Origin of the sequence: Pseudomonas tremae (assembly GCF_023278125.1) — a bacterium.
Lineage (GTDB): Bacteria > Pseudomonadota > Gammaproteobacteria > Pseudomonadales > Pseudomonadaceae > Aquipseudomonas > Aquipseudomonas tremae.
Window position 1 is genome coordinate 115,201 of the sequence record NZ_CP066270.1, and the last position, 57,671, is coordinate 172,871.

Here is a 57,671-nt window from a genome sequence, read left to right on the forward strand (position 1 = left end):
CTCAGGCCTTGGGCACCCGGCGCAACTGATGGCGCAACTGCGCGAAGCGCCTTGGCGTGGCGTGCTTTCGGTTCAGCGCAGCGTGATGGTGCTGGACTCGGAAGCAATGGCTGCGGGGCTCCCGTTACTTGTCACGCAACGCGAGGCGCTGGTTGAAGCAGGCTTGGTGGTGATGAACAAATCCGAACAACTGGACCTGCCGTCGCGTCAGTCACTGACCGCGCAACTCAAGCCGCATGCCTTGCTGTGGACCCGCCACGGCGAACTGCCGCTGCACTGCTTGCCAGGGTTTGTCGACGGTTCGGCTGTGGATAAACAGTCTGTGGATAACCTTGCGTTACCCGAAAGCGTTGGCCAGCTGCCTGCGCTCTGGGCCAACCCGCGTGTGCCAATATGCCTGAGTCAGAGCAGCCCTGACGGCTGGAGCGTCGGCTGGCGCTGGCATTCGTCGCAACAGTTCGATCTGCAACGGCTGATGCATTGGCTGGAAAGCCTGATCTGGCAAAGGGCGAAGATGGTTATCCACAGTGAGGGCGGCTGGTATTCCGGCAACGTCGCAAACGGCGCGCCGATTGCCTGGCAGGTCAGCGAATGGCGCAAGGACTCACGCCTGGAATTGATTTTCTCGGTGCCCCAGGATGTGGATAAGTTGCAGGCGCAGATGGCGGAGTGTCTGGTGTGATGCGCGCTCAGCACAAAGCTGCACGCTAGCGCCGAGTGGCACCAGCAAGTCCTGAAACACCTGCAAAATGAGTTTTCGTCGGAGCGGGCTTGTCTGCGATGATGCTGCGCGCTGGCTCACGCTCATCCAGACGTCAAAGCTGAATAGCCCGCTACTGCTTCCACTTCTGATGCGATTGACGCCATTCGCTCATCTGAATGACTTCTGCGCTGGGCGGTGGTGTCTTGATTTCGAACGGGTAGGGCGCCAGTTCGATGTGCGCGGTGTGCGCGCCGAACATGGTGATCGTACCGGGGTGGCGTTGTTCGCCTGTGACGGTGAACTCAAAGCCATACACCCGAGCCAGGCGCTTGCGGCCCTGAGCGTCGGGGGCAAAGGTCAGGCGGCGCAGGGCAACGGCATCGTCGAGCAACTGGAGCTCGAGGCGTGCGCAATGCTGCTTCACACGTGCCAGCGCTTTTTCTCGCAAACCGTGGGCGTGCCACCACCAGGCCGCGGCGCACGCGAACAGCATCAGCACGAAAATGTTTCCCAGGGTCAGCATGACGGAGTGCTCCAACAAAGGAGTGACCAGCTTAACTGCCCGGAGGGATTTACAGCCATACTGCGCGACTTATATTTATCATTACTGCACTTGCATCGTGTTCAGGATTCTACCCGCCATGAAACGTACGCCCCACTTGCTCGCCATTCAGTCCCATGTGGTATTCGGCCACGCCGGGAACAGCGCAGCGGTGTTCCCGATGCAGCGTATCGGGGTCAATGTCTGGCCGCTCAACACGGTTCAGTTCTCCAACCACACCCAGTACAAGCAGTGGACGGGTGAGGTGCTGGCCCCGCAGCAGATCCCCGCACTGATCGACGGTATCGCTGCGATCGGCGAACTGGGCAACTGCGATGCCGTCTTGTCGGGTTATCTGGGCAGTGCGGCGCAGGGCAGGGCCATTCTGACCGGTGTGGCGCGTATCAAGGCCGCCAACCCCAAGGCGCTGTACTTGTGCGACCCGGTGATGGGCCATCCGGAAAAAGGCTGCATCGTTGCGCCGGAAGTCGGTGACTTTCTGCTCCAGGAAGCCGCCGCCATGGCGGACTTCATGTGCCCCAACCAGCTGGAGCTGGACAGCTTCTCGGGCCGCAAACCGGAGTCCCTGCTCGATTGCCTCGCAATGGCCCGCGCGCTGCTGGCAAGAGGCCCAGAAGCCGTGGTGGTCAAGCACCTGGATTATCCCGGCAAGGCCGCCGACGGCTTTGAAATGCTGCTGGTGACTGCCGAGGCAAGCTGGCATCTGCGCCGTCCGCTGCTGGCGTTCCCTCGTCAGCCGGTCGGCGTGGGCGACCTTACGTCCGGGCTGTTTCTGGCACGGGTCCTATTGGGTGACGACCTGGTTGAAGCGTTCGAATTCGCCGCGGCAGCCGTCCATGAAGTACTGCTGGAGACCCAGGCCTGCGGCAGCTACGAGCTGGAACTGGTGCGCGCTCAGGATCGCATCGCTCACCCCAGGGTCAGGTTTGAAGCAGTAAAGCTCTGAGCCCGGCGCGTTGTCAGTGGCTTGGGCATCCTTGCCTGAGCCCGCTGATCAAAGCGCTTCTTCCTTGATGTCCTGATAACGCTTTTCCAGTTCCTGGCGAATCTGGCGGCGTTGCTGCGCCTGGATATAACGACGCTTAGCATCGGCAGATTCAGGTTCCAGAGGCGGCACGCTGGCGGGTTTGCGGTTGTCGTCCACGGCGACCATGGTGAAGAAGCAACTGTTGGAATGACGAACCGAGCGCTCACGAATATTTTCGGTGACAACCTTGATACCGACCTCCATCGAGGTGTTGCCGGTGTAGTTGACCGAGGCCAGAAAGGTCACCAGCTCGCCGACGTGTACCGGCTCGCGAAAAATCACCTGGTCCACCGACAGCGTTACCACATAGCGTCCGGCGTAGCGGCTCGCGCACGCGTAGGCCACTTCGTCCAGGTATTTGAGCAGCGTGCCGCCGTGTACGTTGCCAGAGAAGTTGGCCATGTCCGGGGTCATCAATACAGTCATCGACAGCTGGGCGTTTCCGGGTTCCATAGCGTACTCACACGGTCAAGTTGTTCAAGGGACGCCTATGCTGGCGCTCAGAAGGGCTTGCAACAGTTATCGGGACGCTGGCCAGCAGGTGACCGTCACGCACCATAACTATCTGTTTCCATATATTGCACCGGCTTTATGTCGAAGGGGGCAGTGATAACCTGCAAAAACCCGCGGATCGGGTTTTTTCTTACGTTTTAATCGGATTTCGATGACGAACCGGGTGGCTCACGCCTTACAAGGTGTGGCGATGTCGGTTGCGAACGTCATCACCAAAAGGAGCTTCGCCACCATGCATGCCATCAATTTCATTCAAGACCTGGCAGTGATCATGCTGGTGGCGGGCGTGGTGACCATTCTCTTTCATCGCCTTCGTCAGCCCGTGGTGCTCGGTTATATCGTCGCCGGCTTCATCATCGGCCCGCACACGCCTCCGGTCAGCCTGATCCACGATGAGGACACCATCAAGATCCTGGCCGAGCTGGGGGTGATCTTCCTGATGTTCTGCCTGGGGCTGGAGTTTAGCCTGCGCAAGCTGTTCAAAGTCGGTGCCACGGCCTTCATCGCAGCGTTTCTCGAAATCGCCCTGATGATCTGGATCGGCTATGAAATTGGCCAGTATTTTGGCTGGAAGACGATGGATTCGTTATTCCTCGGCGCAATTCTGGCGATCTCCTCGACCACCATCATTGTCAAGGCGCTCAACGACCTGAAGATGAAGAACCAGCATTTTGCCCAACTGATTTTCGGCGTGCTGATCGTCGAAGACATCCTGGGCATCGGCATCATTGCGCTGCTGTCCGGTATTGCGGTCAGCGGCTCGGTCAGTTCGGGCGAGGTCTTTTCCACCGTCGGCAAGTTGTCGCTGTTCATGATCGTGGCGTTGGTCGTGGGTATTCTGCTGGTCCCGCGATTGCTGTCCTATGTCGCCAGATTCGAAAGCAACGAGATGCTCCTGATCACTGTGCTGGGCCTGTGTTTCGGCTTCTGCCTGTTGGTGGTCAAGCTGGAGTACAGCATGGTGCTGGGGGCGTTCCTGATCGGCGCAATCATGGCCGAGTCGCGTGAACTGCTGAAGATCGAGCGCTTGATCGAGCCGATTCGCGATCTGTTCAGTGCAATATTCTTCGTCGCCATCGGGTTGATGATCGACCCGAAAATCCTGCTGGAATATGCCTGGCCGATTGCGGTCATCACCGTCGCAGTGGTGTTGGGCAAGATGATTTCCTGCGGCCTCGGGGCCTTTATCGCAGGCAATGATGGCCGCACCTCACTGCGCGTGGGCATGGGGCTGTCACAGATTGGCGAGTTTTCCTTCATCATCGCAGCGCTAGGCATGACCCTGCAGGTCACCAGCGACTTCCTGTACCCGGTGGCCGTTGCCGTATCGGCGATCACCACGTTGTTGACGCCGTACCTCATTCGCGGCGCCGACCCTCTCTCGCTCAGACTGGCCGCGATCATGCCCGGACGCGTGGCGCGGGTATTCGGTATGTACGGCGAATGGTTACGCAGCATTCAGCCACAAGGACAGGGCGCAGTGCTTGCCGCGATGATCCGGCGGATCCTGCTGCAGGTGGGCGTCAACCTGGCACTGGTGATGGCGATCTTCTTCAGCGGCGGCTACTTCGCTGAACGGCTCGGCGGGTATATGAACCAATGGGTGGGTGACCCCAGCCACCAGAAAGCCTGGATCTGCGGCGCGGCATTGTTGCTGTCGTTGCCTTTTCTGATCGCGGCGTACCGCAAGCTCAAGGCGCTGTCGATGTTGCTGGCAGAGATGGGAGTCAAACCTGAAATGGCGGGTCGACACACCGTACGGGTGCGCAAGGTAGTGGCGGAGGTGATTCCGCTGCTGTCGCTGGTGGTGATTTTCATCATGCTGGCGGCGTTGTCGGCGAGTATTCTGCCGGCCAACGAATTGCTGCTGGTGGTTGCTCTGATTGCTGCGCTTGTCGCTGCATTGCTGTGGCGCTGGCTTATCCGCGTGCATACGCGAATGCAGATCGCCCTGCTCGAAACCCTCGGAAACAATCAGGAATCATCCGGGCATTGAGCCCGGCGATTCTCAGACTGCGCAGCAAGGTGTCTCAGCTTTCCAGCCAGACATCCCGAGCCCAGTGCCAGACCGATTCCCAGCTGTCTTCGGTGACCAGTTCTTCTTCAGCGGACCACAGCAATACAGTGCCGTCTTCCTCGACGCAGTAGTAGTCGTCACCGTCTTGGCAGATAGGGATCAGCTCGCGCGGCACGCCCAGATCCCAGGCAGTTGCACACACTTCCGGAAGGTAGGTGTGTGACTGCGGATCGGTAACGGTGACAGGCTCCAGGCTGCCATACACCACATCGCTGACCGTCAGGAGGAACTCCTTGAAGACGAACGGGATGTTGATGAACAGCTGCTCCTCGATCTCGACCAGCAGGTCTTCGTCAGGCAACTCGAGCGGAACAGGGACCGGCTCGTTAGCTTCACGCAATTGTTCGATGACTTCTTCCACGACACGGATCCTCTCACTTGATGGCGCGGGTTATACAGTAGCGTAAAGCCTTTCTCAAAATAACTATCCGAACGGATAAACAAAAACCCCGGACATGTCCGGGGTTCTGAACGCGAGAACGGTATCTGGTTCAACCGTTCTGGCGAATTCCTGCTACCAGCCAGGGCTGGTTATCGCCTTGCGGTCGCTCCATGTTCCAGCTTTCGCTGAACACTTCGCCCTGATCAAAGCGTGACGTCTTGGAGACACCGGAGAACGTCAGCGTGGCGATAGTCTTGTCGGCACGATCATCGACACCGTCCAGCTGAAAATTGAGGTTCTCGATGTAGGTCGACTGGAAGCCGTCGCCCAGGTCGGCACGTTCTTTTTTCAGGAACTGAAGCATTTGCGGAGTGACGAACTCGGCAATCTTGTCCATCTCGTTGGCGTCCCAATGCTGCTGCAATGACTGGAAGTGACCGCGAGCGGCTTCCAGAAAACGTTCTTCATTGAACCAGGCCGGTGCATTGATCGCTGGTGGGGCAGAAGCCGGCGACGAACTGCCGAAAATCGGGTTCTGTGTCGGCTGGCTGGTTTCACGCTGGTATGGCGCACCGGCAGGAGCCATTTTAGGCTGTTGCTGCTGACGACGGCGCGCGATGAAGCGGAAGATCAGGAAGGCGATCAGGCCCATGATCAGGATGTCGAACAGCTGCAGGCCGTTGAAGCCGTCGCCCATAAACATCGACGCCAGCAGGCCACCGGCAGCGATACCGGCCAATGGGCCTAGCCAGCGGGAGGCGCCGCTTGCGGCAGGGGCAGGGCGGCCAGCAGCGTTAGGTGCAGCGGCCGGAGCCGCCGGTGCGGTCTGGCGTGCCTGATGCGTAGGCGCCGAGCCCATGCTCTTGCCGCCACCGAAGCGCGCGGCATTCACATCCAGGCTCATGGTGAGCCCGATGCAAAGCGCCATCGCGATGCTTAGAAAACGTTGCATAAGGGTATTCCCGTTTTGTGATTGCATGCGCGCCATGTTGCACAGCAGAGGCCTGTGTGACCAGCGCGTTAGTGTTTCGGACTTTTACACAAATAGCGTAGGACTTTTCAGCTCGCTTCGTAAGATGTGCATGAGGGTTATCGTTCATCACTTCAGCGTGGGAATGCGTTGGGTGACGCTTCGCGTCACAAATCTGCGTTGCACCGCGCATTCCAGCCCTAAGCAGAGCGTCTGAAACTGCATTACCACGCTGAGTGGGAACGATATTCACGTCCATGCCGTTCGGCCTACAACGGCACCAGCTTCGCATACCCCATCATCAGCCACTTGCTGCCTTCGGAGAAGTTGACCTGCACGCGCGCCTGAGCGCCTGCGCCTTCGAAGTTGAGGATCACGCCTTCGCCAAACACCGCGTGCTGCACACGCTGGCCCATGGTGAACTCGGTTTCCGGAATGCCGGTGCCGTTGAACAGGCTGCTGCTGTTGAACTTCGGCGTGCCACCGAACGGGCGGTTGACGCTGTTGGACAAGCGCACTTCCTGAATCAGCGCAGGTGGAATCTCCCGCACGAATCGCGAGACCTTGTTGTAGGTCTCGCTGCCGTACAGACGACGCGTTTCGGCGTAGGTCATCACCAGCTGTTTCATCGCGCGGGTAATGCCCACGTAGGCCAGACGGCGTTCTTCTTCCAGGCGACCCGGTTCTTCCAGGCTCATCTTGTGCGGGAACAGCCCTTCTTCCATGCCCACCAGAAACACATGCGGGAATTCCAGACCCTTGGCGCTGTGCAAGGTCATCAACTGAATACTGTCTTCGTGTTCCTGCGCCTGCGTATCGCCAGCTTCCAGTGACGCATGGCCCAGGAAGGCCGCCAATGGTGTCAGATCTTCTTCGCTCTCGTGGTTCTCGAAGGCCCGTGCAGCGCTGACCAGTTCCTCGAGGTTTTCTACGCGAGCCTGGCCTTTCTCGCCTTTTTCCTGTTCGTGATACGCGATCAGCCCGGACTGTTCGATGACCGTCTGGGTCATCAGGTGCAGCGGCATTTCCATGACCTTGGCGGACAGGTTCTCGATGAGTTCGATAAACCCGCCCAGCGCAGTGGCCGCGCGGCCGGTCAGGCCCTTGTTGGCGACCAGCAGACGCATGGCTTCCCACATGGAAACGTCGGCATGACGCGCATGCTCGCGAATGGCTTCGACGGTTTTCTCACCGATGCCGCGCGCCGGTACGTTGATCACCCGCTCCAGCGCCGCATCGTTACCGCGGCCTTCCAGCAGGCGCATGTACGCCATCGCGTTCTTGATCTCGGCGCGTTCGAAGAAGCGCTGCCCGCCATAGATCCGGTATGGAATGCGCTCGCGCAGCAGTGCTTCTTCCAGCACTCGCGACTGGGCGTTGGAGCGGTAGAGAATGGCGATATCGTTGCGCGATATACCGGTTTTCAATGCGCTTTCAATGGTCTCGACCACGTAGCGCGCTTCGTCGTGCTCGTTGAAGGCGGCGTACAGATTGATCAGCTCACCATCACCGACATCGGTCCACAGCTCTTTGCCCAAACGACCGCTGTTGTTGATGATCAAGCCATTGGCGGCCTTGAGAATGCTCGCCGTGGAACGGTAGTTCTGCTCCAGACGTATGACTTCTGTGTCCGGGAAATCGGATGAATATTGGTGGATATTCTCGATCTTCGCGCCGCGCCAGCCGTAAATGGACTGATCATCGTCGCCGACCACCATCAGGCTGTCGCCACCTTGGGCCAGCAGACGCAACCAGGCGTACTGCACGGCGTTGGTGTCCTGGAATTCGTCGACCAATACGTGGCGGAAGCGACGCTGATAGTGCGCGAGCAGGCCCGGATTGTCGCGCCACAGGTCGAGCGCTCTCAGCAGCAGTTCGGAGAAGTCGATGACGCCGGCCCGCTGGCAGGCGGCTTCGTAGGCTTCGTAGACGCTTTTCATGGTAGTCAGGAAAAGGTCGCCGCTGGCCTGAATGTGCTTGGGGCGCAGACCCTCGTCTTTCTGACCGTTGATGAACCACTGGGCCTGACGCGCGGGCCAGCGTTGCTCGTCCAGGCCAAGCTCGCGCATCACACGTTTGACCAAGCGCTGCTGGTCATCGCTGTCGAGAATCTGGAAGGTCTGCACCAGCCCGGCTTCCTGCCAGTGCGCACGCAACAGGCGGTGTGCCAGGCCGTGAAAGGTGCCCACCCACATGCCGGCCGGGCTGATGCCCATCAGCTGTTCGATGCGGTGACGCATCTCGGCAGCCGCCTTGTTGGTGAACGTCACCGACAGCACCGAATGCGGCGAGGCTTGCTCGACCTGCATCAGCCAGGCGATGCGATGCACCAGCACACGGGTTTTGCCGGAGCCTGCACCGGCCAGGACCAACTGACGACCCAATGAGGCGGCTACGGCCTGACGTTGGGCATCGTTGAGAGAATTAAGAAGAAGAGAGAGATCATCGCGCATCGGCGCATTCTAGGGTGCTGCGCCAAGGTCGGCAAACCATGCTTTGCGTCAGACAACAAAAAACAGACGGTGCAGACGACCGGTCATCGCCTGCGATGCGCGTCGGATGTGCCCCGGCTACTTTTACTTATCAAGCAGCCCGCCAGGTGGGTTCGTCCTTTCCCATGATGTAGGATTATTCCCACATTTTTTTTGCGAATTATCCTTTCAAAGCCTGTGCAGTGCGTCTCAGCGTCGTTTAACTGGGCGGTTTGCAGGTCATGTAGTATAACTACAAGAAAGCTACACCCAGCCCATAATCCTCTTGCCGAGTCTGCCTCTTGAATCTGCTGCAACACATCGCCCAGTCACGTGATCTGCTTCGCAAATCGGAGCTCAAGGTAGCCGACCATGTGCTGCTTGACCCTGCGGCCGTGATGCACAGTTCCATGGCTGATCTGGCGCACAGCGTCGGGATCAGCGAGCCGACCATTGTGCGGTTCTGCCGCGCCATCGGTTGCACCGGGTTTCAGGACCTCAAGCTCAAGCTGGCCCAGAGCCTGGCGGCGGGTGCCAGTTTTGGGCAGTTCGCGATTCATGAAGACGATTCGGTCGCTGACTACAGCCTGAAGATTTTCGACACCACGCTGCACACGCTGATGGAAGTGCGTGAAAACCTTGACCCTCACGCGCTGCAACTGGCCGTGACAGCGATGGCCGGTGCCAACCGGGTCGAGTTCTACGGTTTCGGTGCCTCTGGCGCGGTGGCTGCCGATGCACAGCACAAGTTCTTCCGCTTATTGCTGACGGCAGCGGCCTATTCCGACCCGCACATGCAGGCCATGTCGGCCGTTACGCTCAAGCCCACCGATGTAGCCGTGTGTATCTCCCAGTCGGGGCGTTCCAAGGATTTGCTGATCACGGCCAATCTGGTTCGCGAGAGCGGTGCAACCCTGATCACGTTGTGCCCCAGCCAGACGCCGCTGGCAGAACTGTCCTCGGTCAATCTGGCCATCGACGTGCATGAAGACACCGAAATCTACACGCCGTTGACTTCCCGCATTGCGCATCTGGTGGTCATCGATGTGCTTGCGATGGGTGTCGCCATGGCGCGAGGCCCGAGCCTGGTCAATCACCTGAAGAGCGTAAAGCGCAGCCTGCGCGGCTTGCGCCTGTCGCCGAAGTCGATCAAGACCCACGAAGACTGATTACCGCTGACAGCGCAGAATTCATCGATTTGTCACCTGCGTGCCGCCTGACTGTCACTCGTGCGCCTCATTCTGATGCTCCCGTAAAACGTATTGGGAGACAGGACATGGCTCGGCATTACGATGATTTACCCAACAGCACCGTGAAAACCCGCCGTCAGCAGGAAGATCAGCGTCGCATGGAGTTTCGTCGGGCAATTGAGAGCTACAGTGAAGCGCGTCAGCTCAATCAGGAGCTTTGCGACTATATGGAAGGCATGCACAGTGCCGTCTGGCAGACTATCAAGTTGCCTGCGGTCGACCGTCGAAGCGCTCGACAAGCTGGGTGATCTGCGCACGTTCGGTGCGGATGAACGCCAGAAACGCATGCGCGACAGGCGAAAGGCGTTTGTCTCTGGCCTGAACCACGCACCAGCTTCGGTATAACGGCAGCTCCGCCACGGGCAGCTCCACGAGCGTGCCGGTGGCGAGTTCGTGGCAGACTGCGTGCCGCGTCAGCATGGCCAGGCCTAGGCCAGCCACCACGCATTCGCGTTGGGCCTCACTGGACGACACCTCAAGCGTCTGGGCGAAATGCACGTGTTTCTCTTTGAAGTATTCCTCGCAGGCCCGACGGGTGCCCGAGCCTGTTTCCCGGGTCAGCAGTGGCCACGGCTCGAGATCCCTCAAATTCAGTGTTTCACGACTGCTCAGCGGATGATCGGGCGGCGCGATGGCGACTATCGGGTTATTCAGGAACGGCAGAAACTCCAGTCCCATGTCTAGTGGAACTGCTGACATCACTACCAGATCGTCGCGGTTATCCGATAATCGCTTGATGATCTGCGCACGATTGACTACCATCAAGCTGAGACTGACTTCCGGGTAGAGACGTTTGAACGCGGCGAACAGGTGCGGGATGAAATACTTGCAGCTCGACTCTACGGCCAGCTTCAGTTGGCCTTGCAGCGATCCCTGCATGTCCGACAGCTGCATGTCCAGATTTTCCAGGCGCCCGAAAATATCCCGGCTGGCCAGCTGCAGTGCTTCGGCCGCCTCGGTCAGGTAGAGCTTCTTGCCGACGTATTCGAACAGCGGCTGGCCGATCAGCTCTTCAAGCAGCTTTATCTGCAAGCTGACGGCAGGCTGGGTCAGCGACATTTCTTCGGCTGCACGGCTGTATGAGCGCAGATCGCACACTTCGTTGAAAATTCGCAGCTGACGCAATGTCATGCGCATCAAGGACTTACGCATTCAAAAAGCCTTTTTGATCGTGTAGGAAAAGCAACTATAAGCTTTTACTTATGCACGACCCAATTTTTACTCATTTTTGTTAATCCCTGATCCGGACTAGGGTGTGCCTGCGACATCGAGTCACATGCCAGGTTACAAAAAAGTGCGGGTACAGCGCTTGCCTGGATGTGCTGACCGGTTTGGTCTTTAGGGTCGAGGAATCATCAGTGATAACAAAAATTCTGATCGCCAACCGCGGAGAGATCGCCGTCCGCATCGTGCGTGCGTGTGCCGAAATGGGCATTCGCTCGGTGGCGATATTCTCCGATGCTGACCGGCATGCCCTACACGTCAAGCGTGCGGACGAAGCCTACAGCATTGGTGCCGAACCGCTGGCGGGCTACCTGAACCCACGCAAGCTGGTCAATCTGGCCGTGGAAACCGGGTGCGATGCGCTGCACCCCGGTTATGGTTTTCTGTCTGAAAACGCCGAACTGGCTGATATCTGCGCCGAACGCGGCATCAAGTTCATCGGCCCTTCGGCGGAAGTGATACGGCGCATGGGCGACAAGACCGAAGCGCGGCGCAGCATGATCAAGGCCGGGGTGCCGGTAACGCCCGGCACCGAGGGCAATGTGGCCGACATTCAGGAAGCATTGGTCGAAGGCGAACGCATTGGCTATCCGGTCATGCTCAAGGCCACTTCCGGCGGTGGCGGGCGCGGCATCCGGCGTTGCAACAGCCGTGAGGAGCTGGAGCAGGCGTTCCCCCGGGTGATTTCCGAGGCGACTAAAGCCTTTGGCTCGGCAGAAGTCTTTCTGGAAAAGTGCATCGTCAACCCCAAGCACATCGAAGCGCAGATTCTGGGCGACAGCTTCGGCAATGTGGTGCATCTGTTCGAGCGCGACTGCTCGATACAACGTCGTAACCAGAAGCTGATCGAGATCGCTCCCAGCCCTCAATTAACGCCTGAACAGCGCGCCTACATCGGCGATCTTTCGGTGCGTGCCGCCAAGGCTGTCGGTTACGAAAACGCTGGCACTGTGGAGTTTTTGCTCGCCGAGGGCGAGGTGTACTTCATGGAGATGAACACCCGTGTGCAGGTCGAGCACACCATTACCGAAGAAATCACCGGTATCGACATTGTCCGCGAGCAGATCCGCATCGCGTCCGGACTGCCTCTGTCGGTCAAGCAGGAGGACATTATCCACCGCGGTTTTGCTTTGCAGTTCCGAATCAACGCCGAAGACCCGAAGAACAACTTCCTGCCCAGTTTCGGCAAGATCACTCGTTATTACGCGCCCGGCGGGCCTGGTGTGCGTACCGACACGGCTATTTATACCGGCTACACCATTCCGCCGTTCTATGACTCGATGTGCCTGAAGCTGATCGTCTGGGCGCTGACCTGGGAAGAAGCAATGGACCGCGGCCTGCGCGCGCTGGACGACATGCGCCTGCAAGGGGTGAAGACCACGGCGGCGTATTACCAGGAAATCCTGCGCAACCCGGAATTTCGCAGTGGTGAGTTCAACACCAGTTTTGTCGAGAGCCACCCCGAGCTGACCAATTACTCGATCAAGCGCAAACCCGAAGAGCTGGCTCTGGCCATTGCCGCTGCCATTGCCGCACACGCTGGTCTGTAAGGAATATTGAAATGTCCAAGAAGATTTTCGTAACCGATACCATCCTGCGTGACGCTCACCAATCGCTGCTGGCGACCCGCATGCGCACTGAAGACATGCTGCCGATCTGCGGCAAGCTCGACAAGGTCGGCTACTGGTCGCTGGAGGTCTGGGGCGGGGCAACGTTCGATGCCTGCGTGCGCTTTCTCAAGGAAGACCCTTGGGAGCGCCTGCGTCAGCTGCGCGCGGCGTTGCCCAATACGCGTCTGCAAATGCTCCTGCGCGGTCAGAACCTTCTCGGTTATCGGCATTACAGCGATGACGTGGTCAAGGCGTTCGTGGCCAAGGCGGCGGTGAATGGTATCGACGTGTTCCGGATTTTCGATGCGATGAACGACGTGCGTAACCTGCGCGTTGCCATCGAGGCGGTGAAAGCCGCCGGCAAGCATGCGCAGGGCACAATCGCGTACACCACCAGCCCTGTGCACACGATCGAGGCGTTCGTTGCGCAGGCCCGGCAGATGGAGGCGATGGGTTGCGACTCGGTGGCGATCAAGGACATGGCCGGCCTGTTGACGCCTTATGCCACGGGCGAGTTGGTCAGGGCGCTGAAAAGCGAGCAGTCGCTGCCGGTGTTCATTCACTCGCATGACACGGCCGGTCTGGCCGCGATGTGTCAGCTCAAGGCGATCGAAAGCGGCGCCGACCATATCGATACCGCAATCTCCAGCTTCGCCTGGGGCACCAGCCACCCTGGCACCGAATCGATGGTTGCGGCCCTCAAGGGCAGCGAGTTCGATACCGGTCTGGACCTGGAGTTGCTGCAGGAAATCGGTCTGTATTTCTATGCAGTGCGTAAGAAGTATCACCAGTTCGAAAGCGAATTCACGGCAGTGGACACTCGTGTGCAGGTCAATCAGGTGCCTGGCGGGATGATTTCCAACCTGGCCAACCAGCTCAAAGAGCAGGGCGCGCTCAATCGCATGAGCGAAGTGCTGGCGGAAATCCCCAGGGTGCGTAAAGACCTGGGTTACCCACCGCTGGTGACGCCGACCTCGCAAATCGTCGGCACTCAGGCGTTCTTCAACGTGCTGGCTGGCGAGCGTTACAAGACCATCACCAATGAAGTGAAACTCTATCTTCAAGGCGGGTATGGCAAGGCGCCGGGGCAAGTCGACGAGAAGCTGCGTCGTCAGGCGATTGGCAATGAAGAACTGATTGATGTTCGTCCCGCCGACCTGCTCCGGCCGGAGATGACCAAGCTGCGCGCCGACATTGGCGCGCTGGCCAAATCCGAAGAGGACGTGCTGACCTTCGCGATGTTCCCGGACATTGGCCGAAAGTTTCTTGAAGATCGCGCGGCCGGAACGCTGACGCCGGAAATGTTGCTGCCGATTCCCGAGGCCGGCAGCGTTGCCAAAGCGGGCGGCGAGGGTGTGCCGACCGAGTTCGTCATTGATGTACACGGTGAAACCTACCGGGTCGACATCACCGGTGTGGGCGTCAAGGCCGAGGGCAAGCGTCATTTCTACCTGACCATCGATGGCATGCCGGAAGAAGTGGTGTTCGAACCCCTCAATGAATTTGTCGGCGGTGGCGCCAGCAAGCGCAAGCAGGCCAACGCCCCTGGTCACGTCAGCACAGCCATGCCGGGCAACATCGTGGATGTGTTGGTCAAGGAGGGCGACATGGTCAAGGCCGGTCAGGCTGTGCTGATCACTGAGGCCATGAAGATGGAAAACGAAGTCCAGGCATCCGTCGCGGGCAAGGTCGCGGCAATCCATGTTGCGAAGGGCGACCGCGTCAATCCGGGCGAGATACTGGTCGAGATCGAAAGCTGATCAGCCGCCTCGGCTAATTCAACCGTTTACCTCAGGGAAGCACTCGTGGCTTCCTTTTTTTTCTACAGGCGGGCTCAGCCGCAAAGGGGATGCAGAGTACCGGCACGATAGTCGAGATTCTCGCTCCGCACGCTCCAGCGTGGGAATGCAGTTCTTGACGCTCTGCGTCGCACGATAGTTGATGCCCGTAGGGCGTGGGAGTTTCAGGAGGTTACGATGGGCTGCGAAGCTGCCCTGAAACCGCCCGGTCGCTTGCTTCATCGAAACGCTTCAAGACCCTTGATCTGCTGCCCATTCGCAAAGTTATCCACAGCCAGCCAGCTTTCAAATGCCCGTTGCATGGCTGGCCATTCGCTGTCGATTATCGAGTACCAGTTCGTGTCTCTGCTCTGTCCCTTCACCACCATGTGCTGGCGGAAGGTGCCTTCGTAGCTGAAGCCGAACCGTTCGGCAGCGCGTCTGGAGCGGGCGTTGTTGGCGTTGCATTTCCATTCCAGGCGTCGATTACCCAGCGCAAAGGCTTCTTTGGCCAGCAGGTAAATGGCCTCGGTGCCTTTTGGTGTGCGCTGCATGGCTGCGCTGAAGGTGACATGGCCTATTTCGATCCGGCCGTGCGCCGCCACGATCGACATCAGGCTGATGACGCCTTGCGCCTTGTCGGTATGTTGATCGACGATGGCATAAAACCAGGGGTCGCTGGTGGCCTGGTGCCCGGTCAGCCATGCATCAAACGCATCGCGGTCGATAAAAGGGCCATAAGGCAGATAGTCCCAAAGCTTCGGGTCGGCTCCCGGTCCTTGAAGCGCGGCCCACACGTCATCCCCGTGACGCGCGACATCGAGCTTTTCCAGGCGAATGAAACGGCCTTTCAGTGTTTGCGGTGTCGGCAGTGTGGCGGTCTGCCAGTCGAGCAGCGTGTCAGACATGGATTACTTCCCGTTTCAGAGCGCTTTGCGAAATTGGATTAGGCCAGGCCGCTCGGCAATCCGCTCGTACAACTGAATGGCCGTAGCGTTGCTTTCATGGGTCAGCCAATGCACCTTGTCGCAGCCATCGGCCTTGGCGGTGGCGTAGACGAACTCGATCAACTGCCTGCCGACGCCCGTACCACGCTGCTCCGGGGCGACGAACAGGTCCTGCAGGTAGCACGCATTGTGGATGCTCCAGTTGGAGCGGTGATAGATGAAGTTCACCATACCCACCGCCTTGCCATCCAGCCATGCCAGCGCCGAATGGGTGGCTTCGTTCGGATCGATCATGCGTGCCCAGGTCACTTCGCTCACGCCAGCAGCGAGTTCGGTCTTGTAAAAGCTCAGGTAGGCCTGCCAAAGGGGTAGCCAGGCCTGATGATGCTCGGCAGCGACGGGTCGGATGTGTATATCTTTCATGAATTTCTCCTTTCAGCTCATCCAGCGAGCGATTTGCTGGTCGTTTGCATGCTCGCTGGCAGCGAGGCCATCGCGCACGCCGGCAAGGTCCCGGGCATTGCGGTTCTGGCTGAGTTTGCGTTTGCCCTGCAGGCGCTGCACGGGAAGGACAAACCCGACGATTGCGCCTAGCATTTTGGCGATGTAGTCCGCAGGCGCATCAGTGATCGACCATGGCTGTTTACGATCAGACTCGTGCCGATCGGTCAGGTCGCTCAACAATCGGTGCAGGCGTTCCGGGTCATTGAAGCCGCTGGCGTGACCGTAAGCGTGTACGGCCAGGTAGTTCCAGGTAGGTACGACCTTTCCGTGTTCAGCCTTGCTCGGGTAGAACGACGGGCTGACGTAAGCATCATCGCCCGGGAAGATCACCATCGCTTCGACGCCGGCGCTCAGTTGCTGCGATTGCGGGTTGGCCTTGGCCAGATGCCCGTAAAGAGTGCCATGAAGGCCTTCGCTACGCCGCAATAGCAGCGGCAGGTGGGTCGCATGCAGACCGTCCTCACCCTGCGTCACGAGAATCGCCAAGCGGGTTTGGTCCATTTGCTCATGCAGGTTGAGCGTTTCGTTTTCCTGGAAAGCATTCGGTATATACATGGTGATTTTCCTTGGCAGACCGGGGCCATCCTAGGCAAGGTATTGGTTCGTTGTAAGATCCACTTTCAGTCTATTTGATAGAGCCAATCGGATGCCCGCAGACCACGTTGTATTCCCGTCTACCCTCATCGGTGTGCAGCTGGACCCGCGCCAGGGGTTGAGTAAACAGCTTTATGCGGTTCTGCGTGAGCGCATCCTCGACGGCCGCTTGAGCGGTGCAACGCGGTTGCCGGCCAGCCGAGACCTGGCGAAGTCATTGGCTATTTCTCGCAACAGCGTGATGCGTGCATACGATCAGCTCTACGCGGAAGGTTTCATCGAGGGGCGGGTGGGCGATGGTACTTACGTTGCGCAGCTTTCCAGCAGCCGTCCTGCGCTTCAGGACAACCCTGGCAGAAAACTATCCACCAACTTGTCCACAGGTTTGCCCACAGGCTTATGCACAGCCTTGTCCACAGAAAGCGCAGAAAATCCTGCGGATATTGGCGAACAAGTTATCCACAGCCGGGCAATGAAGTTGATCGAAAGCCATCAGTTGAGCGACCCGTCAGGCGAAGGTCCCAAGGCGTTCAGGGTGGGCGTTCCGGCATTCGATCTGTTCCCGTTTGCGCTGTGGGGCAGGCTGTATGCGGCTTTCTGGCGTAGGCCTGATCTTCACCAGTTAGGCTATGGCGCTGCTGCGGGAGAGTGGCATTTGCGAGAGCTGATTGCAGTCTATCTGCGTTCTTCGCGAGGGCTGCACTGTTGTGCTGAGCAAATTGTGATCACCAGCGGCGCGCAACATGCCATAAGCCTTTGTGCACAATTGCTGTTGGCGCCGGGGGAGGCTGTCGCCGTCGAGAATCCGGGCTACCGCGCTGCCGGTCATGCGTTCGCCGTGGCTGGTGCCCGATTGCAGGGTGTGGCTGTCGATGCTGAGGGTATGCGCTGCGCCGATCTAGACCAGTCGGATTGCAGGCTGGCGTATGTCACGCCTTCGCATCAATACCCCACAGGCGTGGTCATGAGTCTGGCGCGCCGGCTGGAACTGCTGGCTTGGGCCGAAAAGAACCAGAGCTGGATCGTCGAAGATGATTACGACGGTGAGTACCGTTACAGCGGCGCACCTTTGGCGCCGCTGGCTGCACTCGATCAGACGGGCCGTGTGCTGTATGTCGGCACGTTTGGCAAAATTGCTTTTCCGGCTTTGCGCCTTGGGTATCTGGTTCTCCCTGCAGCCCTGGTTCAGTCGTTCAGCCAGCGTAAGGCTGTGGACATGCGCCATACCGAAATCAGTGTTCAGGCGGTCATGGCGCAGTTCATGGCAGCTGGGCATTTTCAACGACACATCCGCCGCATGCGTCGTGCAGCGCTCAGTCGTCGAGATGCGCTGCTGGCCGGCTGGCCTGAGAATATTGCCGGCTGCCAGGCGATGCCCAGAGTCGTGGCGGGCCTGCATGTGATGGTCAAAGTGGACAGCGTCGCGCGTGAGCAAGCGCTGATTGTCAAGGCCATGAGCGTCGGTGTCGAAATGAACGCCTTGAGTGAATACTGGCTACCCGACTCCTGCGAGCCTATGGATAACCGTGCCGGGTTGGTGCTGGGTTTCGCCGCAGTGCCGGAACCCGCGATTGCGGATGCATTGAACAGGCTACGCGTGGCTTGGTCGGAGTAGGTCGGCAGTGCCCGTATACTCCGCACTTTCTGCTACCTGTCTTCGAGATACCCATGAACAACTCTCTTACTGCAACACCCGGACGCAAGTTCGGCGCGCCGCTGGCTGCGTTGTTCCTGCTGCTGATGGGCGCCCAGTTTCTGCTGCTCAGCGTTGGCACTCGCCAGGTCATGCTATGGATCGTGGGCGCCGCGCTGGGGATTACGCTTTACCACGCAGCATTCGGTTTCACGTCGGCATGGCGGGTTTTCATCCGTGAACGGCGTGGCGCCGGCTTGCGTGCGCAAATGGTGATGCTGGCCGTCGCCGTAGTGCTGTTTTTTCCAGCGCTGGGCGCGGGCACACTGTTTGGCCAGCCTGTTACCGGTCTTGTCGCGCCGGTCGGCGTGTCGGTCGTGGTTGGTGCGTTTATTTTCGGCATCGGCATGCAATTAGGCGGTGGCTGTGCGTCCGGCACGTTGTTCACCGCAGGTGGCGGCAATGCGCGAATGCTGGTGACGCTGCTGTTTTTCATCCTGGGCTCGCTGATTGCCACCCATCATGTGGACTGGTGGTTTGCCTTGCCGTCGTTGCCGCCGATTTCAGTGGTCAAGACCTTCGGCGTACTGCCGGCGCTGATCGCCAATCTGGCGCTGTTTGCCTTGATCGCTCTGGTGACCATCAAGCTGGAAAAGCGCCGTCATGGTCAGCTCGAAGCGCCGGTCACCACTGAACATCGTGGTTTCTCTCGTGTGCTTCGCGGGCCGTGGGTTCTGATTTGGGGCGCCGTGGCGCTGGCGATTCTGAATTACGCGACGCTGGCACTGGCGGGGCGTCCCTGGGGCATCACCTCGGCATTCGCCCTGTGGGGCGCGAAAGCAGCCAGCGGTCTGGGCGTCGATGTCGGCAGTTGGGTGTTCTGGCAGAGCGCTGCGAATGCCAAGGCTCTGGCCGCGCCTGTGTGGGAAGACATCACCAGTGTGATGGACATCGGCATTATGCTGGGCGCCTTGCTGGCAGCCGGACTGGCCGGACGTTTTGCGCCTAGCCTGGATATCCCTGTGCGGTCGCTGGTTGCCGCGGTTGTCGGTGGGCTGCTGCTGGGTTACGGCTCCCGACTGGCTTACGGTTGCAACATTGGCGCCTATTTCAGCGGTATTGCGTCCGGCAGCCTGCACGGCTGGCTGTGGCTGATCGCTGCCTACATCGGCAACGTGGTCGGTGTCCGGTTGCGTCCGTTGTTCTTTACCGGAGAGCGGCCGCAAGTAGCATTGACCGGCTGCTGAAACGTTTCATACCCCGAGATAAAGCGGGCCGTTTGCGAACCATCTGCCGAATTGGCATTCAAACGCCAGGCAATAGCGATTCGAATGCGCGCTCGCTTAATCATCAATGGGGTAGTCCTGTGCAGCAAACGATCATTTCGAAAGTACGTTTTCTCGGCAAGACCATTGGTTACGTAGGTTGGTCGCTTTTTTGGCTGCTGATCTGGGATGTCATTGTCACTGTTGATTTCATGCTGTTTTTCGATCGAAAGATCAACCTGCCTTCGTTACCCCTGACCTTGCTCGGCTCAGCGCTGGTGGTGCTGACCAGCTTTCGTAATTCCAGTGCCTACAACCGCTGGTGGGAAGCGCGAACGCTGTGGGGCGCAATGGTCAACAGCTCGCGCAGCTTTGCTCGTCAGGTATTGACGCTGGTCGAGGACGATGACGGTATCAACCCGGTCAAGCCCATTCTGCTACGCCGCCACGTGGCCTATGTGAAGTGTCTGTCGGCACATTTGAAAGGTGTCGAGTGTGGCGAAGAGATCCAGCAACTGATCCCCCGCGAGGAATTCGAGCGCCGCCACGACACCAACAACTTTCCCAACGACGTGCTCAATGTGTCAGCTGCACTGTTGGCGAAGGAGTACCAGGCGGGGCGTCTGGACAGCATTCGGCTGGCGCGTCTGGAGTCGACCATGGTGGACCTTTCCAATTGCCAGGGCGGCATGGAGCGTATTGCCAACACGCCTTTGCCTTATCCGTACGTGGCATTCCCAAGGCTGTTCATCACGCTGTTCTGCGTGATCGTACCGATCGGTCTGGTGGAAACACTGGGCTGGTTCACGCCGCTCGCGTCCACCGTGGTGGGCTTCATGCTGTTGGCTATCGAGAAGATCGGCACCGACCTGCAAAGCCCGTTTCGTGCCAGTGAACACGTAATTCAGACGAATGCGCTGTGCAACAACATCGAACGCAACCTTGATTCGATGCTCAGATGCGCGCAGGAAGAAAGCAAGGCTTCGTAAAGAGGATGAGGCGTTCCGCATGTGCGGGACGCTTCGGACAACGCAGGGCCGCTACAGCGGCTTAACGCAACTCGCCACACAGATCCAGTTCGACCAGGCGGCGAACGTCCTCGGTCGACAGGCCTGCGCCAAGCAATGCATGCAACTTGCCCAGCGCCGCCTCACGGGTCATGCCACCCCCGGAAAGCACGCCTGCGCTGCGCAGGCGGCTACCCGCTTCATACACGTCCAGCTCGACACCGCCTTCGTGGCATTGAGTGATCGCGACCACGCAGATGCCGTGCGCGCGCGCGTTTTCCAGACTGGCAATGAATTGCGGATCGTCGCTCGGCCCTGTGCCGTTGCCGAAGCATTCGAGCACCAGGCCCTGAATACCGCTGTTGATCAGGCCGTCGAGCTGCGCAGCGCCAATCCCGGGGAATAATGGCAGCACCGCGACATTGGCCAGCGTTCTGGGCTGACGGTAATCTAGCGCATCCGGTAGCGAAACGGCGGAGAAACCACCGCGCGAGCGTTGCAGGGGCGCAAACGGCTGACGCCCGAAGCTGCGGATTTTCGCGCAGCGGGTGGGCGCCATCAGTTGTCCGTGGAAGTACAGCTGCACGCCGGAAACCAGGCCTGAGCCCAGCGCGAGCAGGGCGCCATTGACGTTTTCCCAAGCATCGCTGTCCTGCACACCGGCAGGCAGCATCGAACCCGTGAACACCACCGGGGCGTCGAACCCCAGCAGCTGGAAGCACATGGCCGCAGCGCTGTAGGCCAGGGTGTCGGTGCCGTGCAGTACCAGCACCGCATCGCAACCGTCGACATCCACCGCCTCGATCACCGCGTCCCGCAGGCGCAGCCAGTAGGCTGGCGTCATGTTGGCGCTGTCGATCAGTGGCGACATCTCGCGAAAGTGCCACTGCGGTACGACCAGTTCAGGGTGCTCTGCCAGTTGCCCGGCCATCCGCGCCTCGAACCCCGAAGCGGGAGCCAGGCCGTTGGCGCTGGCTTGCATGCCGATGGTGCCGCCGGTGTAAAGAACCATCACGCGTCGAGCGGGTTTATGTGCATCAAGAGTCATGGTTCTTCTCCGGCGTAACGTCGCGTTTTATCGTGCTTCAGGCGCCGGCTTGGCGGCCATTTCGGCGTCGTGTGTCGACTGGCGGGTCGGGTTGGCCGGCCATGCGTTGCGGTCCAGGTCCAGGTCCGGGAACTGACTGGAGTCGAACACCGGCGTCTTGACGCCCGCACGGCGCTGAGCATCGTAGTCGTTGAGGATGCGCTTGACGACTTTGAACAGCATGGCCAACGCAATCAGGTTGACGAACGCCAGCATGGTCATGGTGATGTCTGCAAAGGCCAGCACGTCTTTCAGATCGACCACGGCACCCCACAGGATCAGTGCCAGAACCGCGATACGGTAAAGCACGATGGCCTTGAGCTTCTCGCCAAACAAAAACCGCAGGCTGTTTTCGCCCAGGTAGTAGTTGTAGAGAATCGAGGTGAAGACGAACAGCGCCAGCGCCACGCTGATGAAGATTCGACCCCAGTCACCGACCACTGCGGCCAGCGAGTTTTGCGCCAGTACGATGCCGTTGCCGTCATAACCGATGTCGTAGATACCCGACAGCAGGATCAGCAGGGCGGTGCAGGTGCAGATGACGAAAGTGTCGAGGAACACGCTGAACGCCTGAACCACACCCTGCGCCACTGGGTGTTCTACGTGCGCCACAGCAGCTACGTTGGGCGCGCTGCCCAGGCCAGCTTCGTTGGCGAAGACGCCGCGCTTGACGCCCATCACGATCGCGCTGCCGATCAGGCCGCCAAACACTGGATCAATGCCGAAGGCGCTTCGGACGATGGTCATCAGCATGGCTGGAACGTGATCGATCTGCAGAACGATGACGTAGATGGTGACTGCGATGTAGATCAGGGTCTTGACCGGAACCAGCAGATCGGAAATAGCCGCGATACGCTTGATGCCGCCGATGAAGGCCAGGCCGAGCAGCACAACCAGGCACAGGCCGGTGGTCGTGGTGTCGATGTTGAATGCGCTTTTCAACGAGTCCGTCACTGCGTGGGATTGCAGGCCGTTGAAGGCGAAACCGAAGGTCACCAGCAGCAATACGGCCATGACCATACCCAGCCAGCGTTTACCCAGGCCGTGCTGGATGTAATACGCCGGACCGCCACGAAACTGGCCCTCGGAATCCTTGCGCTTGTAGAGCTGCGCAAGCGAACACTCGATGAAGCTGCTGGACATGCCGACCAATGCGGTGACCCACATCCAGAACACAGCACCCGGGCCACCGAGCGTCACGGCAATGCCGACGCCTGCAATGTTGCCCGCACCGACGCGGCCCGCAAGACTGAGCATCAGGGCCTGAAACGAACTCAGCTGGCCGGCGCTACTGCGCAGACTGTCGCGAAAAACCGAGAACATGTGGAAAAAGTGTCGAAACTGGACGAAACGCGAGCGGATCGTGAAGTAACTACCCAGGCCAACGATAAGTACGATCAGTACCTTACCGGAGAGAAAGTCGTTAATCATTTCCAACATTTTTGTTATTCCTCGCTACTTTTGAGGGGGCGCACTATACCGGTGCAAAGTTTTTACGTCTGTAGTCGCGTTCTTGTGAGGCTGATTCTTCATTCGCGACACTGAATGAATATTCCTGCGAATTATGCCGCAGAAATAAGGGACCTAAGGCTCTGGATCCAATATCTGAGTCCTGTGCCGGAGGCAAAAAAAAGGGCCTGGAGAATCACTTCCAGACCCTCAAAAAATTGAGGGGTGTCTAGGCCCTCAATCTGGTGAGCAGGTTGCGCAGCTCATTCCTGTCAGGCCTTCAACGGGGCCAGACGAGGGGCGATCATGTTTTCCGGACGCAGGATGTCGTCGAGCATGGCATCGTCGAGCAGGCCTTCTTCGCGGACCAGTTCGAGTACGCCACGGCCGGTTTCCAGCGCAATACGGGCGATACGGGTCGAGTTTTCATAACCGATGTACGGGTTAAGCGCGGTGACCAGACCAATCGAGTGCTCGACCAGTTCGCGGCAGCGCTGTTCGTTGGCGGTAATACCGACGATGCAATGCTCGCGCAGCATGTCCATGGCGCGTTGCAGCAGGCGGATCGAATCGAAAATCTTGTAGGCGATCAGCGGCTCCATGACGTTGAGCTGCAACTGGCCACCTTCGGCTGCCATGGTCAGCGACAGGTCGTTGCCGATGATCTCGAAGGCCACCTGATTGACTGCTTCCGGAATCACCGGGTTGACCTTGCCGGGCATGATCGAGCTGCCGGGTTGACGCGCTGGCAGGTTGATTTCGTTGATGCCGGTGCGCGGGCCACTGGACAGCAGGCGCAGGTCGTTGCAGATCTTCGACAGCTTGACTGCGGTGCGCTTGAGCATGCCGGAGAACAGCACGAACGCGCCCATGTCGGAAGTCGCTTCGATCAGGTCGGCAGCCGGAACCAGCGGCTGGCCGCTGATCAGCGCCAGACGGTCGACAGCGAGTTTCTGGTAGCCAGGGTCTGCATTGATGCCGGTGCCGATGGCGGTGCCGCCGAGGTTGACCTCAGTCAGCAGCTCGGGTGCCAGGCTGCGCAGGCGATTGAGGTCTTCTGTCAGGGTGGTGGCGAAGGCGCGGAATTCCTGACCCAGGGTCATCGGAACTGCGTCCTGCAACTGGGTACGACCCATTTTCAGCACATGGTTGAATTCTTCGCCCTTGGCGGCAAACGCCTGAATCAGGCTGGAAAGGCTGGCAAGCAGCGCGTCGTGGCCCAGCAGCAGGCCCAGGCGGATCGCGGTCGGGTAGGCGTCGTTGGTCGATTGCGCCATGTTCACGTCGTTGTTCGGGTGCAGGTGTTTGTATTCACCCTTCTCGAAACCCATGGTTTCCAGCGCAATATTAGCGATGACTTCGTTGGCATTCATGTTGGTTGAAGTGCCGGCGCCGCCTTGAATCATGTCGACCACGAACTGATCGTGGAAGTCGCCGCGAATCAGACGGGCACAGGCCTCGCTGATGGCCGCATGCTTGGCGTCATTGAGGTGTCCCAGCTGATGGTTTGCATCCGCTGCAGCCTGTTTGACCATGGCCAGCGCCACCACCAGTTTCGGGTAATGCGACAGCGGCACACCCGAAAGGTGGAAGTTGTTCACTGCCCGCAGAGTCTGAATGCCGTAATAAGCGTTGGCAGGTACTTCGAGAACACCAAGCAGGTCTTTTTCGATGCGCGATGATGCAGGCGAGGACATGATAAGAAGAGTCTCAAAAAAGGCACGGACAATGCCGGAACGCCACGAATAGTGGGCCTGCCGTTCCGGCTTGACCAATGCTGTTAAACGCTGGCCTATGCAATAACGGCATAATGGGTGTGTGACCTGGATTCCTCTCGTAGCGTAAAGAGGGCAAAATGTCGCACCTGGTTTGCGGTTCAATGTCGTCGGGTGATGGTCAGGTCATGTATCTGCACTGCGTTACCGGACGTCCCATCGAAGTCGCTTCAAACCGGTGCTTGCAGGGCATGCGCAGTCGCCTGTCGAGGCAGTCATCCATTGTCCGGGAGGACCTGATGAATCTGGAAAGCAAATGGCTGGAGGATTTCAGCGCCCTGGCGGCCACTCGCAGCTTTTCCCAGGCGGCCGATCGCCGCTTCGTGACTCAGCCCGCGTTCAGTCGACGTATCCGTAGTCTCGAGGCTGCGCTGGGGCTCACGCTGGTCAACCGCACACGCACACCGATCGAGTTGACTGCAGCCGGGCAGCTGTTTCTGGTCACGGCGCGTACGGTAATCGAGCAACTGGGCGAAGTGGTGCGCCACCTGCATCATCTTGAGGGTGGTCAGGGCGAAGTCATGCAGGTGGCGGCAGCTCACTCCCTGGCGCTCGGATTCTTCCCGCGCTGGATCGCCCAGTTGCGCAACGAAGGCCTGAACATTGCGACGCGACTGGTCGCCACCAATGTCGGGGACGCTGTGCATGCGTTGCGCGAAGGGGGATGCGACCTCATGCTGGCATTCTACGACCCCGACGCGGCGCTGCAGATGGACGCTGAGATCTTCCCTTCGCTGCATTTGGGGCATACCGAAATGCTGCCGGTGTGTGCCGCCGATGCCAATGGCCGGCCCTTGTTCGATATGGAAGGCGAGGCGAGCGTGCCGCTGCTCGCCTATAGCGCGGGAGCCTTTCTCGGGCGCTCGGTGAATCTGTTGCTGCGCCAGCGCAATCTGCGCTTCACGACGGTGTATGAGACGGCGATGGCAGACAGCCTGAAAAGCATGGCGCTTGAAGGGCTGGGCATCGCCTGGGTGCCGCATCTGAGTGTGCGCGCCGAGCTCGCACGCGGTGAGCTGGTGGTGTGTGGCGGACCGCAATGGCATGTGCCGCTGGAGATCAGGCTTTACCGTTGCGCACTGGTGCGCAAGGCCAATGTGCGCCTGCTGTGGCGCAAGCTGGAAAGCGCCGCTTCTTCTGAATGAGGCATGAGGGGGCTGGCGCGGTACTTCACGCCAGGCCGATTGCCTAGCGAACAGCCAGCTTGGCTACATAACTGCGAATCAGCGCCTTGTTGGCTTTGCTGAAGTAATGACAGGGGATGATCGAGGTGCTGGCGTTCCCCCACATGATGGTCTGGCAGGGGAAACCCGTAGCATCTTCATGTTCAGCGCCAAACAGGTGGCCTACCTCGTGTGCCAGCGTGTTGTCGTCTTTAAGGGACGTCACGGCGACGTGATAGTTTGTTGCCGCGACGCCATGTGTCACGCCATTGATTTTATTGGACGTCACCAGCACGTATTTATGCCGCTCCGAGGGGCGCGGCAGGTTCTTGGCGTTCGCGTATTCGATACTCGCCTGGAACAACGTGTAGAGCAGTTTTTCCAGGTTGTCCCCGCGATAGTGGAAGTTTGTAAGGCCGGGCTCATCCTTGATAAATGTGACGGTCGTCCTGCGGCCGGTGATGTCGTGTAATTGGGCGAGCAGGGAGGGCAGGTAGCTGTCTTTCAGTTCGGCGCGTTCACGCTGTGTCAGCTGATCGTGCATGATCACAAAGAGGCCCAGATTGGGTTCATCCGCGCTGGCAAACGGCAGGTAAAGAAAGATTGCCAGGGTCAGCAAGATGTTCAGATTTTTTTGCATGTGTACGTTCTCATCCTTGAGAGTCAGGTCAAAAAGGCGACTTCAATGTCGTGGAAACAGTTAAACAAACGCTGACCAGCGCTGACAGTCGCACAGGCTGCTTCGATAAGCAGGACAAGGATTCTCGTGATGTAAGACGCAACGCCTGCGCGACGAATCTTCGGTTTCACCCTGGTAGTTATCAGGCTCGCATACCGACTGCAGCCAATGCTTGCGCCCCTGCCCGGCATTGCCGCTGACGGAAGGTGATCCGAGGTGCTTTAAACGCACCACTTTGCGGTATACTGCGCGGCCTTTGGCCGGCTAAATCGGTCACTATTCGTACAACAAGCCACGCCGGTTCCCCCGCGTGGCTTGTTGTTTTAAGACGCGCCTGCGGGCGCCCGATGAGAGGCACGACGATGAGCGCACTGGTTGGCGTGATCATGGGCTCCAAGTCCGATTGGTCCACCCTTAGCCACACCGCCGATATGCTGGAAAAGCTCGGCATCCCTTACGAAGTCAAAGTGGTGTCAGCCCACCGCACGCCGGACCTGCTGTTCCAGTATGCCGACGAAGCGGAAAGCCGAGGCATTGAAGTGATCATCGCAGGTGCCGGTGGTGCCGCTCACTTGCCGGGCATGTGCGCGGCCAAGACTCACCTGCCGGTGCTGGGCGTTCCGGTGCAGTCTTCCATGCTATCGGGTGTCGATTCGCTGTTGTCCATCGTGCAGATGCCAGCCGGCATTCCGGTGGCTACGCTGGCCATCGGCAAAGCGGGCGCGATCAACGCAGCACTGCTGTCGGCGAGCATCCTTGGTGCAAAGCATCCTCAATTTCACGCAGCGCTGAAGAAATTCCGCACTGAGCAGACAGACAGCGTCCTGGACAATCCAGACCCGCGCCACGCCTGAGGTTTTTCCATGAAGATCGGTGTAATCGGTGGCGGCCAGCTCGGCCGCATGTTGGCCCTGGCAGGTACGCCACTGGGCATGAACTTCGCCTTTCTCGATCCTGCTCCGGATGCCTGTGCAGCTGCGCTGGGCGAGCATCTGCGTGCCGATTACGGCGATCTGGATCATCTGCGTCAACTGGCTGATGAAGTCGATCTGGTGACGTTTGAATTTGAAAGCGTCCCGGCTGAAACGGTCGCGTTCCTGTCGCAGTTCGTGCCGGTCTATCCGAGCGCCGAAGCGTTGCGTATCGCGCGCGACCGCTGGTTCGAGAAAAGCATGTTCAAGGATCTGGGCATTCCGACACCGGCATTTGCTGACATCCAGTCGCAGGCTGATCTGGATGCCGCAGTGGCCAGTATCGGGCTGCCAGCCGTTCTGAAAACCCGTACCCTGGGCTATGACGGCAAGGGCCAGAAGGTTCTGCGTTCTGCAGCCGATGTGGTCGGTACGTTCGCGGAACTGGGCAGCGTACCTTGCCTGCTGGAAGGCTTCGTGCCGTTCACGGGGGAAGTGTCGTTGATCGCCGTTCGCGCACGCGATGGCGAGACCCGTTTCTACCCGCTGGTTCACAACACGCATGACAACGGCATCCTGCGTCTGTCCGTTGCCAGCACCGATCACCCGTTGCAAGCCCTTGCCGAAGACTACGCTGGTCGAGTCCTGAAGCAGCTGGATTACGTCGGTGTGCTGGCCTTCGAATTCTTCGAGGTCGACGGTGGCCTGAAAGCCAACGAGATTGCACCCCGTGTGCACAACTCCGGCCACTGGACAACCGAAGGCGCCGAGTGCAGCCAGTTCGAAAACCACCTGCGGGCGGTTGCCGGCTTGCCGCTGGGTTCGACGGCCAAGGTCGGCGAGAGCGCCATGCTCAACTTCATCGGCGAAGTGCCGGCGGTGGAAAAGGTCATTGCTGTCGAGGATTGTCACCTGCACCACTACGGCAAGGCGTTCAAGGCTGGCCGCAAAGTGGGTCACGCCACTGTTCGCAGTGCCGACCGTGCCACGCTGGATCGGCAGGTGAAACAGGTCGAAGCGCTGATCAAACCATAACGCTCGTGCCGATGCTCTGCGTCCCCTTGCGACGCAGAGCATCGTGAACTGCATTCCCACGCTGGAGCATGCGGAACGAGTTTTTTAACTGTCGTGCCAACCCTTTGCGTTCAGCTTTTGATCGGTTCAGCCCCACCATTCATGAAGAATTTTCCACCTCGACCCCAACTCGCGATTTCGCCGGAACCATTCCCTGTCACTGTTCTCAGATAGCATTAGGTCAGGGCTGCTTTAGGCTCTGGCATGTTCACTTAATACAGAGGGAAATGGCATGGGTATCATTGGAACCATCTTTATCGGCCTGATCGTTGGTCTGTTGGCTCGCTTCCTGAAGCCGGGCGATGACAGCATGGGCTGGATCATGACCATCGTACTGGGTATCGCCGGTTCACTCGCAGCCACCTATGGCGGCCAGGCACTGGGTATCTACCATGCAGGCGAGGGCGCAGGTTTCCTGGGCGCGCTGGTCGGCGCAATCATCCTGCTGGTTATCTACGGCATGATCAAAAAGAAATAACGTTTAATGTTCAGCCCTCTGTTCTGCACAGCGCAGAGGGCTAGAATGCGCGGCAACTCTTTCCCCATTGCCGAGCTTTATCATGCGTCGCTATCTGTTGATGACTCTTCTGCTGGTATCCGGGCTTGCACACGCGCAATTGCCGGAGACAGACTGGCTTGAGCTGATGCCCAAGTCGGATCAAAAAGCCCTCGAAGCCATGCCCGAGATTGACCATAACTCTCCGGAAGCCATGGGCACGTTCGACAGCAAGGGTGGCTTGAAACAAAGCAAAGGTTTGCCTGCGGTCATGTATTCGACCAAGACCGTCCTTGCCATGAATAACAAGGCCATTCGCCTTGGCGGTTATCCTGTCCCCCTCGAAACCGACGCCAAAGGGCACAGCACGTTGTTTTTCCTTGTGCCTTATCCAGGTGCCTGCATCCACGTTCCGCCACCGCCGCCCAACCAGCTGGTACTGGTGCGTTACCCCAAGGGGCTGAAGCTGGATGACATCTACACCCCGCTGTGGGTCGAAGGCACGCTGAAGATCGAGAAGGTCAATAACGACCTGGCCGACGCTGCGTACGCGATGGATGCATCAAAGGTCCGCGTGGTGGTCGAGTCGGACCTTTGATGGCCAGGTTTTGATCAGAGCGCCTCGCTCCAGATACTCACACCCAGTACATGCATCTGGTCCGGCGCAAGCGTCACTACGTCGTCCAGTACGTTGGCGGTTTCAACGCAGACCATGCGCTGCCAGCCGTCCGCCGCCATGTCGGTGAACCTGGCGGTTTTCTCGACCCACGGGTTCCACACAATGGCTGATTTCGAACCAAGGCTGCGAACATGGATGCGTCGCTGCCACTCTGGGTCGACGATGCTGAGCACGCCCGGCGTGTCCTTGTAGATGCGGTCGGTTTCGCCTGTGAATGTCAGGTCTCCGGCTTGTTCGCGCTCTTCCCAGTTTTCCAGAGTGTCGACGTAGTTCAGGCCGTCCAGCCCTTCGACGCTGACCTGGCGTATGTCGCTGACGGCGAAGTAGGTGTGCAGCGCCTGGCTAAGGGTGACGGGTTCTGTGCCGCAGTTATAGCTGACCAGGCTGACATTCAGGGCGTGGTCGAGGCGGATGCTCAGTTTGAGGGCGACGTTGTGCGGCCAGCCCGGCAGGTGGCCTTCGGCTTCGGGCAGGACAAACTCCACCAGCAGCGCATCGCCATCTTCGCCAATACCCAGCAGTTGCCAATCCAGCGCGCGTACTTCGCCGTGGGCCTTGGCGGGCTCACTGCTGCCGCGCATGGCCTGCACGCTTTGCGGGTTGCGTTCGAGATTGCCGAACCACGGCCAGCAGATGGGCATGCCTGCGCGAATCGGTTTGCCTTTCTTGAACACAGCTTCTTCATTCAGCCACACCAGCGGCGGCTGTCCGGCCACTTGATAGCTGAGAATATGTGCGCCTTGCTGAGCGACCAGCAGTTCAGCTTCACCGTGGCGGATGCGCCAGCAATTAAGCTCATCGTACTGAACGGATTCAACAGAGGGTTCAACGGGGGATGTTGGCATGCAAAGTTCTCACTCAAGGACCGTGACGAAAATAGACCGCTCCACGTTCGATGAGTTTACCCGTGCAGCCAATCTCTAGCCGAACGATGATTTACCGCCGCGCGGGAACCGAGCGTGTCCGGCCGCTGGCGTCTATGGCCACAAACACGAAGGCTGCCTCTGTTACCTTGCGCCACTCGCTGGTGACTGGGTCATCGCTCCACACTTCGACCATCATCTTGATCGAGGTACGCCCCACTTCAAGGGTGCGGGTGTAAAAGGACAGCTGCTCGCCGACAGCCACAGGCACCAGAAACGCCATGCGGTCAATCGCAACGGTGGCGACACGCCCTCCAGCCACTTTGCTGGCCATTGCGGTGCCTGCCAGGTCCATCTGAGACACCAGCCAGCCGCCGAAGATGTCGCCAAAGCCATTGGTTTCGCGGGGAAGGGCGGTAATTTGCAGTGCAAGGTCACCTTGCGGAGTTGGATCTTCTTGTTCGAGCTCGATCATGCCTAGGGTGCCTCTGACCCATGACTCTCATTATTGTATGCCGCGGTTAACAGGGGGCCATTCAACACCCCGAGCATGAACATTGTGTGTTCAGCACGGGTGTGGCCTTTAAGGGAAACTCTGCGAAACCCCCTGATTCAGGCGTTTTCGCACAACTTCCCAGAGCGGCTGACGACCCGGGAGTATATCGGGCGTAGCGTCATAGAACGACTACCGGGTTTTCATTTCGTACTTGAACCGTTCTTGCCATGTGTTTTTCGAATCAATTTGCTATCGTGCTGGACCTCTACAGGTAACAAGACTGCCTGTACACGCAATTTTGGTGCCTATCTGCACAATTGCTCCGGACAATCGCTTCTGCACGCCACCCCGCAGCAGCCAGCGCAGCTGTCGCATGCCCTATCAAAGAACAAGCAAAGAGAAGCCTTGTCATGTCCCCTGTTCCTCCAAGTTCCACGCAACCTGCGCGGCCATTGACCCGCAGTGATTATAAAACCCTGTCGCTGTCTGCTCTGGGTGGCGCGCTGGAGTTTTACGACTTCATCATTTTCGTGTTTTTCGCGGCGGTGGTCGGGAAGCTGTTTTTCCCGGTGGACATGCCTGACTGGCTGCGCATGATGCAGACGTTCGGCATTTTTGCCGCCGGTTATCTGGCAAGGCCGCTGGGCGGCATTATCATGGCGCACTTCGGCGATCTGCTGGGGCGCAAAAAGATGTTCACCCTGAGCATTTTCATGATGGCCGTGCCTACTCTGATCATGGGCTTGCTGCCGACCTACGCGCAGATCGGCATGTGGGCACCCATCCTGCTGCTGTTGATGCGGGTCATTCAGGGCGCTGCCATCGGTGGTGAAGTACCGGGCGCCTGGGTATTTGTGTCCGAACATGTGCCGTCCCGTCGCGTCGGCTATGCCTGCGGCACGCTGACTGCCGGCCTGACAGCGGGCATCTTGCTGGGCTCGCTGGTGGCTACCGCGATCAACAGCATCTATACCCCGGTTGAAGTGTCCGACTACGCATGGCGTATTCCTTTTCTGCTGGGCGGGGTCTTCGGCCTGATGTCGGTTTACCTGCGCCGCCTGCTGCACGAGACACCGGTATTTGCCGAACTGCAACTGCGCAAGGCTCTGGCCGAAGAGGTGCCGCTCAAGGCGGTTTTGCGTGATCATCGCGGTGCCGTAGCACTGTCGATGTTGATGACCTGGCTGCTGTCGGCCGGCATCATCGTTGTGATCCTGATGACGCCGACCATCCTGCAGACCATTTATGGCTTTCCGGCGGCCACCGCATTAAAGGCCAACAGCCTGGCAATCGTCTTCCTCAGCATCGGCTGCATCGCGGCGGGCGCACTGGCTGATCGCTTCGGGGCCGGCTGGGTGTTTCTGCTGGGCAGTGCCGGGCTGCTGGTCAGCTCCTGGACGTTCTATCACGTCCTCGGCAGTCACCCTGAGGTGCTGTTTCCGCTGTACGCAGTGACCGGCCTGTTTGTCGGCACCATTGGTGCAGTGCCCTACGTGATGGTCAAGGCCTTCCCGCCGGTTGTGCGCTTTTCCGGGTTGTCGTTCTCCTACAACCTTGCGTATGCCATTTTCGGTGGCCTGACGCCGATGGTCGTGACGTTCATGCTTAAAAGCAGCCCGATGGGGCCGGCCTGGTATGTCGCGATTCTGTGTGGCCTGGGCATGGCCATCGGCGTGTTCCTGCTGGCCAGAAAGCGTTGATTGTACCGGTCTGAAATAACGGCCTGCGTGGCAATATAGAAAAGGCTGTCCCTTTGTTGATGGGACGGCCTTTTCATCTTTTTGTCATAATCAATTCATACAGTGGTCACACGCTGGCCGGCGAGGCTGGTGAGCACCGACACACCCTGCCAGGAGCGCAAGGCATGACATTCAAGCGTTTGATGACAGCACTGACACTGGTGACCGCCGCAGTATCGGCAGCCAATGCGTTCGCTGCCGTCGATCCTGCCATCAAGGGTTATACCAAGACCTCCGGTGTGTCGGGCAACCTGTCCAGTGTCGGCTCGGACACTCTGGCCAACCTCATGACCCTGTGGGCCGAGGCCTACAAGAAGGAATACCCGAGCGTGAATATCCAGATTCAGGCGGCTGGCTCCTCTACGGCCCCGCCTGCATTGACCGAAGGCACCGCCAATCTAGGGCCGATGAGCCGCAAGATGAAAGACGGAGAGCTGTCGGCTTTCGAGCAGAAACACGGCTACAAACCGACGGCCATCCCGGTCGCGGTGGATGCACTTGCAGTGTTCGTCCACAAGGACAACCCCATAAAGGGCCTGACCCTGGAGCAAGTGGACGCGATTTTCTCTGTAACCCGGCTGTGTGGGGCAAGAGCTGATGCGAAGACCTGGGGTGACGTGGGGGTGACCGGCGATCTGGCAGGCAAGCCGATCCAGCTGTTTGGTCGCAATTCGGTGTCAGGCACTTACGGTTATTTCAAGGAAGAAGCCCTGTGCAAGGGCGACTTCAAAGCCAACGTCAATGAACAGCCCGGCTCGGCTTCGGTGGTCAGCTCCATCAGCAATTCGCTTAACAGCATTGGCTACTCGGGTATCGGCTACAAGACTTCCAACGTCAGAACCGTACCCTTGGCGAGGAAGGAGGGTGGCGAGTTTGTCGAAGACAACGAAGCCAATACCCTGAACGGCACTTATCCGCTGTCGCGCTTTCTGTACGTCTATGTGAACAAGGCGCCCAACCAGCCTTTGGCGCCACTGGAGGCAGAATTTATCAAACTGGTGCTGTCCAGGCAGGGCCAGGAAGTGGTGATGAAAGACGGCTACATCCCGCTGCCTGCCCGAGTGGTGGAAAGGACCATGACCGAACTCGGTCTGTCGCAAGGTACGAGTGATGTGATGGCCAGATAATCCTGATTCAGCGAGGCTAAATGGACTGGCCTGCGCACAATTTGAACAGTCCGCTGCCGGTTCTATCGGGCAGCGGGCTTTCTTGCGTCACCTTGCTGTAATTTTTTTGTCATACAAGGCGGTTACGGTGTGTGCGCATGAATGAGCTGTTCAAATCCTCGATGAATCAGAGTTCGCCTCCCGAGCGGATCGATTTCAACACGCCTGCGATGCTGCGCAAGCGTCGTGTTCGTGCATTCAAGGATCGCCTGACCCACTGGTATGTCGCTATTGGCGGCCTGGCCGTGCTGGCAGCCATCACCCTGATCTTCTTCTATCTGGCCTACGTCGTTGCGCCGCTGTTCAAGGGTGCAAGCCTGACCACCGAGCCTGCACTTAATGCTGGCTGGATGCAGGACGCCGGCAAGCCGCTGTTGATCACGATTGAAGAGCAGAACCTGATCGGTATGCGCATCTCCGACAAGGGCGAGGTGATCTTCTTCAATATCAAGGACGGCACCGAACTGCATCGCGTGGCCTTGCCGCTCCCTGCCGGCGTGTCCGTCGCTTCCATCGGCAAGGATCAACCGGGGGCGCCGCTGATCGCCTTGGGCCTGTCAAACGGGCAGGTGCTGATATTCAGGCATTCTTATCTGACCACCTACCCGGACAATCAGAAAACCATCACCCCGAGCATCGCCTGGCCCTACGGCGAGGCGCCGCTGGTGCTGGATGAGGCGGGGCGTGCGGTCGAGCATGTGACGGTCAGTGCGGATGCGGACAGCCTGAAAGTGGCAGGTTCCACCGGCACTCAGTTGCATGTCATGTCGCTCGCGCAAAAAGAAAACCTGTTGACCGGCGAGATGACCCGCGAGCAGACGCGCATCGAGTTGCCGCAGACCTCCGCTGTCATCAAGGCGATCTATATCGACCCACGCCAGCATTGGCTGTATGTCATCAATGGCCGGGCGCAGGCCGATGTGTTCAGTCTGCGGGATCATTCCCTAAACGGTCGTTACAAGTTGCTGGAAGACGGTACTGCCGAGATCACTGCCAGTGCCCAGTTGGTGGGCGGTATTTCGCTGATCATCGGCGACTCCAGAGGCCGCATGGCCCAGTGGTTCATGGCCCGTGATACGGATGGCGAACAGCGCCTCATGCGCATCCGTGATTTCAAGATGAGTAGCGCCCCGATCGATCAGATCAAGGCCGAGCAGCGTCGCAAAGGGTTTATCGCGCTGGACACCTCGGGCAGGCTGGGCGTGTTCCACAGCACGGCTCACCGCACACTGCTGGTCGAGAAGGTCGCAGAGGGCCCCGGAATTCTGGCGATGTCGCCACGCGCCAATCATATTCTGATCGAAAGCTCGGGCAAGCTGTTGCCGCTGGCGCTGGATAACCCGCACCCCGAAGTGTCGTGGAGTTCACTGTGGGGCAAGGTCTGGTACGAGAATTACGACGAGCCCAAATACGTCTGGCAATCCACCGCGTCCAATTCCGATTTCGAGCCCAAGCTGAGCCTGGCGCCGTTGACCTACGGCACCCTGAAAGCTGCGTTCTACGCCATGTTGCTGGCCGCGCCTCTGGCCGTTGCAGCGGCCATCTACACCGCCTATTTCATGGCCCCGGGCATGCGCCGCAAGGTCAAGCCGGTGATCGAGCTGATGGAGGCGATGCCGACTGTGATTCTCGGCTTTTTCGCCGGACTGTTTCTGGCGCCTTATCTGGAAGGCCACCTGCCGGGAATTTTCAGCCTGCTGCTGCTTACGCCGATAGGGATTCTGCTGGCAGGGTTTTGCTGGGCCCGTCTGCCTGACTCCATTCGTCTGGGTGTTCCGGATGGCTGGGAAGGCGCGATTCTGATCCCGGTGGTGCTGTTGGTCGGCTGGTTCTCGCTGAGCATGAGCCCGCATCTGGAAAGCTGGTTTTTCGGCGGCGACATGAGCATGTGGATTCGCGAGGAACTGGGCATCACTTACGATCAGCGCAATGCGCTGGTGGTGGGTATCGCGATGGGCTTCGCGGTCATCCCGAACATCTACTCGATTGCCGAAGACGCCGTGTTCAGTGTGCCTCGCAGCCTGACCCTGGGTTCTCTGGCGTTGGGCGCGACACCTTGGCAGACACTCACGCGGGTGGTGATCCTGACTGCCAGCCCGGGTATTTTCTCGGCGTTGATGATCGGCATGGGGCGCGCAGTAGGCGAAACCATGATTGTGCTGATGGCCACCGGCAATACCCCGATCATGGACATGGACCTGTTTGAAGGCATGCGTACCCTCGCCGCCAACGTCGCAGTGGAGATGCCGGAGTCGGAAGTCGGCGGCAGTCATTATCGGGTGCTGTTTCTGGCGGCGTTGGTGCTGCTGATGTTCACCTTTGTGATGAACACCCTCGCAGAGCTGATTCGTCAGCGCCTGCGCAAGCAATACTCGTCGCTGTAAAGGAAGGTAGAAGTTCGTGAAACGGAACTCCCTCAAGAACTGGTTCAAAAGCGGCGCCCCCGGCGTCTGGATGAGCGCGGGTGCCGTTGCCATTGCTGTCATCATGACCATTGGCCTGCTGGCGGTGATTGCCGTGCGTGGCCTGGGGCACTTCTGGCCTTCCGATCTGATAGCCGCGCAATACGCGGTGCCTGGTCAGCAAGCCCATGTTCTGGTCGGTGAGCGCGTCGAGCAAGAGCAAGTGCCGCGTGCCCGACTGAAAAGCGCAGGCCTGCCGGTGCCTGATCAAGGGCCGGAGTTCATGACCCGCCAACTGCTCAAGGTCGGCAACCGTGACCTCAACCCCAGTGACTTCACCTGGGTAATCGGGGAGTGGCTGACCGAACAAAGCCGCCCCGTAACATTGATGACACTGGAGCGCCGCGAGTGGGGCAACTTCTACGGCTACCTGGTCAACGTCAAGGAGGACGGCAGGGTCGTGGCTGAGGGCGAAGCAGCCTGGCCGACTCTGCAGGAGCGGATCAAGCGCGTCGAAAAGCTCGCCGACGAGCTGTATAGCCTCGAAAAGAAAGACATTGGCGCCATCAACCACGGCATTGAGCGTCTGCGATTGCGCGCCCGCAAACTGGAACTGGCCGGCAGCCTTGATGCCGCCGCTCAGGCTGACATGGCAGCAGAGCGCGCCGAGCTGGATGCGCGTTACAACGTTATCGAAGAGCGTCTTGAGGGGCTGCATAAAGCCTTTGATCGCGACAGCCTGACTGCGCGCGATGCCAACGGGAAAACAATTGAAATCAGCCTGGGCAAGGTGGTGCACGCCTACCAGCCCAACGCGATGGACACCCAGGCCAAGCTGGGTTTCTACTTCCAGAAACTCTGGGAATTTCTCAGCGAAGACCCCCGCGAAGCCAATACCGAAGGCGGCATCTTCCCGGCGATCTTCGGTACGGTGATGATGACCTTGATCATGGCCGTGATCGTGACGCCGTTTGGCGTGCTGGCGGCGGTCTACCTGCGCGAGTACGCACGTCAGGGGCCGGTTACCCGGCTGATCCGCATTGCGGTGAACAACCTCGCCGGTGTGCCTGCGATTGTGTATGGCGTGTTCGGACTCGGCTTTTTTGTCTATGTGCTGGGCGGCTCGGTGGACCGTCTGTTCTTTCCCGAAGCACTGCCGGCGCCCACCTTTGGTACGCCAGGGCTGTTGTGGGCATCGCTGACACTGGCGCTGCTGGCGGTCCCGGTGGTGATCGTGGCGACCGAGGAAGGGCTGGCGCGGATTCCGCTGTCATTGCGCGAAGGCTCACTGGCGCTGGGAGCGACCAAGGCCGAGACGCTGTGGAAGATTGTGTTGCCGATGGCCAGCCCGGCGATGATGACCGGCCTGATACTGGCAGTGGCCCGTGCAGCCGGTGAGGTCGCGCCGTTGATGCTGGTCGGTGTGGTCAAGCTGGCACCGTCGCTGCCGCTGGATGGCAACTATCCTTACCTGCACCTCGATCAGAAGATCATGCATTTGGGGTTTCATATTTACGACGTGGGCTTTCAAAGCCCTAATGTCGAGGCGGCGCGTCCGCTGGTCTATGCCACTGCATTGCTGCTGGTGCTGGTGATCGCCTTGCTCAACCTGTCGGCGGTCAGCATCCGTAATCACTTGCGGGAAAAGTACAAGGCGCTCGACAACTGATCCGTGTGCCCCCTCTCAAGGAGGGTGGCCCGATGAACGAATGGTTCGCACAGGAGCAATCCATGCAACACGAAAGCCCGACCCGCGGCATGAGCATGTCGGCCCTGAGGCGTCACAAACAAGGCCTGGATCTGGCCGACGAAACCGTGGCCATCGAAGTGCCCGGTCTCAATCTGTTTTACGGCGACAAGCAGGCGCTGTTTGATATCGCCCTGAACATCCCGAAGCAGAAAGTGACCTCGTTCATTGGGCCGTCCGGTTGTGGCAAATCAACGTTGCTGCGCAGTTTCAATCGCATGAACGACCTGGTCGATGGCTGTCGTGTTGAAGGCGCGATCAACCTGTACGGTCACAACATCTACACCAAGGGCGAGGAAGTTGCTGAATTGCGCCGCCGCGTCGGCATGGTGTTCCAGAAGCCGAATCCGTTCCCCAAGACGATTTATGAAAACGTGGTCTATGGGCTGCGTATCCAGGGGATCAACAAGAAGCGCGTGCTCGACGAAGCTGTCGAGTGGGCTTTGAAGGCCGCTGCATTGTGGGATGAAGTCAAGGACCGGCTGCACGAGTCGGCACTGGGCTTGTCCGGCGGCCAGCAACAGCGTCTGGTGATCGCCCGAACCATCGCCGTAGAGCCGGAAGTTCTGCTGCTCGACGAGCCTTGTTCGGCACTCGACCCGATTTCGACCCTTAAAGTCGAAGAACTGATCTACGAACTGAAATCCAAATACACCATTGTGATCGTTACCCACAACATGCAGCAGGCGGCTCGGGTGTCGGATTACACCGCATTTATGTACATGGGCAAGCTGGTCGAGTTCGGTGATACAGATACCTTGTTCACCAACCCGGCCAAAAAACAGACTGAAGACTACATCACCGGTCGTTACGGCTAGGACGTGCTTCGTCAGACCTGAACCACCGCTGCGTTTTCGCAATTAAACCGGACGTTCCAAGGACACCCAGCATGATCCACAAAGACAGCCATACGCATCACATATCCCAGCAGTTCAACGCTGAACTCGAAGACGTTCGCAGCCATTTGCTCGAAATGGGTGGCCTGGTCGAGAAGCAGGTCAACGATTCGGTCACGGCACTGATCGAGGCTGATTCCGGCCTGGCGCAGCGCGTTCGCGAGGTCGACGACCGGATCAACCAGATGGAGCGCAATATCGACGAAGAATGCCTGCGCATTCTGGCTCGTCGTCAGCCTGCGGCTTCCGACCTGCGTCTGATCATCAGCATTTCCAAGTCGGTGATCGATCTGGAGCGCATCGGTGACGAGGCTACCAAGATTGCCCGTCGTGCTATTCAGCTCTGTGAGGAGGGCGAGGCGCCACGCGGCTACGTGGAGGTGCGTCATATCGGTGATCAGGTGCGCAACATGGTGCGCGATGCTCTGGACTCGTTTGCGCGCTTCGACGCCGAGTTGGCCTTGTCGGTCGCGCAATACGACAAGATCATCGACCGCGAGTACAAAACCGCCCTGCGCGAGCTGGCGACCTACATGATGGAAGATCCACGCTCGATCTCCCGCGTGCTGAATGTGATCTGGGTGCTACGCTCTCTGGAGCGCATCGGCGATCACGCCCGCAACATTTCCGAGCTGGTGATCTATCTGGTGCGCGGTACCGACGTGCGACACATGGGTCTCAAGCGCATGAAGGAAGAAGTGCAGGGTATCTCGAGCGAAACCGCTAATGTTCCGGGCGCCGCTGACGATAAGTAAGATTGCCTGCGAGAAAAACGCCCAGCACGCGCTGGGCGTTTTTCATTGTGCAGCGCAATATTTCCGTCGCCTGCGGGTTAAAAAGTCGCGGCGCAGTCAATCAATATGGCTGTTGGCTATCAGTCAACGCTATGCTTGCCGAAACAAAGGGCGTGTTGGCATATCGCAGTTCGCCCTCAGGTGAACACGCCCGCAGGAGCGTCGATGAGTAAAGTCAGTGTATTGGTGGTGGATGACGCGACTTTCATTCGCGACTTGGTCAAGAAAGGGCTGCGCAATTATTTCCCCGGGATCCATACCGAGGATGCAGTCAACGGGCGCAAGGCTCAGGTTTTATTGAACAAAGAAGAGTTCGATCTGATCCTGTGCGACTGGGAAATGCCCGAGATGTCGGGCCTTGAGCTGTTGGCATGGTGCCGTGAGCAAGACAACTACCTGAAGACCGTCCCTTTCATCATGGTGACCAGCCGTGGCGACAAGGAGAACGTCGTGCAGGCGATTCAAGCGGGTGTGACCGATTTTGTCGGCAAGCCGTTTACCAACGAACAGCTGCTGACCAAGGTCAAGAAAGCGCTGGCCAAGGTCGGCAAGCTGGACGCGGTCATGTCCACCGCGCCGGCGCGCATGAATTCGCCGCTCAATGACTCCTTGAGCGCACTGACCGGTGGCAAGGCTGAAGTGGTTCGCTCTGCTTCAGCTGCAGCGCCTGCAAGCGCGCCCAAAGCCGCGCCTGCTGCGATCAAGTCGGCAGCGCCCACTGGCCGCGGGCAAGGCCAGCTGCGCCTGCCAAGTGGCACACAGCCCTGCGTGATCAAGGCGCTGACGCTCAAGGAAGCAACGCTGGTGGTGCGTCACAGCGACAACCTTCCGCAGGTCCTTGAAAGTGCTGTTCTGGACCTGGAGCAGGGCGAGAGCAACGAAGTGGCGCGTCTGAATGGTTATCTGCATTCGGTTGCGGCCTTCGAGCAGAAACCCGACAGCGAATGGCTGCAAGTGTCCTTCCGCTTTGTGGATCAGGATGCGCAGAAGCTTGACTACCTGTCGCGCCTGATTGCACGCGGTACGGCGCAGAAGCACTTCATTCCGGGCGCCTGATACCCGCGTCAGTCTGAAGATAGGTGACTTATCGTCATCGACAGGTCCTGTAGAGCCTTGGCTACGAGGCTCTCAGACCTGGTCCTGCAAGGTGTGAGGGAAGGCTGCGTTGCAAATGACGAGTTTTTGTTGAGCCAGGACGACACCTCGCGTCGGCTTTTCCCGCAACTTTGGTGCGCATGTTCCGCTATCGCCGTAACTCGCCGTTCTATTTAGTTTTTCCAGTCGCATGAAAATGCAAATAACCACTGGAAAAACACTTCAATGCCCCCAATAGCGCTTCAATCAGCCAGCAACACCGCCTCCGATCAGCCAGCCCCCGTCACCGACATACGCTCTGATCTGGGGCTTTTCTGCCAGGCCCTTGGCAGGCTGACGCCACCTGCCGAGTACCGTGACAAAGCCCTGTCGAGTTCGCTCACCCGACAACTGGCTTCGCCTGACGTGCAAGCGTCGATTGCACTCGGACTGGCAGCGATTCCCCGACACAAATGGGCCGACAGCGATTTGCAGGTTGATCCGGCAACTGCCATGGCAGCCGCGAACCGAGCCGAGTACCTGCGCAGCATGGCGACCCGCATCGTCAACCCGGGCAATGCCCCCTGGCTCAAGACGGCGATTCACAATGCAACCGAAGTGTCGGGGATGCGCGTGCTTTCGCTGGCCATCAGCCTCAGGCATGAGCACTCGATATTATCGTTTGAGTCCCTGATTGCGCTTGCTGCCGTATTGCTCATGCCTGTGCTGGATTCGAGCACCGAGGCGAACCAGCCGCTGCCCACTGCGCAGAGCCTGAATGTTGATGTCCCACGAATGGACATCTGGGGCACCGTTCATGATGTAGGCGCTTTGCTTCAGCAATCGGGCATTGAACTGCTGTGTGAACCCGGCACTCATGGCAGCGCGTTACGGTTCAGTGCCCAGGGGACATGGCATGCGCTGAGCCAGACGGCACAGTTCAAGTCCGCCTTTGCTCCGCTGCTCGATTACATGGGTTGGTACGGCGGTCAGGGTGATGAACAGACCTCATGGTTCATCACCCAGGCACTGGCCGGGCGAGTGATCGCCGATCACCTGGCAGGCGCTGTGCAGATCGCTGGCCAGCCACTCGAAAAGGCTCTGCGCGGTGGCTGGGTCTGTGATTACAGCCATACGCAGTTGCACGACATGCTGGTGAAGCTGACGCACACCGGCTTTCCCGATGCTACGTCCAGCACGCTCGACATCATGTGCTACCTGTTCCTGCGCGAGGCGATGCCTGAGTTGCTGGTAGGCGGCGTTCCTGATCATCTTCAATACGGTCGTTCGTTGCAGAGTGTGGCTCTCCTTCACGGCGTTGCACTGGTCGAGGCGCTGTCTCCGGGCCTTTCGCAGATCACTCCCTACGATGAGCTGATCAAGGTCAGCGTTGACCTGGGCCAGTCCACCGATGCTAATGTCCAGGCCCTGTGGACCAGAACGCTGATTGTCCCGGCGTTGCGTTACGCGATTGCGCAGGGCGTCGTTCAGCAGCCGGTTAATGACGATATTCATCAGGCTGGTGCCGAGCAGGTCAGCCAGGCGCTGGCTTATCTGCACGCGCAGCAGGCGGCGCATGCTCGCGAGCTGAACAGCCTGCTTGGGTCCAGCCCTCCGGACCGCAAGCGTCTGGCACAGCACATGTTGAAAGAGGCGGGTGTCGACTGGCGGCTTTGGGACAAGAGCATTCGCATCGAGCACTGGCCGATATTGCAGGAGCACGGGTTCACGGTTGCAGCTTCATACTCCATCGACCGCTTGCTGGCTGCGGGTAGACCACAGGCGTCGGTTATTGAACTGGTGATGATGGGTGAGGTGTATATCGAGGGGCAGCCTGCGGTTCCTGAAGCCTATGCCAGTGCTTTCGATCTTTTTCAGGGGGCTATGGTCAGCGCGCAAGCTGGCATCATCGAACGATTGCTATCGGAAATGCAGCCGCGAGACCGGGCTGACCTGTTGAATTCGACATGCGAACTGAGTCGGGTCCGGTTCGGGTCGCAAGAAGGCACGCAGGGACTTTTTGTCCGGTGTCAGCGAGGCGACCACCTCAATGATTTTCAGGGCCACTCTGTGGTAGAGCGTTTTTTCCAGCTGATCCCGGCAGCGGGCGTCGCCGGTGAAGTCCATCAGGCGTTCACCTATGAAGTCGAGGACGTCACGTGGTCTGGCACTGTTTCGATCATCGAGGCGTTCCACCTTAAAGATGCACATCAGCGACGTATCGAAGAGGCCCGGGTCACGCCACTGCTTCCAATGGACAGCGACGCCTACCTTTCGGGTTCTGTTTCCCGCTCCACGCGGGCTTACCACAGGCCACAGCAAGGCATGCTCGTACCTTCTGCCGAACTGGTCTACTTCACCCAGGCTGATGAACCGGGTAATTTGCAGGCCCTGGCGAACAAAGCGGCGTTACATTTGCTGGCTGACTTCCTTGAGCAAAGCAAAGTGCTGCACCTGCACGAGACCGAATGGGAAAAGACCTGGGCCAAGGAGCGCGAGTACGCTGACCTCGCTGCTCGTCTGGTCATTCCGTTCTACGGGTGCATCAAGGATCTTTCCGCCGGTGGCCGCTCAGGCGGGCTGATCATAAGCTGTGTGATGGATACTGCCTTCTTGCTCATTCCTTTGGGGCAGTTTGCCGGATCGACTGCCCGAATCATCCTGCGGGCCGGTGAAATGAGTGTGGAATCAGTTGCCAGAGTTGCCGCTACTGCGGTCAAAACACTGATCACCGGGCTGGCAAAACAGAGCGCGATATTCGCCCTGCACGACCTTGGCAAGGCGGGCCTGAGAATAGGCGCGCGAAGCTGGGCTGCTTTGCTGGACGAGCTGCCGTCTCTGCGTGACGTGTTTGCATCGCAGTCCGCACTTGAAGCCGGTATGCATCTCGACAAGGGGATGTACAGGCTTGCCGAAAACGCAGAGCAACTGCTGCCGGATGTCGCGGTTTCAGATCTGCTTGTGAAGGTGGATGGCAAGTCCGGTGTGGTCGTACGCAATACCGGTACGCCGGAGCAGCCTGATTTCAGGTTATCCGATCCGCTGTCTGATGCGCCGTTCGGGAAAAGGCTGACGCCTTTGTCCGGTCACGATCTCAGCGAATTTTCGGTTTTTTCAGCGCAGGAGCGCATTGGCCCTGACCATTACCCGGCTATCGCCCCGCTTATTGAAGTTGAAGATGGTTTTTACGAGGTCTGTATTGCCGAAGAGAGCCACGTGCTTGCAAGCGAAAGAGACGCCGGTGTTTTCCAGATACGTGTCGATGATCACCTCTACCGCCTGGACGCGTATGCGCCCGATGCTGCGCTGCGCAAGCTCACGGCCGAGAAACTTTCACAACGCTCGGAATGGTTGCTTGAGGCCGAAAACGTCTGCCGGGTTCGACGCGATCTGATCTCGCTGCCGTGTACCGATGGTGTAAGGCTGAAAACACCAACACCGGAGCCTGTAAGAGATGGCTCGACTTCACCCAAACGTACCGGCAAATACCCCAGCAACGCCATGGACGCTCGCGAGTTCAGGCTGCACAGGCTGAAGTCTGGTAACGAGTCCATTGATGTATTTGTCAACGAAGGCAAGATCTGCAAATGGGCCGATGCCGGAGAAGTGGTCGCTTCTACTTCAACGCAAGCGCCTGCCGGGAAAGTGGTCATGCCGCTTGCCGATGCTGAGCGGGCGCTGTTTGCCCTGCCGGAAGCGCCTGTGTACCTGCCCGAACTTGCAGGCGTGCTTGCAAGCGAAGGATTGCTGGGGCTGCCGGAGAATTTCGTCGTTTCTGATGCGCAATGGATCTATGAGCACATGCCGGTTGTCGAGGTTGGCCCCATCGCTTCCGGCATCAACGATGCCCGTACATTGCGCGGCATCCGTTTCGACACCGATGGGATGCCCTGGATTTTCATCGAACCTGACAGCGGGGTGTTCTACAAGGCGCCAGTCGTTGTCGAGGGTTCGACCGAGCTGAAGTTTTCTAGCGTGACCGTTGCTGAGGAGATTAGCGAATACCTTCGCCTATCCGAACAGTACCGACTGGTCCGTGACTTTCCACATGCCGAACAGGATCAGGAAAACATTGCGCGGCTGCTGTTTGATCTTCTGGACGACTCCGGGCGAGAAGCATGGAGCGTTGCCTGGGGGAAACAGATCACCCGCTACGAGGAGTACGCTGAGTGGTGTACCGCCAATCGGCAAAAAAACAGGCTTATGGGGTACGCCGCCAATATCCTCTCTGGCGAGCTCATTCAGAAACGATTCGTGGAGCTGACCAGAGACAGCATTCCGGACTTCCAGAAAGTCATCCAAAGAAGCTTGCCGGAACAGCAGCATATTGTGGAGGTCCTGAACCATCTGCTGCCTGCACAGGGCTCGCCGGTCCGATGGGAGAGGTTGGGCCTGGAGAGCATTGTGAAGCCCAAGGCAGCACGCAGCATCATGAATCAGGTCAAGGGAGCCAACCTTTCTTTCCTGCAGGCGTATACCGAGGCCGGTGAGCGGATCGTGTATTACGCGCTTTCCGGGGGGCGCAGAGCGAAAAGCCTCAAGCTTCAGCTCGATCTTGTCGATGAGACCGAGCGGGTCATTGACGGTGTGATCTATCGAGATGCGCGGGCCCGGATGGCGGGACGCGCGCCGGATCCGGGTTTCACCAGCCTGCCAGTGATACGCGATGCTGGTCGACTGGTGGTCAGTAAATTCGAGCGTCACCTTGATTCAGAGCGTCTTATCGCAACCATTTTCAAGGAAGACATGGCGTCTACCCGTCTGACGCATATCAAAGTGTTCACTGTGATGGACACGTGCCGCTCCTGTGGCGGATTCGTTTTACCTCGCTTGAAGCTGGACTTTCCGGAGGCACAGTTTTCCGTCACCTACCTGAAGGACTACCAGGGCAGTTGATCGCTGGCGCGGCTTTGTTGACGCGTTATTCATGTCCGATTGATACCGCCGAGTCCTATTCTGCCGGCAAGGCTGATAGGCTTGGCGTTCAGTGCCCATGAACCCGACCCTCACCGATGCTTGAACGCCTGCTCGTCCTGTTTGCCCTGACGTTGACTGTCCAGTCGGCGGGTGCTGTCACGATTTATAAATTTACCGATGCGGGTGGCGTGGTCTCGTTTTCGGACCGCCCTACGCCAGGTGCATCGGTGATGGTGTTTCGCGACCGCATGGTCGAGCGTATCGATCAGCAGGTGCATTTGAGTGTCAGACGCGACCGGGGCATACACAGCCTGTATGTTCGCAACGACCTGTATGCGCCGGTCGAAGTCGAGGTCAGGCTCTCCAGTGTGACCAACGTGCTGGGCGTCGCTGGCTCTTCAACGACATTGCGTCGTACGATTCCGGCACGCAGCAACCAGCGGGTTGTGGTGCTGAGCCCCAAAGTGGCAAGCAAACCGATGAATTACGCGTCGATGCTGACCTCGACGCTGGGCGACCCGAAAGGCAGGGTACAGGCCTATAAATACCCACTGCCCTGGATTGGCGGTCCATTCCGTCTGACCCAGGGACCGAATGGCAAATACAGTCATTTCGGGATCAAGGGTCGTTACGCGATGGACATCGCCATGCCTGAAGGCACGCCGATCATCGCGGCGCGTGGCGGCACAGTGGTGAAGATCGAAAATAGCCAGTCTGGGCGTGGCTCGAATCCGTCGGGCAACTTTGTGCGGATCCTGCATGAAGACGGCACGATGGGCGTTTATCTGCACCTTATGCAGGGTTCTGTGAGCGTCCGTGAAGGTCAGCGGGTCAATGTGGGCACTGCGCTGGCACGCTCAGGCAATACCGGCAACAGCACCGGCCCGCACCTGCACTTTGTCGTACAGCGCAATAACGGCAGTGAACTGGTATCGATCCCCTACGAATTCGCCACCCCGGTGCAGAGCCTGCCCAACTTTGCGGTGGGCGGGAATTAGCCGCAGAGCTGCCTGCACTCACATAACTCTGCGTCCTAAATATGCCCTCACGCACGTTCAAGGTCGGACGCAGAGCGCGTCCAGAACGGCATTCCCACGCTGGAGCGTGCGGAGCGATAGGTGTCAGAACCCTATCGCGCCAATGCCGCGTTGGCATGCAGTTCATGATGCTCTGCGTCATATAGATATGTGCCGCGCTACACGCGAGAATGTGGAACTCTCACGCTCTGTGTATCAATCCAGTTTCAGCACTTTGGCCAGGACAATTTTCGGGCCTCTCATCTTCTTGATGATGATGCGCAGGCCTTCGACTTCCATCTGCTCTTCTTCTTCCGGCACCCGCTTGAGGGTTTCGTAGATCAGGCCTGCCAGTGTTTCGGCTTCGATGTGGTCCAGGTCAATGCCCAGCAAGCGTTCGATCTTGAACAGCGGCGTGTCACCACGCACCAGCAGCTTGCCCGGCTGATAGGCCAGAATGCCGCGCTCTACCTTGCGGTGCTCGTCCTGAATATCGCCGACCAGCACTTCGAGCACGTCCTCCATGGTCAGATAACCCACGATCTTGCCGTCAGCCTCTTCGACCACGGCAAAGTGCGCTCCACCTTTGCGGAACTGCTCCAGCAACTGCGACAGCGGCATGTGCCGCGAAACGCGCTCCAGCGGACGAGTCAGCTCCGCCAGGTTGAAGGACTCTGGAATATGATCCAGCGCCGCCAGCTCCAGCAGCAGGTCCTTGATGTGCAATAGCCCGACAAACTCGCCGCGTTCGGCGTCGTACAGCGGATAACGGCTGAATTTGTGGCGACGGAACAGGGCGAGGATTTCCTTGAGCGGCGCATTGAAATCCAGCGAGACCATGTCTTCGCGGGAGTTGGCCCAGTCGACCACTTCCAGCTCGCCCATTTCGACCGCTGAAGCCAGCACGCGCATGCCCTGATCGCTGGGGTCCTGGCCACGGCTGGAGTGCAGAATCAGTTTCAGTTCATCACGGCTGTAGCTGTGTTCATGATGCGGGCCGGGCTCACCCTGGCCAGCGATGCGCAGAATGGCATTGGCGCTGGCGTTGAGCAGGTAGATTGCCGGGTACATAAGCCAGTAGAAGAAGTACAACGGAGCCGCCGTCCACAACGACAGCAGCTCCGGCTTGCGGATAGCCCAGGATTTGGGGGCCAGCTCACCGATGACGATGTGCAGATAGGAGATGATGAAGAAGGCGGTGAAGAACGACACGCCCTTGATCAGTTCCGGAGTGTCCACGCCCAATGCAGCGAGCAACGGCTCCAGAAGGTGTGCAAAGGCCGGCTCGCCGACCCAGCCCAATCCGAGCGAGGCGAGAGTGATCCCCAGTTGGCAAGCTGACAGGTAGGCATCCAGCTGGCCGTGAACCTTGCGCAGAATGTGTCCGCGCCAGCCGTTCTTGTCGGCGATGGCTTCAACCTTGGTCGAGCGCAGTTTGACCATGGCGAACTCTGCCGCAACGAAAAAGCCGTTGAGCAGGACCAGAAACAGCGCAAAAAGAATCATGCCGAAGTCGGCGAAGAGTGAAGACAGGTTAAAACTAGGGGAAGGGTCCATGATGGGGTTTTGCAGGGTCCGTATTGACAGGAAGAGGGTATTGTCGCGTCACAAGACGCCATGAACCCGGCAATGTAGCGGCTGAAAGCACGATTGCCTAGTCGTCGTTCGAGGGTTTGGACAATTGGCCGCTGGCAAAGTGACAAGTAAACACGCTGCCCTTGCCAAGAACGCTGTTGATCTCGAGATTGCCGCGGTGGCGCAGCAACACATGTTTGACGATGGCCAGGCCAAGTCCGGTGCCGCCGGTGTTGGAAGCGCGACTGGTATCGACGCGATAAAAGCGTTCAGTAAGGCGCGGCAAATGTTTGGTTTCGATGCCGATCCCGGAATCCTGCACGCTCAGGTGCGCGCCACGTTCGTCGGCCCACCAGCGGATATGGATGACGCCCTCTGCCGGGGTGTATTTGACCGCGTTGAAAATCAGATTTGAAAACGCGCTGCGCAACTCGCTTTCACTGCCTTTGAGGCGCATGTCGCTTTCGAGGCTGAGGTGGATCTGCTGGTTCTTGCTGCCTGACAGGGCGTTGGCGTCAGCCGTGATGGTCTTGAGCAGCGTCTTGACGATTACCGGATTGTTGTCCGAAGGGTAATCCGTGGCTTCCAGCTTGGCGAGCAACAGCAGGTCGTTGAGCAGCGTCTGCATGCGCCCGCCTTGCTGGTGCATCTGTTGCAGCGCACGAACCCAGCGTGGGTTCACTTCTTCCACGTTATCGAGGAGTGTTTCCAGGTAGCCGAAGATAACGGTCAGTGGCGTGCGCAACTCGTGGGAAACGTTGGCGACGAAGTCTTTGCGCATCTGCTCCAGTTGATGGATGCGGGTGACATCGCGTACCAGCATCAAGTGTTCGTTATTGCCGTAGCGGGTAATCAGCAACTGGATGCGCAGACGGTCGTTGGTTGGCGAAGGTATTTCCAGAGGCTCGCTGTAGTCGCCCAGCGCAAAATACTCTTTGAAGCGTGGGTGCCGCACCAGATTGGTGACGGGCTGGCCACTGTCCTGCGGTGTTTTCAGGCCTAGCAGGGTTTCGGCTGCGCGGTTCCACCATTCCAGGTTGCCATCGCTGTCGAGCATGATGACAGCGTCGCGCAGGGCCGCCGTCGATTCCTGAACCCGGTCGATGACCGCCTGCAGGCGCCCGCGTACACGCTGGTCGCGGCGCTGCAGGTGATAGATGCTGTCGAACACTTCACCCCACAACCCGTAACCGTCCGGAGGCGGCTCGTCTGCTTTGTGGCTGCTCAGCCAGTCGTGCAGGCGCAGAAGCTGTTTGAGGGTCCAGGCCAGATACAGGCCCAGCCCGGTGGCCAGGCTCCAGCCATATTGCCCACTGATCAGACCGACTATCAGGCAGGCAGTGACCAGTAACAACATGTGGCGTATCAGAGTGCCGTGCCAATTTTGATTCAATTAAGGGTAAATCCTTGTCTGATCCGCACTGCCCACATTGCCTGCGCCGACAAAGCAGCTGTCAGCTTTTCGTGGAAAAGCGATAGCCTGTGCCGCGCACGGTCTGCACCAGATTTTCATAGGCATCGCCCAAGGCCTTGCGCAGGCGACGGATGTGGACATCAACGGTGCGTTCTTCGACATACACGTTGCCGCCCCAAACCTGATCCAGCAACTGACCACGGGTGTAGGCGCGCTCCTGATGGGTCATGAAAAATTGCAGCAAGCGGTATTCGGTGGGGCCCATTTCTGCCGGCTTGCCATCGATCGTCACACGGTGGCTGATCGGGTCAAGCAGTAGACCGCCGACTTCTATCGGCGCTTCACCATCCGTTGGGCCTGCGCGGCGCAGTACGGCCTTGAGGCGTGCAACCAGCTCGCGAGGAGAGAAGGGCTTGGTGATGTAATCGTCAGCGCCTACTTCCAGGCCCTGGATCTTGTTGTCCTCTTCGCCCTTGGCAGTGAGCATGATGATCGGGATATCCCCGGTCAGTTCGTCACGCTTGAGGCGGCGAGCCAGTTCGATACCGGACGTGCCTGGCAACATCCAGTCGAGCAGAATCAGGTCCGGCTTGCGGTCGACGATGATCGCGTGGGCCTGCTGAGAGTTTTCGGCTTCAATACAGTCATAGCCGGCCATTTCCAACGCAACGGCGATCATTTCGCGAATAGGCGCTTCGTCGTCAACGATCAGAATGCTCCTGCCAACCATGCTTGAACCTCTTGTCATTTAACTGTCTTGGGGCGCATTAGATAACGGAATTATTGCAGTCGTGTGACAGGTTTGAATGAGGCTAGCACGCTAGCCGTGCAATGAGGTCGGCATGGCTTTCTTATTCACGTTTAGCAGCAGATGACACCGGCTGCCTCAGCGCACTGCGTAGTCGGCCACGATGCCGAGAAATATGGCCAGTCCGGCCCAGTGATTGTGCAAGAAAGCCTTGAAGCAGGCATCCCGTTCGCGCAAGCGGGTACTCCAGAACTCCCAGGCGAAGCACCCCGCGGCGGTCAGCAAACCCAGATAGAAGCAGGTGCCCAGTTCGAAACGCGCGCCGGCCAGCAACAGACAGCCCAGCGCCAGACCCTGCAGCGTCGCAATGATCACGCGATCAGCGTCACCGAACAGTACAGCGGTGGATTTCACACCGATTTTCAGGTCATCGTCGCGATCCACCATGGCGTAGTAGGTGTCGTAGCCCACCGTCCAGAGCACGTTGGCGATATACAGCAGCCATGCGGCGGCAGGCAGGTCGCCGGTCTCGGCGGTGAACGCCATTGGCATGCCCCATGAGAACGCCGCGCCCAGCACCACCTGTGGGTAATAGGTGTAACGCTTCATGAACGGGTAAGTGGCGGCGAGGGCCAGGCCGCCGAATGACAGCCAGATGGTGGTCGGATTGGTGAACAGCACCAGCACAAAGCTCGTAACGACCAGCACTGCAAACAGCGCCAGCGCTTCGCGAGCGCTGATTTTGCCGCTGACTAAGGGGCGTTGCTCTGTACGTTTGACGTGACCGTCTACCTTGCGATCGGCGAAGTCATTGATCACGCAGCCAGCCGCTCTCATCAGGAACGCGCCGACCACGAATATCACTACGGTCTTCAGTGAGGGCGAGCCTTTACCTGCGATCCAGATGGCCCAGAGGGTGGGCCACAGCAGCAGGTAAAAGCCGATGGGCCTGTCGATGCGCGTCAACTGAATGAAGTCCCAAGCCCGTGGGCTCAGGCGATTGAGTGATTTGAGCAGTGACAGGTACATCAGACGCAATCCTTGTTTTGAAGCTTGTTGCACAGGGCGGGTAGAAAGACTTCGGCGACCAGCACGCTCAGCGCGCCGCGACTGAACACCGAGCGGCGTGCCCATAGCGCTGGCGTCATTTGCGAGGCGGCGTCGGCAGGAGGCAGACCGCCCTCAGGGTAATGACACACCTCAAGCATGCCACGCGTGAACGCGGGGTCGCTGAACAGCAACTCGCCCAGCGAACGCGTGCCCAACCGGTCCATCTGCAAGCCATCATCCTGCAAGGCGCTGCGAGCGGCTACGCTACGAGCGAACACCCAGTTGCAGCCATTGCCGCGCAGATACACTTCGCGCACCCAGCCTTCGCTGGCGAGTGGCAGGTTCAGGGCCAGGCATTCGTCGTTGCGTAAAGGCTGCCAACCCTCAAACAGCGGCAGCACACTGAAACCGCCGTCGGACAGACGGTCAAGCCTGCGCGTGAGCGAGTCCGGATGGAACAGCCAGTCGAGAATCTCAGGCTCGGGCGCATCGATCAATTGCTCTCGCGAAAGCCAGATCGGGCTAATGGATACGGGAGAATGCTGGGTCACGGTAAGTCATTTTCGACGGACAACGAGGTCGCGAGCTTAGCATGATTGACGGCCTTCACCGACGACCGGTCGAACAGCTCGTTATAGATTCAGGCTTGCATACTGGACTGCCGATCAGTACAACGCCCCTTCAGACGGCGAACGACCGTCATATAACTTTCAGCCTGATGGAAAAGAGAACCTGATATGAAGAAGTGGCAGTGCATCGTTTGCGGCTTGATCTATAACGAAGCCGACGGCTGGCCGGACGACGGGATCGCGCCTGGCACGCTTTGGCAGGACGTACCCGAAGACTGGCTGTGCCCGGACTGCGGCGTGGGCAAGATGGACTTCGAAATGATCGAAATCGGCTGATTGTGCCTGAAGATCAGGCGTGGCAATGAATAGGAAAGAAAAATGAACGCACCTGTCGTCATCATCGGCACCGGCCTAGCGGGCTATAACCTTGCGCGCGAATTTCGCAAGCTGGACGGCGACACACCGTTGCTGCTGATTACTGCCGATGACGGCCGTTCCTATTCCAAGCCGATGCTTTCCACCGGTTTCGGCAAGAACAAGGAGGCCGATGCATTGAGCATGGCCGAGCCGGGCGCGATGGCCGATCAGCTCAAGGCCGAGGTCCGTACGCACACGCGGATCAGCGGTATTGATCCCGGTCACAAACGCCTGTGGGTCGGTGAGGAAGCGGTGTACTACCGCGACCTGATACTGGCGTGGGGTGCCGAAGCAATACGAGTGCCGGTGGAAGGCGACGCAGGCGATGCGATTTTCCCGATCAACGACCTTCAGGATTACGCCCGTTTCCGCACTGCGGCGGCCGGCAAGCGTAGGGTCTTGATTCTGGGGGCAGGGCTGATCGGCTGCGAATTCGCCAATGACTTGATCTTGGGCGGCTATGAGGTTGACCTCGTGGCACCCTGCGAGCAGGTCATGCCGACCCTGCTGCCGCTCGCTGCGGCAACGGCGGTGCAGACCGGCCTCGAGAGTCTGGGCGCGCGTTTTCACCTGGGCCCGGTGCTGACTCGACTGCAGCGCAGTGGTGACGCACTACAAGCGAATTTGTCCGATGGACAGATCATCGACTGCGATCTGGTGGTGTCTGCGATCGGGCTGCGTCCGCGCATCGAACTGGCGGCTGCCGCTGGCTTGCAAACGGGCCGTGGCATTCTTGTCGATCGTCACCTGCAGACTTCCCACGCCAATATCCACGCGCTGGGCGACTGCGCTGAAGTCGATGGTCTCAACCTGCTGTACGTGATGCCATTGATGAGCTGCGCCCGTGCACTGGCCCAGACGCTGACCGGCACACCGACTGCCGTGAAGTACGGGCCAATGCCCATCACGGTAAAGACCCCGGCGTGTCCGCTGGTGGTTTCGCCACCACCCCGCGGAAAAGAAGGCCACTGGCATATCGAGGGGCAGGGGAGCGACATCAAAGCGCTTTGTCATGACGCCGAAGGCAATCTGCTGGGCTACGCGCTGACTGGAGCGGCCGTTATGGAAAAACTCGCACTGAACAAGGTTTTACCTGCGTTATTGGCATGATTTCGACGCATTTTGTCGGATAGTCGCCATATTTTCGCCAAAAAACGTCTTCGATGCACTGGCGCGGCTCAGTCCAGCATGCCATTCTCGTTACCGTCGGCCGCGACGTAGAGCCGTCGCAGCGCCTTGTAGCCGTTTTTGACAGCGGCGCGGGACATAAAAACAAAAACCGTAAAAAGAGGCTTCATATGCGTAAACCAGAAGTTGCAGCCGCTATTGCTGAAAAGGCGGATATCACCAAAGACCAGGCCAAGAAAGTCCTGGATGCCATTCTTGAAGAGATCACCGGCGCACTGCACCGCAAGGAAAGCGTGACGCTGGTCGGCTTCGGAACGTTTCTGCAACGCCATCGCGGCGCACGCACCGGTAAAAACCCACAAACCGGGGAGCCGGTAAAAATCAAGGCTAGCAACACTGTCGCCTTCAAACCGGGCAAATCCCTGAAAGATAGCGTAAATAATTCGTAGGTTGTTTCAAAATCTGTGGATAGCCTGATGCAGGCCTCTATATTAGAGGCCTGTTTGCGTTTTGGAAACGTTTTTTTTTGCTGGGGTCAGTTTCAAAAAAAAGCGAGTGTGAAGAAGTTCACATATAAAGCTTGGTGTTTCATTATTGACGCGAAATTCACCTATCGGTACGGTGGCGGTATTCATTAATGACGCGAGTGTTTCATTCTGTGGAATCGGCTTATAGGTTGTGTAATGTCAGATTTGAAATGCTCGGCGGCATTAAGTTAAAGATTGTTGCAAAGAATAATGAGATTGATATGTTTGCCGGTGCAGATGCACTGCAGCGATATGAGAACGGAAGAAAGATCAATTCTATAAAAGCAGATCAGTCCGCAATATTAAATCTGTATAGATTTTGCGAGCAGCAAGGCATTGATATAATTTCAAGAGTCGCGCTTCAGAAACCGTTGAGAATAGGAGAGATAGAAGCGCTTTCATCTTGGTGCGGATTTAAAAACGACGGGGAACCAGTAGTTGCTAAATTCTATCTATCCAGAATGAGAGGGGCTAAACGGTTTCTGATCTACCTGTGGAGTTTTTATCAAGGAAAAAAGAGCCATACCATAGAGAACTTGCAGATGGGCAATGCGCTGCTCAAGCAAATGAAGGAGGGGTTTGATCTCTATTCTAAAAAACCTTTTGCAGGAGAGAGAAAAGACGCTGTCGGATTAACGCCGAATTTGCAAAGAAAGTTTTTCTCTATCATTAATCCGAGTGAGGATAATTCGCAGAATCCTTGGAAAACTAATAAGATTCGCTGGAGGAACTATATCCTTTTGCTATTAATGATGGCAAGCGGAAATCGTAAAGGTGAGATGTTGTTGCTACGATTGAATCATCTGCAACTTACAGGGAAAAGGAAGTATTACGATATTCTGAAGTCTGCCGAGGTCAAAGACTACCCCAGGGCGGAGAGTCCAGCTATAAAGACGCTAGGAATGCAAGTGGAGCTGCATGATGATATTGCAGCACTTGTGGAGTACTACGTAACGCACGTCAGGAAAGAGTTTAAGGGCTGGCAAAAATCGAGCTTCGTATTTGTGTCGTATCGCGATGGATTACCTCTTTCTGTCCAAACGCCCAATGCTATTTTGAACGAACTAGTGAAAAAGCACTCGGCGTTCAAAGGCCTATTATCTCCACATCGGCTACGCAACACATTCCATGATCTATTAAATGAGGCATTGGACAACAAACATCGACATATGCCTGCCCTTAGTCGTGCGCTGCTAAAGGCGCCTGTACAAGAGTCTGCCGGTGGTTGGGCTTCGGGAAGTATCATGCCGGCACGGTACGCAAAAGGCTCTATCCAGCGTAACGTTCGAGAGTTGCAGCTGCTAATACAAGGACATATGACAGAGTTTTGTCCCTTTACTGGATTTAGCTAGAGATATCTAATGACGGTCCGTGAGATGCTTGTTTCGCCCGACATTGGCGAAGATGTGGTATTAGGTGTAAATCGTTTTGTGACTAGCAGACTGGTTTACGAGTTGGAGGTGTTCTCACGTTTTGGGGAACTCCTTCCAATGGTACTGTTGCCTGACGATACAACTCGCACCGTTTACCTACAACTTGGTGAGATTAACCTTGTCAGAGGGGAGCTAGGAGCACTTGTAAAAAAATTTATTAGATTCACTCTTGAACGATATCATGCAGGCACAGTGTCAGCCCGCATTAGTTTTTTGCGAATGTTTTCAGTAGATTCTCCTGATAGAAATTCATTTTTTGACGCTCTTGATCAACTGATATGTCAATCGAAAGGACGGGACAAAGAGGTGCTGATAACAAGCGCCAAAGCGCTAGTCCGGTTTTTGATTGTGCACGAATATGATTTTGATATACGGTTGGCAGAAGATTTTTTAGGTTTGGAAGGCTACACCGAGCACCAGAACAGCTATAGTGCCCTTTTTATGATGGATGAAGAACTTGGCCCCTTTAGTCGAGAAGAAGTAGCAGTGCTCTTGAGAGAAGTAGATAATGACACTCACTCTTGCGTGGTTAGAGTGATATTGGATCTGTGTCTGAATTTTGGCCTGAGACCCATACAGATATCGTTGCTTAAGCGGAAGGACTTTATCTACGACAAGATGGCTGGTCTGCATTATTTGCGTATACCTCGCGTCAAAGGTTCATCTCAATATCGGCGAGTAAATTTTACAACTAGGCTTGTGCGCGAATCCACGGTTACGTTGCTTGAAGGGCTTTTTAAGTCACAAACAGATTTACCGCTCCATATTAATGAGGACGAGTTGCCTATATTTTTAAGATCAAAGCCTCTTAAGCTCCGGTTTTGGCCTGGCTATGATTCTCCCTTGGTTCCCCGGGCTGGGTACATGTCATCCAAGAGCATCTACCAATCTGAGCACAAAAGAAGTTATGCTCTCCACTGTACGCCTCAATATATTTGGAGGGTGTTGCACCAGGCCGAAAAGTCATTTCCTTTGTCGCCGAGGACTGGAAAAAATTTTCATTTGAACCCTTATAGGTTTAGATACACCTTGGGAACGATGGCCGTGGTTTCCGGTTGCGCACCTGAGGAGGTCGCCGAGCTGCTTGACCACCAAAACATATTGTCCGTGAAGCACTATTTCAAATTTAGCCTAGAGATGTGGGAACTTCTAGAGTCCGCAACTTCAAACAGGGTTGAGCAGCAGATGTTTACAGCCGCTTGGATGAATGAGGAGACGATTCCAAATAACATGTACAGCAGAGTGGTACATGAAGTCAGGGGGTTCAACGCGATAGGTCGTTGTGCCAGCAAAACAGCGTGCTTTGAAGAGCCCGCAGTTGCATGTTACTCATGCAAGAGGTTTTGCCCAAATAAAAGCAAAGTAGTCCATGAGGATGTGCTAAATGGGTTGGAGGATCGGAGGTCGCACCTTCTTGCATTCGGGGACAGCCAACTGGTCTCTGCAATTGACGAATCCATAGCCGGTTGTAAAGCCGCAATAGCATATTCGGCTGGTATACCTGTTGTGTCGATTTATCCTGCGAGTAAGTCTTCATGAAGACTACTATAGGTTCTCTGTCGCATAAGAGGCTGGAGCACACGCTTTCGAAATTACAAGACACAGCCAAGAAACGATTTGCAAAGCTTTCTGTTTTCCCAATTTCTTCCTGGGAGGATGATTGCTGGAGTTACTGTGGTAAGTCCAATATCTATTTCAGTAAAAACGATATATCGCCCGAGATGTCGTCGGTTCTAAAAGTCTTTCTCGTAGACATTTTGTGGCATCGGCGAAGCTCCAGACACTTAACCCCGAGCGGTGTTAAAAAACCTATGGATGCTGCTAAGCTTTTTAGTAAAGCTGGCGTCTTGTCGTTGTGGGACATCGACCA

The 57,671-nt window shown here is 57.9% G+C and carries 50 protein-coding genes (2 of these 50 only partly in view); 30 read left to right on the top strand and 20 right to left on the bottom strand.

From position 1 onward, the window contains the following. On the top strand, positions 1-682 hold the 3' portion of the coding sequence (locus I9H09_RS00495) for a CobW family GTP-binding protein (RefSeq protein WP_122347536.1). The gene continues 290 nt to the left of window position 1, outside the view; only the last 682 of its 972 coding nucleotides appear in the window; the start codon falls outside the window, past its left edge; its stop codon occupies positions 680-682. A gap of 151 nt (positions 683-833) precedes the next feature. Here I9H09_RS00495 and I9H09_RS00500 read toward each other — a convergent pair whose 3' ends face one another. After that, entirely contained in the window at positions 834-1,226 is a 393-nt protein-coding gene (locus I9H09_RS00500) for a DUF3301 domain-containing protein (protein ID WP_053931740.1), read from the bottom strand. Positions 1,227-1,344: 118 nt separating this feature from the next. On the opposite strand from I9H09_RS00500, the gene pdxY reads away from it, so the two are divergent. Beyond that, on the top strand, positions 1,345-2,211 hold the full coding sequence (gene pdxY / locus I9H09_RS00505; protein WP_005895026.1) for a pyridoxal kinase PdxY: 867 nt from the start codon (positions 1,345-1,347) through the stop codon (positions 2,209-2,211). Positions 2,212-2,259: 48 nt separating this feature from the next. Here the strand turns inward: pdxY and I9H09_RS00510 are convergent, their stop codons facing one another. Next, positions 2,260-2,745: an acyl-CoA thioesterase gene (locus I9H09_RS00510; RefSeq protein ID WP_005895029.1), complete on the bottom strand. Its 486-nt coding sequence runs from the start codon at positions 2,743-2,745 to the stop codon at positions 2,260-2,262. Between the two features lie 292 nt (positions 2,746-3,037). Here I9H09_RS00510 and I9H09_RS00515 point away from each other — a divergent pair, with 292 nt between their 5' ends. Next, positions 3,038-4,801 (top strand): cation:proton antiporter, encoded by a 1,764-nt coding sequence (locus I9H09_RS00515; RefSeq protein WP_122347533.1) that lies wholly within the window; start codon positions 3,038-3,040, stop codon positions 4,799-4,801. 34 nt (positions 4,802-4,835) lie between these two features. Here the strand turns inward: I9H09_RS00515 and I9H09_RS00520 are convergent, their stop codons facing one another. From I9H09_RS00520 to uvrD, 3 genes are all read right to left on the bottom strand, one after another. Then, positions 4,836-5,243, bottom strand: coding sequence for an SMI1/KNR4 family protein (locus tag I9H09_RS00520; RefSeq protein ID WP_005895035.1), 408 nt, complete (start codon positions 5,241-5,243; stop codon positions 4,836-4,838). 130 nt (positions 5,244-5,373) lie between these two features. Then, the gene (locus I9H09_RS00525; protein ID WP_122347532.1) at positions 5,374-6,216 is read right to left on the bottom strand and encodes a Tim44 domain-containing protein; all 843 of its coding nucleotides are present in this window, start codon (positions 6,214-6,216) and stop codon (positions 5,374-5,376) included. Positions 6,217-6,503: 287 nt separating this feature from the next. After that, complete coding sequence (gene uvrD, locus I9H09_RS00530; RefSeq protein ID WP_005895041.1) at positions 6,504-8,687, bottom strand: DNA helicase II; 2,184 nt, start codon at positions 8,685-8,687, stop codon at positions 6,504-6,506. Positions 8,688-9,007: 320 nt separating this feature from the next. On the opposite strand from uvrD, the gene hexR reads away from it, so the two are divergent. Further along, positions 9,008-9,874: a transcriptional regulator HexR gene (gene hexR / locus I9H09_RS00535; protein WP_005895044.1), complete on the top strand. Its 867-nt coding sequence runs from the start codon at positions 9,008-9,010 to the stop codon at positions 9,872-9,874. 143 nt (positions 9,875-10,017) lie between these two features. After that, positions 10,018-10,203: a PA3496 family putative envelope integrity protein gene (locus tag I9H09_RS00540; protein WP_005895046.1), complete on the top strand. Its 186-nt coding sequence runs from the start codon at positions 10,018-10,020 to the stop codon at positions 10,201-10,203. Here the strand turns inward: I9H09_RS00540 and I9H09_RS00545 are convergent. Beyond that, on the bottom strand, positions 10,157-11,107 hold the full coding sequence (locus I9H09_RS00545) for a LysR family transcriptional regulator (RefSeq protein WP_122347531.1): 951 nt from the start codon (positions 11,105-11,107) through the stop codon (positions 10,157-10,159). The genes I9H09_RS00540 and I9H09_RS00545 overlap by 47 nt on opposite strands. Before the next feature lie 206 nt (positions 11,108-11,313). Between I9H09_RS00545 and I9H09_RS00550 the strand changes: the two genes are divergently transcribed. Continuing rightward, entirely contained in the window at positions 11,314-12,729 is a 1,416-nt protein-coding gene (locus tag I9H09_RS00550) for an acetyl-CoA carboxylase biotin carboxylase subunit (RefSeq protein WP_005895054.1), read from the top strand. An 11-nt stretch (positions 12,730-12,740) separates the two neighbouring features. Next, positions 12,741-14,549, top strand: a complete 1,809-nt coding sequence (gene oadA, locus I9H09_RS00555) for a sodium-extruding oxaloacetate decarboxylase subunit alpha (protein ID WP_122324780.1) — start codon at positions 12,741-12,743, stop codon at positions 14,547-14,549. Between the two features lie 257 nt (positions 14,550-14,806). On the opposite strand, the gene I9H09_RS00560 is transcribed toward oadA, so the two are convergent. Genes I9H09_RS00560 through I9H09_RS00570 form a run of 3 tightly spaced genes read right to left on the bottom strand, consistent with a single transcriptional unit; the run spans position 14,807 to position 16,573 of the window. Continuing rightward, positions 14,807-15,475 carry a GNAT family N-acetyltransferase gene (locus I9H09_RS00560; protein WP_122324779.1) on the bottom strand — a complete coding sequence of 223 codons (669 nt, stop codon included), beginning with the start codon at positions 15,473-15,475 and terminating at the stop codon, positions 14,807-14,809. A 15-nt stretch (positions 15,476-15,490) separates the two neighbouring features. After that, the gene (locus tag I9H09_RS00565; protein ID WP_024669533.1) at positions 15,491-15,937 is read right to left on the bottom strand and encodes a GNAT family N-acetyltransferase; all 447 of its coding nucleotides are present in this window, start codon (positions 15,935-15,937) and stop codon (positions 15,491-15,493) included. 12 nt (positions 15,938-15,949) lie between these two features. Continuing rightward, positions 15,950-16,573 (bottom strand): FMN-binding negative transcriptional regulator, encoded by a 624-nt coding sequence (locus tag I9H09_RS00570; protein WP_122347530.1) that lies wholly within the window; start codon positions 16,571-16,573, stop codon positions 15,950-15,952. Positions 16,574-16,664: 91 nt separating this feature from the next. On the opposite strand from I9H09_RS00570, the gene pdxR reads away from it, so the two are divergent. The 3 genes from pdxR to I9H09_RS00585 all read left to right on the top strand — a co-directional run bounded on the left by pdxR (position 16,665) and on the right by I9H09_RS00585 (position 20,499). Beyond that, entirely contained in the window at positions 16,665-18,227 is a 1,563-nt protein-coding gene (pdxR, locus tag I9H09_RS00575; RefSeq protein ID WP_122347529.1) for a MocR-like pyridoxine biosynthesis transcription factor PdxR, read from the top strand. Between the two features lie 53 nt (positions 18,228-18,280). Then, positions 18,281-19,492, top strand: coding sequence for a YeeE/YedE family protein (locus I9H09_RS00580; protein ID WP_122324775.1), 1,212 nt, complete (start codon positions 18,281-18,283; stop codon positions 19,490-19,492). A gap of 119 nt (positions 19,493-19,611) precedes the next feature. After that, positions 19,612-20,499 (top strand): bestrophin family protein, encoded by an 888-nt coding sequence (locus tag I9H09_RS00585; protein WP_005895078.1) that lies wholly within the window; start codon positions 19,612-19,614, stop codon positions 20,497-20,499. A gap of 61 nt (positions 20,500-20,560) precedes the next feature. Here the strand turns inward: I9H09_RS00585 and I9H09_RS00590 are convergent, their stop codons facing one another. From I9H09_RS00590 to aspA, 3 genes are all read right to left on the bottom strand, one after another. Further along, on the bottom strand, positions 20,561-21,565 hold the full coding sequence (locus I9H09_RS00590) for an asparaginase (RefSeq protein WP_024669529.1): 1,005 nt from the start codon (positions 21,563-21,565) through the stop codon (positions 20,561-20,563). A gap of 27 nt (positions 21,566-21,592) precedes the next feature. Continuing rightward, complete coding sequence (locus I9H09_RS00595) at positions 21,593-23,044, bottom strand: alanine/glycine:cation symporter family protein (protein WP_005895082.1); 1,452 nt, start codon at positions 23,042-23,044, stop codon at positions 21,593-21,595. Between the two features lie 281 nt (positions 23,045-23,325). After that, the gene (gene aspA, locus I9H09_RS00600) at positions 23,326-24,750 is read right to left on the bottom strand and encodes an aspartate ammonia-lyase (RefSeq protein ID WP_003432831.1); all 1,425 of its coding nucleotides are present in this window, start codon (positions 24,748-24,750) and stop codon (positions 23,326-23,328) included. A 317-nt stretch (positions 24,751-25,067) separates the two neighbouring features. Between aspA and I9H09_RS00605 the strand changes: the two genes are divergently transcribed. Then, positions 25,068-25,973, top strand: coding sequence for a LysR substrate-binding domain-containing protein (locus I9H09_RS00605; RefSeq protein WP_005895087.1), 906 nt, complete (start codon positions 25,068-25,070; stop codon positions 25,971-25,973). A 43-nt stretch (positions 25,974-26,016) separates the two neighbouring features. Here the strand turns inward: I9H09_RS00605 and I9H09_RS00610 are convergent, their stop codons facing one another. After that, positions 26,017-26,631 carry a M12 family metallo-peptidase gene (locus I9H09_RS00610; protein ID WP_122347528.1) on the bottom strand — a complete coding sequence of 205 codons (615 nt, stop codon included), beginning with the start codon at positions 26,629-26,631 and terminating at the stop codon, positions 26,017-26,019. Positions 26,632-27,032: 401 nt separating this feature from the next. Between I9H09_RS00610 and purE the strand changes: the two genes are divergently transcribed. From purE to I9H09_RS00630, 4 genes are all read left to right on the top strand, one after another. Continuing rightward, positions 27,033-27,524: a 5-(carboxyamino)imidazole ribonucleotide mutase gene (gene purE / locus I9H09_RS00615; RefSeq protein WP_005895091.1), complete on the top strand. Its 492-nt coding sequence runs from the start codon at positions 27,033-27,035 to the stop codon at positions 27,522-27,524. Positions 27,525-27,533: 9 nt separating this feature from the next. After that, positions 27,534-28,616, top strand: a complete 1,083-nt coding sequence (locus I9H09_RS00620; protein WP_054989362.1) for a 5-(carboxyamino)imidazole ribonucleotide synthase — start codon at positions 27,534-27,536, stop codon at positions 28,614-28,616. 271 nt (positions 28,617-28,887) lie between these two features. Then, the gene (locus I9H09_RS00625) at positions 28,888-29,133 is read left to right on the top strand and encodes a GlsB/YeaQ/YmgE family stress response membrane protein (protein WP_003378385.1); all 246 of its coding nucleotides are present in this window, start codon (positions 28,888-28,890) and stop codon (positions 29,131-29,133) included. 82 nt (positions 29,134-29,215) lie between these two features. Continuing rightward, entirely contained in the window at positions 29,216-29,749 is a 534-nt protein-coding gene (locus I9H09_RS00630) for a DUF3299 domain-containing protein (RefSeq protein ID WP_122235341.1), read from the top strand. A gap of 14 nt (positions 29,750-29,763) precedes the next feature. On the opposite strand, the gene I9H09_RS00635 is transcribed toward I9H09_RS00630, so the two are convergent. Then, positions 29,764-30,675 (bottom strand): D-hexose-6-phosphate mutarotase, encoded by a 912-nt coding sequence (locus tag I9H09_RS00635; protein WP_122347527.1) that lies wholly within the window; start codon positions 30,673-30,675, stop codon positions 29,764-29,766. A 91-nt stretch (positions 30,676-30,766) separates the two neighbouring features. Continuing rightward, on the bottom strand, positions 30,767-31,168 hold the full coding sequence (locus I9H09_RS00640) for an acyl-CoA thioesterase (protein ID WP_005895099.1): 402 nt from the start codon (positions 31,166-31,168) through the stop codon (positions 30,767-30,769). A gap of 431 nt (positions 31,169-31,599) precedes the next feature. On the opposite strand from I9H09_RS00640, the gene I9H09_RS00645 reads away from it, so the two are divergent. From I9H09_RS00645 to I9H09_RS00685, 9 genes are all read left to right on the top strand, one after another. Next, positions 31,600-32,889, top strand: coding sequence for an MFS transporter (locus I9H09_RS00645; RefSeq protein ID WP_024669524.1), 1,290 nt, complete (start codon positions 31,600-31,602; stop codon positions 32,887-32,889). A 164-nt stretch (positions 32,890-33,053) separates the two neighbouring features. Next, on the top strand, positions 33,054-34,055 hold the full coding sequence (locus tag I9H09_RS00650) for a phosphate ABC transporter substrate-binding protein PstS family protein (RefSeq protein WP_005895103.1): 1,002 nt from the start codon (positions 33,054-33,056) through the stop codon (positions 34,053-34,055). 137 nt (positions 34,056-34,192) lie between these two features. Then, complete coding sequence (locus I9H09_RS00655) at positions 34,193-36,478, top strand: ABC transporter permease subunit (RefSeq protein WP_183142486.1); 2,286 nt, start codon at positions 34,193-34,195, stop codon at positions 36,476-36,478. A gap of 70 nt (positions 36,479-36,548) precedes the next feature. Next, positions 36,549-38,165, top strand: a complete 1,617-nt coding sequence (pstA, locus tag I9H09_RS00660; RefSeq protein WP_173402280.1) for a phosphate ABC transporter permease PstA — start codon at positions 36,549-36,551, stop codon at positions 38,163-38,165. Between the two features lie 62 nt (positions 38,166-38,227). Then, positions 38,228-39,061, top strand: coding sequence for a phosphate ABC transporter ATP-binding protein PstB (gene pstB / locus I9H09_RS00665; protein WP_005895112.1), 834 nt, complete (start codon positions 38,228-38,230; stop codon positions 39,059-39,061). A 71-nt stretch (positions 39,062-39,132) separates the two neighbouring features. Next, positions 39,133-39,894, top strand: coding sequence for a phosphate signaling complex protein PhoU (gene phoU, locus I9H09_RS00670; protein ID WP_005895114.1), 762 nt, complete (start codon positions 39,133-39,135; stop codon positions 39,892-39,894). A gap of 204 nt (positions 39,895-40,098) precedes the next feature. Beyond that, a complete protein-coding gene (locus tag I9H09_RS00675; RefSeq protein WP_005895116.1) occupies positions 40,099-40,989 on the top strand; it encodes a response regulator in 891 nt (296 codons plus the stop codon). Positions 40,990-41,253: 264 nt separating this feature from the next. Then, positions 41,254-45,903: a deaminase domain-containing protein gene (locus tag I9H09_RS00680; protein ID WP_122311305.1), complete on the top strand. Its 4,650-nt coding sequence runs from the start codon at positions 41,254-41,256 to the stop codon at positions 45,901-45,903. A gap of 116 nt (positions 45,904-46,019) precedes the next feature. After that, positions 46,020-46,922 carry a peptidoglycan DD-metalloendopeptidase family protein gene (locus tag I9H09_RS00685; RefSeq protein ID WP_005895120.1) on the top strand — a complete coding sequence of 301 codons (903 nt, stop codon included), beginning with the start codon at positions 46,020-46,022 and terminating at the stop codon, positions 46,920-46,922. Positions 46,923-47,156: 234 nt separating this feature from the next. Here I9H09_RS00685 and I9H09_RS00690 read toward each other — a convergent pair whose 3' ends face one another. The 5 genes from I9H09_RS00690 to I9H09_RS00710 all read right to left on the bottom strand — a co-directional run bounded on the left by I9H09_RS00690 (position 47,157) and on the right by I9H09_RS00710 (position 52,278). Continuing rightward, positions 47,157-48,497 carry a hemolysin family protein gene (locus I9H09_RS00690; protein WP_005895122.1) on the bottom strand — a complete coding sequence of 447 codons (1,341 nt, stop codon included), beginning with the start codon at positions 48,495-48,497 and terminating at the stop codon, positions 47,157-47,159. A 97-nt stretch (positions 48,498-48,594) separates the two neighbouring features. Continuing rightward, on the bottom strand, positions 48,595-49,872 hold the full coding sequence (gene phoR, locus I9H09_RS00695) for a phosphate regulon sensor histidine kinase PhoR (protein WP_230855615.1): 1,278 nt from the start codon (positions 49,870-49,872) through the stop codon (positions 48,595-48,597). A gap of 97 nt (positions 49,873-49,969) precedes the next feature. Beyond that, entirely contained in the window at positions 49,970-50,659 is a 690-nt protein-coding gene (gene phoB, locus I9H09_RS00700) for a phosphate regulon transcriptional regulator PhoB (protein WP_004881608.1), read from the bottom strand. A gap of 156 nt (positions 50,660-50,815) precedes the next feature. Then, positions 50,816-51,706 carry a 4-hydroxybenzoate octaprenyltransferase gene (ubiA, locus tag I9H09_RS00705; RefSeq protein WP_122347525.1) on the bottom strand — a complete coding sequence of 297 codons (891 nt, stop codon included), beginning with the start codon at positions 51,704-51,706 and terminating at the stop codon, positions 50,816-50,818. Next, on the bottom strand, positions 51,706-52,278 hold the full coding sequence (locus tag I9H09_RS00710) for a chorismate--pyruvate lyase family protein (RefSeq protein ID WP_024691592.1): 573 nt from the start codon (positions 52,276-52,278) through the stop codon (positions 51,706-51,708). Before I9H09_RS00710 ends, ubiA begins: the two co-directional genes overlap by 1 nt. 186 nt (positions 52,279-52,464) lie before the next feature. Between I9H09_RS00710 and I9H09_RS00715 the strand changes: the two genes are divergently transcribed. From I9H09_RS00715 to I9H09_RS00740, 6 genes are all read left to right on the top strand, one after another. Beyond that, positions 52,465-52,632, top strand: coding sequence for a rubredoxin (locus I9H09_RS00715; protein ID WP_002555879.1), 168 nt, complete (start codon positions 52,465-52,467; stop codon positions 52,630-52,632). A 42-nt stretch (positions 52,633-52,674) separates the two neighbouring features. Further along, positions 52,675-53,823 carry an NAD(P)/FAD-dependent oxidoreductase gene (locus tag I9H09_RS00720; RefSeq protein WP_005895129.1) on the top strand — a complete coding sequence of 383 codons (1,149 nt, stop codon included), beginning with the start codon at positions 52,675-52,677 and terminating at the stop codon, positions 53,821-53,823. 188 nt (positions 53,824-54,011) lie between these two features. Next, positions 54,012-54,290 (top strand): HU family DNA-binding protein, encoded by a 279-nt coding sequence (locus tag I9H09_RS00725; RefSeq protein WP_122347524.1) that lies wholly within the window; start codon positions 54,012-54,014, stop codon positions 54,288-54,290. A gap of 248 nt (positions 54,291-54,538) precedes the next feature. Next, entirely contained in the window at positions 54,539-55,720 is a 1,182-nt protein-coding gene (locus I9H09_RS00730; RefSeq protein ID WP_183142485.1) for a tyrosine-type recombinase/integrase, read from the top strand. Positions 55,721-55,729: 9 nt separating this feature from the next. Further along, entirely contained in the window at positions 55,730-57,340 is a 1,611-nt protein-coding gene (locus I9H09_RS00735) for a site-specific integrase (RefSeq protein WP_122347522.1), read from the top strand. Next, positions 57,337-57,671 carry the 5' portion of a hypothetical protein gene (locus tag I9H09_RS00740; protein ID WP_236502383.1) on the top strand. The gene runs 2,308 nt beyond the window's last position, so the window shows 335 of its 2,643 coding nt (coding positions 1-335); it begins with the start codon at positions 57,337-57,339; the stop codon falls past the right edge of the window. Before I9H09_RS00735 ends, I9H09_RS00740 begins: the two co-directional genes overlap by 4 nt.

What these genes read in the sequence shown, in the direction of transcription:
- I9H09_RS00500 (WP_053931740.1), bottom strand. Translation starts at nt 1,226, where the DNA reads ATGCTGACCCTGGGAAACATTTTCGTGCTGATGCTGTTCGCGTGCGCC.
- pdxY (WP_005895026.1), top strand. Translation starts at nt 1,345, where the DNA reads ATGAAACGTACGCCCCACTTGCTCGCCATTCAGTCCCATGTGGTATTC.
- I9H09_RS00510 (WP_005895029.1), bottom strand. Translation starts at nt 2,745, where the DNA reads ATGGAACCCGGAAACGCCCAGCTGTCGATGACTGTATTGATGACCCCG.
- I9H09_RS00515 (WP_122347533.1), top strand. Translation starts at nt 3,038, where the DNA reads ATGCATGCCATCAATTTCATTCAAGACCTGGCAGTGATCATGCTGGTG.
- I9H09_RS00525 (WP_122347532.1), bottom strand. Translation starts at nt 6,216, where the DNA reads ATGCAACGTTTTCTAAGCATCGCGATGGCGCTTTGCATCGGGCTCACC.
- uvrD (WP_005895041.1), bottom strand. Translation starts at nt 8,687, where the DNA reads ATGCGCGATGATCTCTCTCTTCTTCTTAATTCTCTCAACGATGCCCAA.
- I9H09_RS00545 (WP_122347531.1), bottom strand. Translation starts at nt 11,107, where the DNA reads ATGCGTAAGTCCTTGATGCGCATGACATTGCGTCAGCTGCGAATTTTC.
- oadA (WP_122324780.1), top strand. Translation starts at nt 12,741, where the DNA reads ATGTCCAAGAAGATTTTCGTAACCGATACCATCCTGCGTGACGCTCAC.
- I9H09_RS00560 (WP_122324779.1), bottom strand. Translation starts at nt 15,475, where the DNA reads ATGTCTGACACGCTGCTCGACTGGCAGACCGCCACACTGCCGACACCG.
- I9H09_RS00565 (WP_024669533.1), bottom strand. Translation starts at nt 15,937, where the DNA reads ATGAAAGATATACACATCCGACCCGTCGCTGCCGAGCATCATCAGGCC.
- I9H09_RS00570 (WP_122347530.1), bottom strand. Translation starts at nt 16,573, where the DNA reads ATGTATATACCGAATGCTTTCCAGGAAAACGAAACGCTCAACCTGCAT.
- pdxR (WP_122347529.1), top strand. Translation starts at nt 16,665, where the DNA reads ATGCCCGCAGACCACGTTGTATTCCCGTCTACCCTCATCGGTGTGCAG.
- I9H09_RS00580 (WP_122324775.1), top strand. Translation starts at nt 18,281, where the DNA reads ATGAACAACTCTCTTACTGCAACACCCGGACGCAAGTTCGGCGCGCCG.
- I9H09_RS00590 (WP_024669529.1), bottom strand. Translation starts at nt 21,565, where the DNA reads ATGACTCTTGATGCACATAAACCCGCTCGACGCGTGATGGTTCTTTAC.
- I9H09_RS00595 (WP_005895082.1), bottom strand. Translation starts at nt 23,044, where the DNA reads ATGTTGGAAATGATTAACGACTTTCTCTCCGGTAAGGTACTGATCGTA.
- aspA (WP_003432831.1), bottom strand. Translation starts at nt 24,750, where the DNA reads ATGTCCTCGCCTGCATCATCGCGCATCGAAAAAGACCTGCTTGGTGTT.
- I9H09_RS00605 (WP_005895087.1), top strand. Translation starts at nt 25,068, where the DNA reads ATGAATCTGGAAAGCAAATGGCTGGAGGATTTCAGCGCCCTGGCGGCC.
- I9H09_RS00610 (WP_122347528.1), bottom strand. Translation starts at nt 26,631, where the DNA reads ATGCAAAAAAATCTGAACATCTTGCTGACCCTGGCAATCTTTCTTTAC.
- purE (WP_005895091.1), top strand. Translation starts at nt 27,033, where the DNA reads ATGAGCGCACTGGTTGGCGTGATCATGGGCTCCAAGTCCGATTGGTCC.
- I9H09_RS00620 (WP_054989362.1), top strand. Translation starts at nt 27,534, where the DNA reads ATGAAGATCGGTGTAATCGGTGGCGGCCAGCTCGGCCGCATGTTGGCC.
- I9H09_RS00625 (WP_003378385.1), top strand. Translation starts at nt 28,888, where the DNA reads ATGGGTATCATTGGAACCATCTTTATCGGCCTGATCGTTGGTCTGTTG.
- I9H09_RS00630 (WP_122235341.1), top strand. Translation starts at nt 29,216, where the DNA reads ATGCGTCGCTATCTGTTGATGACTCTTCTGCTGGTATCCGGGCTTGCA.
- I9H09_RS00635 (WP_122347527.1), bottom strand. Translation starts at nt 30,675, where the DNA reads ATGCCAACATCCCCCGTTGAACCCTCTGTTGAATCCGTTCAGTACGAT.
- I9H09_RS00640 (WP_005895099.1), bottom strand. Translation starts at nt 31,168, where the DNA reads ATGATCGAGCTCGAACAAGAAGATCCAACTCCGCAAGGTGACCTTGCA.
- I9H09_RS00645 (WP_024669524.1), top strand. Translation starts at nt 31,600, where the DNA reads ATGTCCCCTGTTCCTCCAAGTTCCACGCAACCTGCGCGGCCATTGACC.
- I9H09_RS00650 (WP_005895103.1), top strand. Translation starts at nt 33,054, where the DNA reads ATGACATTCAAGCGTTTGATGACAGCACTGACACTGGTGACCGCCGCA.
- I9H09_RS00655 (WP_183142486.1), top strand. Translation starts at nt 34,193, where the DNA reads ATGAATGAGCTGTTCAAATCCTCGATGAATCAGAGTTCGCCTCCCGAG.
- pstA (WP_173402280.1), top strand. Translation starts at nt 36,549, where the DNA reads ATGAGCGCGGGTGCCGTTGCCATTGCTGTCATCATGACCATTGGCCTG.
- pstB (WP_005895112.1), top strand. Translation starts at nt 38,228, where the DNA reads ATGCAACACGAAAGCCCGACCCGCGGCATGAGCATGTCGGCCCTGAGG.
- phoU (WP_005895114.1), top strand. Translation starts at nt 39,133, where the DNA reads ATGATCCACAAAGACAGCCATACGCATCACATATCCCAGCAGTTCAAC.
- I9H09_RS00675 (WP_005895116.1), top strand. Translation starts at nt 40,099, where the DNA reads ATGAGTAAAGTCAGTGTATTGGTGGTGGATGACGCGACTTTCATTCGC.
- I9H09_RS00680 (WP_122311305.1), top strand. Translation starts at nt 41,254, where the DNA reads ATGCCCCCAATAGCGCTTCAATCAGCCAGCAACACCGCCTCCGATCAG.
- I9H09_RS00685 (WP_005895120.1), top strand. Translation starts at nt 46,020, where the DNA reads ATGCTTGAACGCCTGCTCGTCCTGTTTGCCCTGACGTTGACTGTCCAG.
- I9H09_RS00690 (WP_005895122.1), bottom strand. Translation starts at nt 48,497, where the DNA reads ATGGACCCTTCCCCTAGTTTTAACCTGTCTTCACTCTTCGCCGACTTC.
- phoR (WP_230855615.1), bottom strand. Translation starts at nt 49,872, where the DNA reads ATGTTGTTACTGGTCACTGCCTGCCTGATAGTCGGTCTGATCAGTGGG.
- phoB (WP_004881608.1), bottom strand. Translation starts at nt 50,659, where the DNA reads ATGGTTGGCAGGAGCATTCTGATCGTTGACGACGAAGCGCCTATTCGC.
- ubiA (WP_122347525.1), bottom strand. Translation starts at nt 51,706, where the DNA reads ATGTACCTGTCACTGCTCAAATCACTCAATCGCCTGAGCCCACGGGCT.
- I9H09_RS00715 (WP_002555879.1), top strand. Translation starts at nt 52,465, where the DNA reads ATGAAGAAGTGGCAGTGCATCGTTTGCGGCTTGATCTATAACGAAGCC.
- I9H09_RS00720 (WP_005895129.1), top strand. Translation starts at nt 52,675, where the DNA reads ATGAACGCACCTGTCGTCATCATCGGCACCGGCCTAGCGGGCTATAAC.
- I9H09_RS00725 (WP_122347524.1), top strand. Translation starts at nt 54,012, where the DNA reads ATGCGTAAACCAGAAGTTGCAGCCGCTATTGCTGAAAAGGCGGATATC.
- I9H09_RS00730 (WP_183142485.1), top strand. Translation starts at nt 54,539, where the DNA reads ATGCTCGGCGGCATTAAGTTAAAGATTGTTGCAAAGAATAATGAGATT.
- I9H09_RS00735 (WP_122347522.1), top strand. Translation starts at nt 55,730, where the DNA reads ATGACGGTCCGTGAGATGCTTGTTTCGCCCGACATTGGCGAAGATGTG.